The 57,671-nt window shown below is 55.8% G+C and carries 48 protein-coding genes and 1 tRNA gene (1 of these 49 running past the window's edge); 20 read left to right on the top strand and 29 right to left on the bottom strand.

Annotation, left to right across the window (positions count from 1 at the left end; translation table 11 throughout):
• On the top strand, positions 1–2,540 hold a 2,540-nt coding region (locus tag B9A24_RS22095), incomplete at its 5' end, for a hypothetical protein (protein WP_084446543.1).
• 6 nt (positions 2,541–2,546) lie between these two features.
• Here the strand turns inward: B9A24_RS22095 and B9A24_RS13455 are convergent.
• The 3 genes from B9A24_RS13455 to B9A24_RS13465 form a co-directional block, all read right to left on the bottom strand.
• A complete protein-coding gene (locus B9A24_RS13455) occupies positions 2,547–4,646 on the bottom strand; it encodes a beta-N-acetylhexosaminidase (protein WP_159452046.1) in 2,100 nt (699 codons plus the stop codon).
• Positions 4,647–4,795: 149 nt separating this feature from the next.
• Complete coding sequence (locus B9A24_RS13460) at positions 4,796–5,566, bottom strand: energy transducer TonB (RefSeq protein WP_143434936.1); 771 nt, start codon at positions 5,564–5,566, stop codon at positions 4,796–4,798.
• A 99-nt stretch (positions 5,567–5,665) separates the two neighbouring features.
• Complete coding sequence (locus B9A24_RS13465) at positions 5,666–7,204, bottom strand: bifunctional GNAT family N-acetyltransferase/carbon-nitrogen hydrolase family protein (RefSeq protein ID WP_234997279.1); 1,539 nt, start codon at positions 7,202–7,204, stop codon at positions 5,666–5,668.
• Positions 7,205–7,706: 502 nt separating this feature from the next.
• Between B9A24_RS13465 and B9A24_RS21700 the strand changes: the two genes are divergently transcribed.
• Entirely contained in the window at positions 7,707–7,958 is a 252-nt protein-coding gene (locus B9A24_RS21700) for a hypothetical protein (protein ID WP_143434937.1), read from the top strand.
• 74 nt (positions 7,959–8,032) lie between these two features.
• Here B9A24_RS21700 and B9A24_RS13470 read toward each other — a convergent pair whose 3' ends face one another.
• The 8 genes from B9A24_RS13470 to B9A24_RS13505 all read right to left on the bottom strand — a co-directional run bounded on the left by B9A24_RS13470 (position 8,033) and on the right by B9A24_RS13505 (position 18,113).
• Entirely contained in the window at positions 8,033–8,689 is a 657-nt protein-coding gene (locus tag B9A24_RS13470) for a 3-oxoacid CoA-transferase subunit B (RefSeq protein WP_084446547.1), read from the bottom strand.
• Positions 8,690–8,798: 109 nt separating this feature from the next.
• Positions 8,799–9,494 (bottom strand): CoA transferase subunit A, encoded by a 696-nt coding sequence (locus B9A24_RS13475; RefSeq protein ID WP_084446548.1) that lies wholly within the window; start codon positions 9,492–9,494, stop codon positions 8,799–8,801.
• 65 nt (positions 9,495–9,559) lie between these two features.
• Positions 9,560–10,513, bottom strand: a complete 954-nt coding sequence (locus tag B9A24_RS13480; RefSeq protein WP_084446549.1) for a bifunctional riboflavin kinase/FAD synthetase — start codon at positions 10,511–10,513, stop codon at positions 9,560–9,562.
• Between the two features lie 28 nt (positions 10,514–10,541).
• Entirely contained in the window at positions 10,542–11,354 is an 813-nt protein-coding gene (truB, locus tag B9A24_RS13485) for a tRNA pseudouridine(55) synthase TruB (protein ID WP_084446550.1), read from the bottom strand.
• Positions 11,351–12,139: an undecaprenyl-diphosphate phosphatase gene (locus tag B9A24_RS13490; RefSeq protein ID WP_084446551.1), complete on the bottom strand. Its 789-nt coding sequence runs from the start codon at positions 12,137–12,139 to the stop codon at positions 11,351–11,353. Before B9A24_RS13490 ends, truB begins: the two co-directional genes overlap by 4 nt.
• Complete coding sequence (locus tag B9A24_RS13495; RefSeq protein WP_084446625.1) at positions 12,140–12,466, bottom strand: DUF3098 domain-containing protein; 327 nt, start codon at positions 12,464–12,466, stop codon at positions 12,140–12,142.
• A 60-nt stretch (positions 12,467–12,526) separates the two neighbouring features.
• Positions 12,527–13,426: a cell division protein FtsX gene (locus tag B9A24_RS13500; protein ID WP_084446552.1), complete on the bottom strand. Its 900-nt coding sequence runs from the start codon at positions 13,424–13,426 to the stop codon at positions 12,527–12,529.
• 121 nt (positions 13,427–13,547) lie between these two features.
• Positions 13,548–18,113 carry a translocation/assembly module TamB domain-containing protein gene (locus B9A24_RS13505; RefSeq protein WP_084446553.1) on the bottom strand — a complete coding sequence of 1,522 codons (4,566 nt, stop codon included), beginning with the start codon at positions 18,111–18,113 and terminating at the stop codon, positions 13,548–13,550.
• 302 nt (positions 18,114–18,415) lie between these two features.
• Here B9A24_RS13505 and tsaD point away from each other — a divergent pair, with 302 nt between their 5' ends.
• From tsaD to B9A24_RS13535, 6 genes are all read left to right on the top strand, one after another.
• Positions 18,416–19,426: a tRNA (adenosine(37)-N6)-threonylcarbamoyltransferase complex transferase subunit TsaD gene (tsaD, locus tag B9A24_RS13510; protein ID WP_084446554.1), complete on the top strand. Its 1,011-nt coding sequence runs from the start codon at positions 18,416–18,418 to the stop codon at positions 19,424–19,426.
• A 138-nt stretch (positions 19,427–19,564) separates the two neighbouring features.
• Positions 19,565–19,978 (top strand): thioesterase family protein, encoded by a 414-nt coding sequence (locus B9A24_RS13515; protein ID WP_084446555.1) that lies wholly within the window; start codon positions 19,565–19,567, stop codon positions 19,976–19,978.
• 28 nt (positions 19,979–20,006) lie between these two features.
• Positions 20,007–20,477 carry an SsrA-binding protein SmpB gene (gene smpB / locus B9A24_RS13520; RefSeq protein WP_084446556.1) on the top strand — a complete coding sequence of 157 codons (471 nt, stop codon included), beginning with the start codon at positions 20,007–20,009 and terminating at the stop codon, positions 20,475–20,477.
• A 162-nt stretch (positions 20,478–20,639) separates the two neighbouring features.
• Positions 20,640–21,431 (top strand): C40 family peptidase, encoded by a 792-nt coding sequence (locus tag B9A24_RS13525; RefSeq protein ID WP_234997266.1) that lies wholly within the window; start codon positions 20,640–20,642, stop codon positions 21,429–21,431.
• Positions 21,432–21,657: 226 nt separating this feature from the next.
• The gene (locus B9A24_RS13530; RefSeq protein WP_084446557.1) at positions 21,658–22,149 is read left to right on the top strand and encodes an HNH endonuclease; all 492 of its coding nucleotides are present in this window, start codon (positions 21,658–21,660) and stop codon (positions 22,147–22,149) included.
• 142 nt (positions 22,150–22,291) lie between these two features.
• Positions 22,292–23,356 carry a fatty acid desaturase family protein gene (locus B9A24_RS13535; RefSeq protein ID WP_084446558.1) on the top strand — a complete coding sequence of 355 codons (1,065 nt, stop codon included), beginning with the start codon at positions 22,292–22,294 and terminating at the stop codon, positions 23,354–23,356.
• A 159-nt stretch (positions 23,357–23,515) separates the two neighbouring features.
• Here B9A24_RS13535 and B9A24_RS13540 read toward each other — a convergent pair whose 3' ends face one another.
• Positions 23,516–24,208: a hypothetical protein gene (locus B9A24_RS13540; protein ID WP_084446559.1), complete on the bottom strand. Its 693-nt coding sequence runs from the start codon at positions 24,206–24,208 to the stop codon at positions 23,516–23,518.
• Between the two features lie 177 nt (positions 24,209–24,385).
• Between B9A24_RS13540 and rpsA the strand changes: the two genes are divergently transcribed.
• From rpsA to cphA, 3 genes are all read left to right on the top strand, one after another.
• Positions 24,386–26,524: a 30S ribosomal protein S1 gene (gene rpsA, locus B9A24_RS13545; RefSeq protein WP_234997268.1), complete on the top strand. Its 2,139-nt coding sequence runs from the start codon at positions 24,386–24,388 to the stop codon at positions 26,522–26,524.
• A gap of 198 nt (positions 26,525–26,722) precedes the next feature.
• Positions 26,723–26,793, top strand: a tRNA-Cys gene (locus tag B9A24_RS13550).
• 288 nt (positions 26,794–27,081) lie between these two features.
• Positions 27,082–29,733 carry a cyanophycin synthetase gene (cphA, locus tag B9A24_RS13555; protein ID WP_084446560.1) on the top strand — a complete coding sequence of 884 codons (2,652 nt, stop codon included), beginning with the start codon at positions 27,082–27,084 and terminating at the stop codon, positions 29,731–29,733.
• Between the two features lie 76 nt (positions 29,734–29,809).
• Here the strand turns inward: cphA and B9A24_RS13560 are convergent, their stop codons facing one another.
• Positions 29,810–30,757, bottom strand: a complete 948-nt coding sequence (locus B9A24_RS13560) for a hypothetical protein (RefSeq protein ID WP_084446561.1) — start codon at positions 30,755–30,757, stop codon at positions 29,810–29,812.
• Between the two features lie 131 nt (positions 30,758–30,888).
• Between B9A24_RS13560 and B9A24_RS13565 the strand changes: the two genes are divergently transcribed.
• Positions 30,889–31,488 carry a methyltransferase domain-containing protein gene (locus B9A24_RS13565; RefSeq protein WP_084446562.1) on the top strand — a complete coding sequence of 200 codons (600 nt, stop codon included), beginning with the start codon at positions 30,889–30,891 and terminating at the stop codon, positions 31,486–31,488.
• A gap of 50 nt (positions 31,489–31,538) precedes the next feature.
• Complete coding sequence (kdsA, locus tag B9A24_RS13570) at positions 31,539–32,363, top strand: 3-deoxy-8-phosphooctulonate synthase (protein WP_084446563.1); 825 nt, start codon at positions 31,539–31,541, stop codon at positions 32,361–32,363.
• 2 nt (positions 32,364–32,365) lie between these two features.
• Here kdsA and B9A24_RS13575 read toward each other — a convergent pair whose 3' ends face one another.
• Positions 32,366–33,097, bottom strand: a complete 732-nt coding sequence (locus B9A24_RS13575; protein ID WP_317044248.1) for an O-methyltransferase — start codon at positions 33,095–33,097, stop codon at positions 32,366–32,368.
• Between the two features lie 157 nt (positions 33,098–33,254).
• Entirely contained in the window at positions 33,255–33,641 is a 387-nt protein-coding gene (apaG, locus tag B9A24_RS13580; RefSeq protein WP_084446565.1) for a Co2+/Mg2+ efflux protein ApaG, read from the bottom strand.
• A gap of 107 nt (positions 33,642–33,748) precedes the next feature.
• Between apaG and B9A24_RS13585 the strand changes: the two genes are divergently transcribed.
• On the top strand, positions 33,749–34,414 hold the full coding sequence (locus B9A24_RS13585; protein WP_084446566.1) for a uracil-DNA glycosylase: 666 nt from the start codon (positions 33,749–33,751) through the stop codon (positions 34,412–34,414).
• 149 nt (positions 34,415–34,563) lie between these two features.
• Here the strand turns inward: B9A24_RS13585 and lepB are convergent, their stop codons facing one another.
• The 6 genes from lepB to B9A24_RS13615 all read right to left on the bottom strand — a co-directional run bounded on the left by lepB (position 34,564) and on the right by B9A24_RS13615 (position 39,961).
• Positions 34,564–35,724, bottom strand: a complete 1,161-nt coding sequence (lepB, locus tag B9A24_RS13590) for a signal peptidase I (protein WP_084446567.1) — start codon at positions 35,722–35,724, stop codon at positions 34,564–34,566.
• A gap of 149 nt (positions 35,725–35,873) precedes the next feature.
• Positions 35,874–36,593 (bottom strand): 4-hydroxy-tetrahydrodipicolinate reductase, encoded by a 720-nt coding sequence (dapB, locus tag B9A24_RS13595; protein ID WP_084446568.1) that lies wholly within the window; start codon positions 36,591–36,593, stop codon positions 35,874–35,876.
• A complete protein-coding gene (locus tag B9A24_RS13600; RefSeq protein WP_143434938.1) occupies positions 36,590–37,198 on the bottom strand; it encodes a DUF5683 domain-containing protein in 609 nt (202 codons plus the stop codon). Before B9A24_RS13600 ends, dapB begins: the two co-directional genes overlap by 4 nt.
• A 58-nt stretch (positions 37,199–37,256) precedes the next feature.
• On the bottom strand, positions 37,257–38,198 hold the full coding sequence (locus tag B9A24_RS13605; protein WP_084446570.1) for a ParB/RepB/Spo0J family partition protein: 942 nt from the start codon (positions 38,196–38,198) through the stop codon (positions 37,257–37,259).
• 170 nt (positions 38,199–38,368) lie between these two features.
• The gene (locus B9A24_RS13610; RefSeq protein WP_084446571.1) at positions 38,369–39,175 is read right to left on the bottom strand and encodes a ParA family protein; all 807 of its coding nucleotides are present in this window, start codon (positions 39,173–39,175) and stop codon (positions 38,369–38,371) included.
• Between the two features lie 105 nt (positions 39,176–39,280).
• Entirely contained in the window at positions 39,281–39,961 is a 681-nt protein-coding gene (locus B9A24_RS13615; protein WP_084446572.1) for a metal-dependent hydrolase, read from the bottom strand.
• 93 nt (positions 39,962–40,054) lie between these two features.
• Here B9A24_RS13615 and B9A24_RS13620 point away from each other — a divergent pair, with 93 nt between their 5' ends.
• Positions 40,055–41,722, top strand: a complete 1,668-nt coding sequence (locus B9A24_RS13620) for an ABC transporter substrate-binding protein (protein ID WP_084446573.1) — start codon at positions 40,055–40,057, stop codon at positions 41,720–41,722.
• A gap of 80 nt (positions 41,723–41,802) precedes the next feature.
• On the opposite strand, the gene yidC is transcribed toward B9A24_RS13620, so the two are convergent.
• Positions 41,803–43,662, bottom strand: a complete 1,860-nt coding sequence (gene yidC / locus B9A24_RS13625; RefSeq protein WP_084446574.1) for a membrane protein insertase YidC — start codon at positions 43,660–43,662, stop codon at positions 41,803–41,805.
• 251 nt (positions 43,663–43,913) lie between these two features.
• Entirely contained in the window at positions 43,914–45,560 is a 1,647-nt protein-coding gene (locus B9A24_RS13630) for a CTP synthase (RefSeq protein WP_084446575.1), read from the bottom strand.
• A 420-nt stretch (positions 45,561–45,980) separates the two neighbouring features.
• Between B9A24_RS13630 and B9A24_RS13635 the strand changes: the two genes are divergently transcribed.
• Positions 45,981–47,360 (top strand): D-alanyl-D-alanine carboxypeptidase/D-alanyl-D-alanine-endopeptidase, encoded by a 1,380-nt coding sequence (locus tag B9A24_RS13635; RefSeq protein ID WP_084446576.1) that lies wholly within the window; start codon positions 45,981–45,983, stop codon positions 47,358–47,360.
• A gap of 500 nt (positions 47,361–47,860) precedes the next feature.
• Here the strand turns inward: B9A24_RS13635 and B9A24_RS13640 are convergent, their stop codons facing one another.
• Entirely contained in the window at positions 47,861–48,346 is a 486-nt protein-coding gene (locus B9A24_RS13640; RefSeq protein WP_084446577.1) for a YdeI/OmpD-associated family protein, read from the bottom strand.
• Positions 48,347–48,387: 41 nt separating this feature from the next.
• Positions 48,388–49,332 carry a glycosyltransferase gene (locus tag B9A24_RS13645; protein ID WP_084446578.1) on the bottom strand — a complete coding sequence of 315 codons (945 nt, stop codon included), beginning with the start codon at positions 49,330–49,332 and terminating at the stop codon, positions 48,388–48,390.
• Between the two features lie 196 nt (positions 49,333–49,528).
• On the opposite strand from B9A24_RS13645, the gene B9A24_RS13650 reads away from it, so the two are divergent.
• Positions 49,529–51,958 carry a glycoside hydrolase family 31 protein gene (locus B9A24_RS13650; protein ID WP_234997271.1) on the top strand — a complete coding sequence of 810 codons (2,430 nt, stop codon included), beginning with the start codon at positions 49,529–49,531 and terminating at the stop codon, positions 51,956–51,958.
• 64 nt (positions 51,959–52,022) lie between these two features.
• Here the strand turns inward: B9A24_RS13650 and B9A24_RS13655 are convergent, their stop codons facing one another.
• The 4 genes from B9A24_RS13655 to B9A24_RS13670 form a co-directional block, all read right to left on the bottom strand.
• On the bottom strand, positions 52,023–53,129 hold the full coding sequence (locus B9A24_RS13655; protein WP_143434939.1) for an esterase/lipase family protein: 1,107 nt from the start codon (positions 53,127–53,129) through the stop codon (positions 52,023–52,025).
• Positions 53,126–54,076, bottom strand: a complete 951-nt coding sequence (locus tag B9A24_RS13660) for a T9SS type A sorting domain-containing protein (protein WP_159452047.1) — start codon at positions 54,074–54,076, stop codon at positions 53,126–53,128. Before B9A24_RS13660 ends, B9A24_RS13655 begins: the two co-directional genes overlap by 4 nt.
• 168 nt (positions 54,077–54,244) lie before the next feature.
• A complete protein-coding gene (locus B9A24_RS13665) occupies positions 54,245–55,087 on the bottom strand; it encodes a rhomboid family intramembrane serine protease (protein WP_084446581.1) in 843 nt (280 codons plus the stop codon).
• 19 nt (positions 55,088–55,106) lie between these two features.
• Positions 55,107–55,928 carry a hypothetical protein gene (locus B9A24_RS13670; protein ID WP_084446582.1) on the bottom strand — a complete coding sequence of 274 codons (822 nt, stop codon included), beginning with the start codon at positions 55,926–55,928 and terminating at the stop codon, positions 55,107–55,109.
• A gap of 139 nt (positions 55,929–56,067) precedes the next feature.
• On the opposite strand from B9A24_RS13670, the gene B9A24_RS13675 reads away from it, so the two are divergent.
• From B9A24_RS13675 to B9A24_RS13685, 3 genes are all read left to right on the top strand, one after another.
• Positions 56,068–56,391 carry a hypothetical protein gene (locus B9A24_RS13675; protein ID WP_084446583.1) on the top strand — a complete coding sequence of 108 codons (324 nt, stop codon included), beginning with the start codon at positions 56,068–56,070 and terminating at the stop codon, positions 56,389–56,391.
• 49 nt (positions 56,392–56,440) lie between these two features.
• The gene (locus B9A24_RS13680) at positions 56,441–56,764 is read left to right on the top strand and encodes a hypothetical protein (RefSeq protein WP_084446584.1); all 324 of its coding nucleotides are present in this window, start codon (positions 56,441–56,443) and stop codon (positions 56,762–56,764) included.
• Positions 56,765–56,874: 110 nt separating this feature from the next.
• On the top strand, positions 56,875–57,671 hold the 5' portion of the coding sequence (locus B9A24_RS13685; RefSeq protein WP_084446585.1) for a serine hydrolase. The gene runs 505 nt beyond the window's last position; only the first 797 of its 1,302 coding nucleotides appear in the window; its start codon is at positions 56,875–56,877; its stop codon lies beyond the right edge, outside the window.

The following is a 57,671-nucleotide window of genomic DNA, read 5'->3' on the forward strand; positions in this document are numbered from 1 at the left end:
TTGATTACAACCAGGCGGAAGTCACGTTCTCGCCCCAGCACCTCATTACCCGCAACTCCCGCATCCGGGTCGATTTTGAGTATTCTGACTTCAACTATGCTCGCTCGCTGTTCGATCTGAGCCATTACCAGGAGTTGGGACGGTTGAGTGTGCATCTGAACTACTACCGCGAATCCGACAACCCGGACAACTCACCCAACCTGATTCTGAACGAAACCGACCGGGAGCTGCTGCGCAATATTGGCGACAATGTGACCCTGGCGACCACTCCCGGCGCTGACTCAGCCGCCTATGACCGCCGCCAGGTACAGTACCGCCGCGAGGTGCAGACGTTGCCCAGCGGGGAGCGCGTGCCCATATTCGTTTATACCACTGACTCTACGCGTGGCGTGTACAATGTGCGTTTTACGAGCGTGAGCCAAAGCGAAGGCGACTATATTTTGAGCACCAGTGCCGAGAATATCAATGCGAATGGGCGCGTATTTCAGTACGTAGGAGTGGGGCGGGGGAATTACCGGGCTGAGCGCCGCTTGCCCACGCCTCTGCAAAAGCAGCTCGTGACGGCCGGCGCCAGCTACCGCCTCGATTCGACGGCTACCGTGTTCGTGGATCTGGCCTCGTCGGAGCTGGATTTGAACCGGTTTTCGCCCCAAGCAGACCAAGGACGCGCGTTTCGGGTGGGCTATGCGGTACTTGATAAACCCGTGAATCTGTCCTTGCTCAAGCAATACAAGCTGCGCTCCACGCTGGACTATGAGTACAGCAGTCGGCAGTTTTCCCCTATTGACCGCTACCGCGATATTGAGTTTGACCGCAACTGGAGCACCGCCAGCACGGTGCAGGGCAATGCTGCTTTTCGGCCCGCCCGCGAGGATAATATCTTCAACTTCTCGGCTGGCTTGGTCAAAAACGAGAAGAATGCTTTTTCCTACCGCCTCAGTCGGCGCTACCGGGCCGGCGAGGTGAGCGGTCTGCAACATTGGGTGGATGCGGCCCAACAGGTTGGAGACGTGGAGCTGCGTGGGGGGCTTTTTTTACTGAATTCGGAGGCAGGAGCGCGCCAGTCTAACTGGGCGCGGGGCGAGGCAACAGCCCGTTTTGTGCGGGGGGCAATTGTGCCGGGCTACGCGTATCGTTTCGACAAAAACCGGGTATCGTTGCCCGATGGGACTTCGCTTACTTCGGCCAACTATTTCGACGAGCATTCCGTGTTTGTGCAAAGCCGCGACAGCGCTGCCACCCGCTTCCGCCTCGACTACACCTACCGCCGCGACCAGGCCCCACAGAATGACGAGCTGCGCACGCGCGGCCGGGCCCAAACCTGGCAAGGAATGTTTGCGAGTCGCTTAGGCAAAAACCAGGATTTGTCGGTATTGCTTACCTACCGCAACCTGGCTGCCCGCGACAGTGCCCGCCAATACACGGTATTGAGCAAACTCGACTGGAACGCTTCTTTCTTCGATAAATTGCTGCGCTCGGAGCTAAGCTATAGCGTAGCCACTGGCCGTGAGCTGCGACGAGATTACTCTTTCCTGCCCGTGCCCAACGGTCAGGGAACCCACTTTTATGCAGGCGATGCCAACGTCAACAATCGTCAGGATAAGGAGGAGTTTTTCGAGGCCCAAACGCCGGACGCGCAGTATCGCACGCACATCAAAGTGTTTTTGCCTACCGATGACTACATCATCGCCTTCACCAATCGCTTCAGCTACCGCCTCACCAGTAGCTTGCCCCGGCAGTGGCGCGACCAGCCCGGCATTCGCGGCTTTGCCGCCCGATTCACTACTATCAGTACCGTATCGCTGGACCGGCGCACGACCGAGCGCGACCTTAGCTCGCGCCTCAACCCCTTCGCCTTCCAGACCGAAGACGAGTTTTTGCTTTCGCTGAATAAGCTGCTACGCAATACGCTGTATTTCAATCGGTCCAATCCCATTTTCGGGGCTGAATTTACGGTGCAGCAAACCCAGCAAAAGGCGCTTCTCACCCAAGGCACTGACATTCGCAATCTGGCCAGCCAGTCGATATTGCTGCGACGGACGCTGGCGCAGTCGTTTACAGGCCGCCTCATCACCACCCGCAGTATTCGGGAAAACACTTCGAACTACCTCGCAACCCGCAACTTTCGGGTGCTGCTCTACGAAGTAGCCCCCGAGCTGAGCTACCAACCAAGTCCGGCCCTGCGTTTTACCGGTACCTATCTGCATTCCTCCAAGCGCAACACCTTCGCCGGGCCCGATGAGAATACCCGCGGTATTTTCGACGAATTAGGAGTAGAAACGCGCCTAAGTCAAGTGAGCAAGCGCACGCTCACGGCGGCCACGCGGTACGTGCGCATCGATTTTGAAGGTAATCAAGCGTCGGTAGTAGCCCTGGAAATCCTGAACGCCTTGCGGCCCGGCAACAACCTGACGTGGAACCTAAACGTGGAGCAGCGCCTCAGCAACGGTCTGAACGTAACCGTAGCCTACGACGGCCGCAAGCCCAATGGCCTGAGCGCCGTGCACACGGGCCGGATGCAGGTGTCAGTGCTGTTTTAGAACAGCTTATTTGCTCTCAATCAACTTCCGAACGCTGGCTACTACAGCCAACTCCGCCTGTCCGGCTGGCGCTTTCGCAACGTCGAGTTGCTTGAGCGCTGCGGTTTGCCAAGCGACGGGGGGCTTTTCGCCCTTCTCCATTTGCCGCAGCCGCTCCAGCGCCAGTGCTGAAATGCTGCTGAGCTGCGCAGACAAAGGCGCATATTCCTCTAGGCTGGGCTGAGCCAGTAGCAGCGGGCGCACGAGCGCGTCGTTCAGCTGCCATTGCCGTAGCGGCGTCGCGACGGCTACTGCGGCCACCTTGGCTTCGGCAGCAAGGGCAATAGCTGTTTGGGGGGCGTTTTGGCGCAGCCGTAGCAGATTTTCGACCGCTATGCCAAACTCGCGGGCCGCGTCCGATTCTGCGGGCGCGGCATCTACCAGCCGATTTAAGGGCGTCTGAGTCGTGTACTGCATGCCCTGAAAGTGGCGCTTGTATTCTTTCACGGGCTCCAATACGCTGGCCAGCGTGCGCAGCGGAGCCATCTCGCGACCAGCGGCTAGCTGCGTCAAGAGCTTCTCCGGCGCACGCCGGTGCTGCACGCCCAGCGTTTCAAGCAGGGCAGAAATGCCCCCCAGCCGCCGATACATATCCGGCACGTCCGTCACGGTAGCCGGCGACCAAAACCGCTCAGCAATAGCCGCCGTGCGCGGCCAGATGCGACTATCGACAATGACCGAATCGGCAAACTCGGCCCACATAGTAGCCTCACCACCCAGGATGCGCTGCTTCTCAATGGCAGTGAGCGGCGCGTCGGCGGGCAGCGGGTCGTTTAGGTAATGAGTGGCGGCACTGTAATTCAGGTCGATGTAGTAGCCGTTGGATAGAATAGTGGCGTGGCCGGCCTTGGCGGCCTCGTACAGACCCTTACGGCCGCGCCAGCTTTGAATAACAGCGCTGGGGGGCAAACCGGCACCAAGAATCTCGTCCCAACCCACCATCTTCTTGCCCCGCGCTGTCACCAGCTCCAGAATACGGCGGTTGAAATAAGTTTGCAAAGCGTGCTTGTCGGGCTGGCCCTTCTCCGTTACGAAGCCTTTTGTCTTCATAAACTCCACGATGCGCGGATTGCGCCGCCATTGCCGTCCGTCGTTCTCATCGCCGCCAATGTGAAAGTAAGGGTCGGGAAACAGTGCCGTCATTTCCCCGATCAACGTGTCAAGGAGCTGGTAAGTCGTTTCTCTGGTTGGGTCCATAGCGATGTTGAGCACTCCCCAGCGTTGCGCCACGCCATACGTTGAGTCGTTGCTGGCCAACACCGGATAAGCGGCCAGCCAGCTTGTCGCGTGGCCGGGCATATCAAACTCCGGGATAACCCGAATGCCGCGGGCCGCGGCGTAGCGTAATACATCGCGCACCTGTGCCTGGGTGTAATATTGCCCTTCGCTTCCTACTTCGTGGAGGCGGGGCAATGTTTTGCTTTCCACCCGAAAACCTTGATCATCCGATAGATGCCAGTGCAATACGTTAAGCTTCACGGCCGCCATGCCATCCAGATTGCGCTTGATAACGGCTACCGGCATAAAGTGCCGGGCGGCATCAATAAGTAGTCCCCGCCACCCGAATCGGGGCTGATCGGTGATGTCTGCCTCGGGAAAATAGAAGTTCTTTTTATCCTTAGTCAGTAGCTGCCGCAACGTTTCCAGTCCCCGCAAAGCACCTAAGCTGGTTGGCGCATCCAAGGCAATGCCCGCCGGAGTTACGCGCAGACTATACCGCTCTTCGTCGCCAGCCTCCATGCGGCCCGGACGGCCGTATCGGATGGTAAGGTCGGCAGCACCGGAGGAAGTGAACTCGGGAGTTAAGCGCTTTTCATTAATTTGCTGAACCAGCCAGGTGTTCAGGCGCTGGGCAGCGGCTCGCACGGCCGAGTCCGGCGTGACGGGTGCATTAAGTTGGGTACGCCACGTATTTTTCAGCACAAAACGACTGACGCCCCATTTAACCTGGGCAGGCACTGGCAACAGGTTGCGCGTTTCCGTCGAAGTTTGGGAGCAGCCAATATGGCCAAAAAACAGCAACAAGCAGGTAAGCAGGAGGGGAGTACAAGCGAAAGGATGAAGCATATGCATAGGAGCGGATAGGGCCAAAATTACCAGCTTATTTTATCTCAGCCCTTTCATTACGCATTCTAAGTGATAGTCGCGAATAAAGAAACCACATTGTATACACCGACTGTGGATGTGAACCGCTACATAGGTTTGTGTAAATACGGCTATCTGCGCTCAACGCCCAAAGCCGTGACGACTAACTTGTGGGCATAAGGGGTAAGAGCAGTAACCGATTGTTTCTCAGGGGACGTGTCGGGGTTATCGCTATGCAACTTAAGCTCAGCTAGGCGTCGTCGGGCTTCCTCACCTTCTATCATTTCAAACCGTACGGACAAATAGAAACGAGAGGTAGTGGGGCGACCTCGATAAATAGCTGGTATCCAATTATCAGGCAAAGCTTGAAGCCGCTGAAATACCTCTCGGTCGCATTCAGGACTCATGCTGCTTTCTATGGTGAAATCTGCTGTCTGACCCGTAGGCGTAACTGTGTATGACACCACCACCGTGCCCTGAAGCTTGCGAGCTAGGGCACTGACAGGATAGCGAAGGGTGCTGATGAGATCTAGCATTCGCTTGTCCATACTACCTATCGGTCGAGGAGCACGAGCCAAGCGCTTCAACTGCCATTGCTCATCAGCGCGAACCCAATAGCGGGTGGTATCTTCTCGGGTAAAACTGATACGGCTGGAATCGTAATCGAAGGTTAATTCTAACTGCTCTTGGCTGTTATAAAAATTCCATTTGCCAATGCGCTTACCGTCAGTTGAAGTTGCACCCTGTTCAAGCTTAGCATAAGGCGGAGGAACCTTCGACTTGATTCTTTTTTGTGCTTGAGTTCTAGTTGAACATAAAAGGAAGGTAGACAACACAAGGATGATAGCTTTCATACGTATAGCGCCTTTTAATTGATTAATGAGTAGGATGGGAAGAGCCAAATATATAGGATATCTGCACCGCAATTCACTGTAATTAAACAAAAAAAGCCCCCCACACCGCTGGGTGTAAGGGGCTCTTAGCGCAGGCGCAAAAATTAACTACCCGGCAGCAATAGCTTTCCGCTTGCTGGTGCGGGGGGCACGTTCTTCGCCCTGGCTCAGCAGCTCGTCATCACGCTCGGCTTTCTTCACTACCCAGCTTACCGAGTACAAATCCTTGCGCCGGTCGCGGAGGTTGCGCACGGCGCCGCTGCTGTTCAGATCCTTGAGCAAGTCCAGGTCGAGGTCAGCAATAAGAGTCATTTCGGTGTTAGGCGTGGCCTCGGCCACGATGGCGTCGTGGGGGAAGGCGAAGTCGGAAGGGCTGAATACCGCCGACTGCGAGTACTGAATGTCCATGTTCTCGACGCGCGGTAAGTTGCCCACGGAGCCCGTAATAGCCACGTAGCACTCATTTTCGATGGCGCGGGCCTGGGAGCATAGCCGCACGCGCTGGTAGGCGTTCTTAGTATCAGTCCAGAAGGGCACGAACAGGATTTTCATGCCTTCGTCGGACAGCATGCGGGCCAGCTCGGGAAACTCTACATCGTAGCAGACGAGAATGCCGATCTTACCGAAGTCAGTGTCAAAGCACTTCAGCTTGTCGCCGCCGCGCATGCCCCAGTAGCTAGCCTCGTCGGGCGTTACGTGGAGCTTGTACTGCTCATCCATGGTGCCGTCGCGGCGGCAGAGAAAGGCCACGTTGTGCAGCTTGCCATCTTCGTACACCGGCATGGAGCCAGCCACGATGTTGATGTTGTAGCTAACCGCCAGTTCCATCATTTTGGCTTTAATGGGCTCGGTGTAAGCGGCCATGGCGCGGATAGCTACCGAGGGCGAGTCCTCGTTGGTCAGCGCCATCAGGGGAGCGTTGAAGAACTCCGGAAACATCACGCAGTCCGACTTATAGCCGCTGACGGTATCCACGAAGAACTCAATTTGCTGCAATAGGTCTTCCAGGCTGCGGGTGGCGCGCATTTGCCACTGTACAATGCCGATGCGCACGTTGCTTTTCTGGTTGCCAATGAGCTTTTCCTCCTCCTCATAGTACACATTCAGCCATTCGAGCAGGGTAGCAAAGGCTTTCGACTCGGAATCATAGGGCAGGTAGCCACGTATGATTTTGCGAACGTGAAACTCATTGGAGAGCTGGAAAGTCAGGATAGGGTCCGTGATTTCCTTGTTGCGTACCATTTCCACGTACTTGGCCGGGGTCATCTGGTCGGCATAAGCCGCGTAGCCCGGAATTCGCCCCCCAGCTACCATTGCGCGCAGGTTCAGGTTTTCGCACAGCTCCTTGCGGGCATCGTAAAGGCGCCGCCCCAGGCGCAGAGAGCGGTACTCAGGGTCCACGAATACGTCGACACCATACAGTGTGTCCCCATCAGGATTATGGGTGTCAAACTTGCCGTCGCCGGTTATTTTAGCGTAAGTATGACGGTCGCCGAAGTCACTGTACTGCACGATGATAGCCAAAGCTGCGGCTACTAAAGTGCCATTATCTTCAATACCAATCTGCCCTTCCGGAAACTTACGGATCAAAGCTGCATACTCGTCCGACGACCAGGAGCCCTCCATGTTGGAATATACTTTGTCCATGATGCCTTTCACCGCCTTGAAGTCGGAGCGGCGCAGTGTACGCAGCACCAGCTTGTGCGCTGGAACAGCTGTCGGCGTGAGCAACTCAGCGGTTATTGGAGAAGATTTATTAGTTACTTTTTTGGCGTGACTGCCACCAGTGCCGGTCTTGCCGTTTGAACTCGTTGCCATAGGTATTATGTGATTTTGTAAACGCAATCGAAAGAAAAGACTAATATCCAATCAGCAGTACACTGCTTACGGACGTCTTTATGGGTAGGGTACTCCGCTTCGGGGCCTAAGGTTTGTAGAAGGCTACTCAACGCCCGAATGGCTGACGCTTTGCCTTGGGCTCAGTCTGGAAGAAAAAGCACTTCTTTGGTTATGCTGCCCCAGGTAAAAAAGCCCAGGTTCGGCTGACGAAGGTGCCCTACACAAGATAAGGACTTGACTGTGGGAGATAACTACTATGGCCTAAGATTCGTTTCTGATGGTACGAATTCACCCTTAGCCTTTTAATCTTATGAACGCTGCGCGCTTTCTTCTGCTCCTCGTAGTTGCCTCCGTTGGGGCCTGTACCTCCGACCCGGCCGCTTCTGATGCCCCTACCACTACTGCTGATATGACTCCCCCATACCCTTCGGCTGCTACTGATACGTCAGCCGTTGCTGAGCGGGTTGACTCAGCTGGCCCCGTGCGCCCAATCCCTGAGAATGTACCATCGACGGAGTATTCAGCGCCAGCTACCAAAACCACAACGACGGGTAATCAGTAACAGTTGACATTGTGCCTACATGAGAGAAGCGGGCCAAGAACCCGCTTCTAACAACATATCCAAAAGTAACTCGGCTACAACTGCATTTCTGGTACGTCGCCCTCGGGGACTACCAACTTGCCGGCTGTTGCGGCCTTAATCTGCTCTACACTCACGCCAGGTGCCCGCTCACGCAGCACGAAGCCATCAGGTGTGATATCGATGACGGCTAGTTCCGTCACAATCTTTTTCACGCAGCGCAGACCGGTAATGGGCAGCGTGCAATCGGGGAGGAGCTTGCTGCTGCCGTCGCGGGCTACGTGCTGCATGGCCACAATGATGTTTTTGGCCGAGGCCACTAAGTCCATAGCACCGCCCATCCCTTTCACCATCTTGCCCGGAATCTTCCAGTTGGCAATGTCGCCCCGCTCCGATACTTCCATCGCTCCGAGGATGGTCAAATCTACGTGCTCGCCCCGAATCATGCCGAAGCTGTCGGCCGAGTTGAAAAGGCTGGAACCGGGCAGCGTGGTTACGGTTTGCTTGCCGGCATTAATAAGGTCAGAATCAACTTCGGACTCTGTCGGAAAGGGCCCCATCCCTAACAGGCCGTTTTCGGACTGCAATTCAACGTTGATTCCGGCCGGAATATAATTCGCTACCAGCGTTGGAATGCCGATGCCAAGGTTGACGTAGGAGCCATCGCGCACTTCCTGGGCGATGCGTTTGGCGATGCCGTGTTTATCAAGCATTATCTGAGGGTAGGGGCGCGCTGCATGCGCCCTAGTTAAACGATTCTTGGGGAAGATGATAAAGCGGCTGCACGAGGGCCAGCCAACGACGGGCGCGTACAACGCGCCCCTACGTGCGTACGGTCCGTTGCTCGATGCGCTTCTCGTAATTCTTGCCCTCAAATATGCGCTGCACGAAGATGCCGGGCGTATGAATCTGGTTGGGGTCAAGCTCGCCGGCAGGCACCAGTTCTTCCACTTCGGCTACGGTGATTTTGCCAGCCGTCGCCATCATGGGGTTGAAGTTGCGGGCGGTGCCTTTGTAGATAAGGTTACCGGCCGTGTCGCCGCGCCAGGCTTTCACGAAGGCATAATCGGCGGTAAGGCCTGTTTCGAGCAGGTACATCTTGCTTTTAAACTCTCGGCTTTCCTTGCCTTCGCCTACTTCGGTACCGTAGCCAGCGGGCGTGTAAAAGGCCGGAATACCGGCTCCGCCCGCCCGAATGCGCTCGGCCAGCGTGCCTTGGGGAATCAACTCTACTTCCAACTCCCCCGATAGTAGCTGCCGCTCAAACTCCGCGTTCTCCCCTACATAGCTCGAAATCATCTTGCGCACCTGCTTGGTTTGCAGCAGAAGCCCGATGCCAAAATCATCGACGCCCGCGTTGTTACTAATACAGGTCAGCTCCTTGACGCCGAGGTGCAACAACTCCTGAATGGCGTTTTCGGGAATGCCACAGAGGCCGAAGCCGCCGAGCATTAGCGTCATGCCGTCGGTGATGCCGTGCAGAGCCGCCTGAGCGTCGGCTACAACTTTGTTTATCATATGTGGTGGGTGGTTGGGGGCGGAAAGTTAAAAGGATAATAGATTCCGCGAAAGGAAGTCGCAAATTAGCCCCCTACCAAGTGCCGGCGGGCCGCATCGGAGTCTTTGGCCAGTTGCACCTTCAACTCATCCAGGTCCGCGAACTTCTGCTCATCGCGCAGGCGGGCTATCAACTGTATGGTCAGCGGCTGGTCGTATATGTCGCCCGAAAAATCCAGCAGATGCACTTCAATGGTCTGCGCTAAATTGCCCCCCACGGTAGGTCTCACGCCGATATTGAGCATGCCCGGCTGCACGTCGCCGGCGGCAGTGGTAGCCAGTACGGCGTACACGCCGTGGGCGGGCACCAGCTTGGATGCCTCCGCCAGTTCCAGATTGGCGGTAGGAAAACCGATGGTACGGCCGAGCTGCTGACCGCGCACAACGTTGCCAGTCAGGGAGTAGGAATAGCCGAGGTGGCGGTTGGCGGTGGCAATGTCGCCGCTAAGCAGGGCGCGGCGGATGCGGGTGCTGCTTACGCCCACCGCGTCCACGTCTTCGCGCGGAATCTCTTCTACTTCCAACCCATAGCGGTCGGCGTGTTTGCTGAAGTATTCAAAGCCTCCTTCGCGGTTTTTGCCAAACCGGTGGTCATAACCAATCACCAGCTTTTTGGCGCCTACTGTGCGCAGCAGCAGCTGTTGAATATATTCCTCGGAGGTCAGCTGCGCGAACTCGCGGGTGAAGGGCACAATCAACAGGTAATCGACGCCAAACTGTTCGAGGCGCTCAATTCGCTCATCGAGCGTGGAGAGAAGCTGCAAATCGAGTGGCTCCGGGTGGGTGGGCGGCGGGTCGAGCACCATGCGCGGATGCGGCCAGTAGGTAATGACCACGGCGGGGCCGCCACTTTGCCGGGCCACTTCCAGCAAGCGTTGCAGAATTCTCTGGTGCCCGACGTGTACGCCATCGAAGGTTCCGCTTGTTACAACGGCTTGACCTAGAAACGGGAATTGCGCCGGGTCACGGAAAACTTGCATCTGCTGGGGTGGCTAAATGACTGGAAAACTATTCCTGGGGGGCTTTTTCGGCGGCGGCGGAGGCTGCCGCGGCGGTAGAAGCGTCGTAGTAAGCCAGACCCTGACGCACTGGCCGATGCCGTTCCCCGACTGGGCGCGGTGGCTTGGCTGGATCAGCTTCGGGGCGGGGCGGCCGCAGGGCTTCCACATCGGTTATGGTGAGGGCATTTGATAATGAGTACTCGCCAATACGAGTGCGGGCGAGCTGGGTAAGATGAGCGCCACAGCCCAGGGCCGCCCCAAAATCGCGGGCAAGGCTACGGATATAGGTGCCCTTGGAACACACCACCCGAAACTGAACATTGGGCAGGGCAATACTCATCAGCTCGAAAGCGGTAATGGTAATCTGCTTGCTCTTGATTTCGGCGGTATCGCCACGGCGGGCTACTTCGTAGGCTCGCTCGCCATTGATTTTTACCGCTGAAAATAGCGGCGGCGTCTGCTTTATCAAGCCGATAAAAGGCGCGGTAGCCGCTTGCAAGTCGGCTTCGGTGAGGTGGGCGTAAGGTAGCTCGGCATCGACGGGCGTTTCCAGATCGAAGCTGGGCGTCGTCTGGCCAAGGCGGAAGGTGCCGGTGTACTCTTTTTCCTGCGCCTGAATAGCGTCGATTTCCTTGGTTTTCTTGCCGGTGCACAAAATGAGTAGGCCTGTCGCCAATGGGTCAAGCGTGCCGGCGTGGCCTACTTTCTTGATGCGCAGCATGTTTTTCACCTTGCGCACCACGTCAAATGATGTCCAGGTAAGAGGCTTATCCAGCAACAAAACCTCGCCGGCTTCAAAGTCAAATTCCTTCTGCTTCATATCAATTGCAGATCAATACCCAACCCTATCATCAGCAGAATAATAACTCCGATAACGATGCGATACATGCCGAAGGACCGGAAACCGAAGCGCGATACGAAATTTACAAACGAATTAACTGCCAACAACGCCACCACGAATGCCACCACATTACCAAACGCCAGCACTTGCAAATCGCCGGGCTGCAGCGGCGTGATTTTGTAGGCTTTATACAGCTGATACGCAGTAATAACAAACATGGTGGGCACGGCCAGCAGAAACGAAAAGTCGGCGGCGGAACGGCGGTCGAAGCCCTGGCTAAGACCACCTACGATGGTGGCCGCCGAGCGCGACACGCCTGGAATCAAAGCGATGCACTGAAACAAGCCGATTTTGAACGCCTGCTTAATGTTGGGCGTGGTCACTTGCTTGCGCTCCCCATCAAACCACTTATCAACGAACAGCAGAATAATGCCCCCCAGGACCAAGGAAACGGCTACCACCGTCACGCTTTTCAGCAATTCCGTGATTACGTCTTTCAGCACAAAGCCCAGAATACCAAATGGAATGAAGGCCACGGCCAGCTTCAGGTAAAAATCAAAGCTCTGCAGAAAGCGCCGCCAGTACAGCGCCACCACCGACAGAATAGCCCCAAACTGAATGGAAGTAATGTAGACTTCCGTAAACGGTGCCTGCCCGATACCGAGCAGATTGGCCACGATAATCATGTGGCCGGTGCTGGATACCGGTAAAAACTCCGTCAGACCCTCCACAATAGCGAGGATCAGCGCATGCCAATAATTCATCTAAGAACGCTTGTAAGTAGGGCGCGCCGCCGGGGTCGGGGCCGCTGGTGCTGAAGAGACGCTGGCAACCGAAGCTGCCTCCACGGATGTAGCCTCAGCGGGAGTTGAAATTTGCCCCCCAGGCTTGGCCATAATGGCAAAAAACTCAATTATGAACCCAATAACCAATAAAATGGGGCCGAGTGTGATGCCCAGAAACCCAAGGCCGTAGTCCGCTGTATCGAGGGTCATGGTGATAAACCCTGCTACCAACACGGCTAGGCCTATAAACATGAGTCGGTAATTGCGTGGCCCGAAAGCGAAGTGGGGAGAGGGGCGTTGTTCCATGGAATACATAGGAGGTTTCAAGCTATGTATTCGGCACAGCTTGATAGAAGTGAATTAATGTTAATACAAATCGTCGAGCGACATGCCCAGGTACTTACGCACGGCGCGGTAGGAGCTGAAAAAGCCGATGACGCAGCCCAATACGACCATTAGCACGAGTAAAGCACCGATCAAGCGCTCATCGAGCAAAAGCCGAAGCTCATCTACTTGCAAGTACGCGTATTGCTGCAGCGCCAGCAAAATAAGAGCCGCCAACGTGCCACTAACAAAGCCTTGCCACGTAGCCCGCCGCAAAAATGGGCGTTGAATAAAGAAGGAAGTGGCCCCTACTAGCTGCATGCTCCGAATCAGGAAGCGCTGGGAGAAAAGGGCCAACTTAATGGTATTGTTAATAAGGATCGTCACGACAAGCGTGAGGACCACGGCAAAGCCGAGAAGCACCAGGCTGAGCTTGCGTACATTCTGGTTGATGCTGGTAATCAGGCTCTGCACGTATTGTACCTCGTGTACGCCACTTTCGGTCCGTAGCTCCTGCTCTATTTGGCGTAGGTTGAGCGAATCGGTGTATTCGGAATTGATGCGCAGGATATACGCATCACGCAATGGATTATCGCCCAGAAACTGCTGGAAATCCTCGCCGGTTTGCTCGATGAACTGCCGGGCGCCTTCTTCTTTGGACAGGAAGCGCACTTGAGGCTGCCGGTCGCGGAAAGCAATAAAGGGCTTGCTGGAAAAGGCTTGCTGCAAGCGCAGGAGTTGCGCTTCGGGCAGGTCGCGGTCCAGATAAACCTGCATTTCCAGATTCTCTTTCACTAGGTTGGAAAGCTTGTGGGCGTGAACCAGGAGCAGTCCAAAAAGCCCGATAACCAGCAAGGCCAGCGTGATACTAAACACGACCATCGTGTGCGGGTAATTACCCAGCTTTTTCTTACGAGTGGACGAACGGGGAGGGGAAGCCATGCCGCAAAGGTAGGAGTAGCAATTAGCAATGAACGCAATTGCCAGATTTGAATTAGAAAAATGCCCCCCAACGACGGTTTAGGCGGTCATGCTTGGCGACCTGAGCATGACAGAACCCCAATCACATAATGGTGCGCGGATCGTCATCTACGACGAGGGCTTCGCGGGCTTTGCGGGCGGCTTCGTCGCGGCGGCGCACGCGCTTACGCGCAAAAAGCTCCTGTATCGAATCAAATTGCTCGGTGTGGAGCAAGCTGACGGCGGCGCGGGGCTGATTGATGGTTTCCAGGTCGCGGGGCGTAGTTTGGTAGCGCAAGCGAGCCCGAAAACGGCCATCAGCTTGGAGATAATACTCTAGGCTCAGGTCGCCCAGCAGGGAGGTTTGGGCCGTAGCATCAATATCGGAGCCGGGAACGGTGCCCAGGTTCGTCGTATTACTAAAGCCGCCTTCGCGGGTTACGCGCAGCCGGCCATTCAGAAAGCTGTAGCTCAGGCGCACCTGCAACGCCCGGAGCTGGTCTTCTGAAAGCCCGTTGAGGTTAAAGTCAATCTCCAGGTTCTGATCGATCTGGGAAGTGAGCAGACCTAGCTGTGTCGACAGGACCTGCCCCAAACTATTTCCAATAGTGTTATTGCTGCCACTCAGCGAAAGCTGCGCGAAAGAACCGGGAGGCGACAGTTGCTTGAACACGAGTAAGCTGAATACTTGACGATTCAACTCCTGCTCATCGTTGCGTAGCGAGTTCGTAAACGAAGCCAAATCGCCCTCCAAGGCGGAAGGTGCGTCATTAAACTCCAGCCCCAGCTGAATGGCCGGCAACAACAGCGGACCCGTCAGATTCATCACGGCCGTAACGGGCACCACCGCGCCCGCGCTAGGAGTAGTCGTGCCCAGCACCGGCGCCAAAGAGGTGCGCTGGGTGTAGGCGGCTGTTACGTTCATCTGGCCATCCAGCGGATTGCCGTTCCAGGAAATGGTGCCGCCGGGCCGCACCACAAATTCCTTGTTGATCAGGCCCTGCAAGGTGAAATTATAAGCCCCCCGCACGATTTCAATCTGCCCGTACATATTGAATTCGCCGCGAGTATCTACGTTTAGGCGCAATTGCCCCACGGCCGTACCACGAATTACGTCGCCGGTGCTTTCGTCGAGGATAATCTCCACGTAAGCATCCTCGGTCACCGTCAGGTTGAAGTTGAGCTGCAAACCCGATAGATCCACGCGGCCAGCAGCGGCTGCTACGATGGGCACGGTAGACGTGGTATCGGTGGGCAGATTGCGGTTTACAAACTTAATGTAGCTGGCTTGCTGGGCTTTGGCCGCATTATCAAGGGGAAGAGAAACCCGGGTGCCGGCCTCGCTGCGTGCCGTGACGTTCACGGTCAGATTATCGACCGGGCCAAACACGCGCGCCTCGCCCGTTCCGTAGGCCCGACCGAAGTATAGCTCGTTTTCCTTGCGGGTGGTATTGAGCAGCTGGAGCTTGCGGAAGTCGGCCCTCAGATTAAGCACCATATTCTGAAAGCCCTGATGTCGAATATCCCCGTCGAGCGTACCGGTATTGCCGAACACGTCCCGCAGGGTTACCTCCCGGAAAAGAATACGGTCCTCGCGGAAGGAAATGCGGTCGGTGAAGCGGTAGGTGGTGCCCAGATAAATAAACTTGAAACGGCCGTTACTCACGTCGACATCGCCCACGAGGTTGGGGGCACCTAGCGGGCCAGTCAGCCGCAGTCGACCCACGGCCGTGCCGCGCATATTGTCGAAGAGCGTATTTAGCAGGGGCTCGGCTATTTTCACCGGCGCACTGTCGAGCACGGCCGTCAGGTCGAGCTGGCGTATGGGCTCGCGCGGCGCCACGGTGCCCGTCACCGTAAGCACGCGCTGCTGGCTGTTCATTACATCTAGGTTGACGCCTAGCTTGCTGGTGGTATTATCCCAGTCGCTGCTGCCGGTGACGTTACCGATCAGGATATCATCAAACCGCAGCGAGTCAACGGCCAGCGAGCTGTTCACAACCAGGGCTCCAAACACGCCGCTCACGGTTCCCTGCGCGTTGGCTACGCCCGTAATATTTTGCTTGGTGAGGGAGCTGAGCGTAGCCAGCTCCAGGTTCTGGACGGCCAGCTGCAAGGTTTTGGCCGGATCAGTGGAAATAAAGCCCTGCGCGCTCACTTGTTGGGTGCCATTGGATAAGGTCAGGCTGCGAATGTCAATCTCTTTGCCAGCATTGGAGATAAGAATTACGTTTTCCGGTGCCAGTGTCCAGTCCTTCCCCAATAGGTTGACGCCCGACTGCCGAAATACCACTTGCACGGCCTGCGGCAGAAAAGCTATTGAGCCATTAATAGCCCCCCGATTCGTGGTGCCGGTTTGGGTCAGAGAAGTCGAAAAATTAATCTTATCCTGATCCCAGACGCCTTCCACGTAGAAGTTCTCCGTCTGATTCAGCAGAGGAAGTTTTTGTTTTTCAGAGGTGATATTAGCCTGCGCAAGGATTTCAGGCTGATAGGGCAGCTTGGAGGTGAGTAGGTCCAGCGACGTATTCACGGCCCGAATGCTATCGTAGCGCAGGCTGTCAAATTGCCCGGCGAGCGTGAAAATAGAAGTAGGACCATTGCGAAAGGAGCCGTCCACCCGTGAGTAGTCGGATATCTCCAGCTTTGGTACGAATAGCTGAATAACGGGATTAGCACGCTTCAGATAGAGATCTAAGTCGATAGCGTACTCGGAAATTGCCCCCTGGCGCTTGCGACGGTAATAGTTGGCGGTTTCAATGTCGTTGCTTTCGAAGTTGAGTTGATATTCCTGGATGAGCGTTTGTACGTCGCGGGCTACGGTGGTGAAGTCGAAATCGCCGTTGGCCGTCAGGTTCAATACTTCAGAGCGCACGGCCACGCTGCGCTGCCCGCCCTGGCGCTGGCTTACTATATCGAGAGTGTCGATGGCCACGTTGCGGCCGGCGTAGCCCACTTTGGTTTCGCGCAGAATAATGCGGCCGATCAGATCATCGAGCTTTAATCCCTGAAAACGTAGATCAGCGTTGGTGGCAATGGTAACGGCCTGGTCGGTAAGGCCGAGGGCGCGCAGATCGGCGCGGCGTATCTGGGCGCGGAGGTCGAAGGCTTGGCGGCTTTTGTTCAGGTCCACACGGCCGTCGGCGGCTATTTGCAGAGCGGGGTCGTTGATGGCTAGCTTGCCCTCGAAGGTTTCGCGGCTGAACTGGCCGTTGGTAGTGATGTTGCGGAAGCGGTAGCCGTTCAACCAGATGCTTTGCACCGTTGCATTGGCCCGCAAACGGGCACCGGCTGGCGTGAAGCCTACGCCTTCTACACGGCCGCTGAAGGCAATGTCGCGCACGGTGTTTTGGTCGCCCAGAAACTTGCCCAGCTGGAAGCCCGTGGTTTTCACCTGGCCCTCATAAGTGGAATAGCGAGGGTCAGTTTTGAACTTGATATTTACGTCCGACACCACGTTGCCGAGGGCCGTGTTGAAGGAGCCGTTGGCCACGAAGTCGTTGTAGAATCCCAGAAATTGCCCCTTGAGGCGCACAGTGCCGAGGCGCTGCACGTAGGCCCAGCCCTTGGCAGGCACGTACTTACGAATGTCGCGCCCATCTATTACGGAGGGTTGCAGGCGCATTTCCACGAAGCTTTCCTTCAGATTGGGCAGCCCTTCCACATTAATATTGCCCACAATGTGCGTGTTCTGGCCATAACGCACATCGAGGTTGCGGGTCGTGAAATTGGTAACGTACCCTTTAGCCTCGCCCGAAAGCAGCACCGTTTCATTCAGGTTGCGGAGTTGGGGGGCAAAATGCGCGATATCGTCGGAAATAAGCCGCGTGGGGCCCAGCCGCGCCGTTACGCGCACCGAGTCGTTGAAGTGCGTGAAGTTGAGAAAACGCTTGTAGTCGAAGCGGACGTAATCCTTGAGGTAGCTGCGGCCCACGCGCAGGTCGGTGTTGGCAAACTCCCAGAAGGTGGGCGCGAAGGTCATGTCAGTGTCCCAGTGCTGCACGCGGGTCTTGGAGGGCGTTTCGATGGCGCGCATATCGCGGATGCGGGCGGCAATGGTGTCGCCATTCATCTGAATACCCGAAAAATCGGCGTAGATGCTGTCAACCCGCACGTGGGCGTAATCGATGCCGTATTCCGTGCGCGGCTGGTTCTGGCGTTCCAGCACGAAGCGGCCATTACGCAGGCCGAGGCTTTTGATCTGAAAATCGAAGAGCTTGGTAACTTTGGTGGTGTCGGTGGGGCCAATGAGGCGGCGCACGGCGGTCAGAAACTGGCTCAGGTTGGTAGAGTCAGGCGCGTCGGCGTACGTAACCAGGGCAAAGCGCGGCTCATTCAGCACCAGCTGGCCTATATGCAGGCGGCGCAGATTCAGTACAGAGAACAGCTCAATATTGGCCTCGGCCTGCCCAATGTGAAACAGCTCGCCCCCGCGTCGGTCCAGTACCTGTACATTCTGGAGCAGCACCCGCGAGAACGGCCGAACATCTACCCGCCCGATACTCACGCGCTGCCCCAGCTTATCCGACAGAAAAGTGGCCGCCCGCTGCGCTACCCTTGTTTGTACGCTTGGCACCCGTAAAGCCACCAATACCACGCCCACGGCCAGCACCACGAGCAGGAGCAGGCCCAGCAGGATTCGGAGCAGTACGGAGATGAAACGGGGCACGGAGCGCGAATAGAGAGGAATGGAACAACGAAGATGCTGCTTTTCGCTCAACCGTTGGCTGGCACCGCTGGCAGCCGCAGTCAGGGACAAAACTCTCTTTTGTCTTGCTAAAAGCCAGACGGTTGAGAAAAGCTAGACTTGAATACGGGTCAGACCATTTAACGAGCCGGAGGTTTAGTCATTTAAACGACCTTTGTCATGAAATATGCGGCCAGGAACAAAAGTAACGCTCCCAGCCACTTCTATTTTCAACGCTTGTACTTTTTGCTCATCGCTTTCATGGTGCTGGCTTTCCACATCTTATGGCATATCCTATTATCCTGGCCATCGAATCATCCTGCGACGACACCTCGGCCGCCGTGCTGGCCGGGGGGCAAATTCGCTCCAACGTCGTGGCTACCCAGCGTGTGCACGAACAATACGGCGGCGTGGTGCCGGAGTTGGCCTCGCGGGCGCATCAGCAGCACCTGATTCCGGTGGTGCAGGAGGCCTTGCGCCAAGCCGGCGTCACCAAAGCTGAACTTGATGCAGTAGCTTTCACCCAAGGGCCGGGCCTACTAGGCTCGTTGCTGGTGGGCAGCATGTTCGCCAAAACCTTTGCGCTGGCGTTGGGCAAGCCGTTGCTGGCTGTGAATCACATGCGGGCGCACATTCTGGCGCACTTTATTAATGAGCCGCGCCCTACGTTCCCCTTTCTCTGTCTGACGGTTAGCGGCGGCCACACCCAGCTGGTGGTCGTAAAAAGCCCCCCAGACATGCAGGTCGTCGGCCAGACCATCGACGACGCGGCCGGCGAGGCCTTTGACAAAACGGCCAAGCTGCTCGGCCTGCCGTACCCCGGCGGCCCGCACCTGGATAAATTGGCCAGCACCGGCAACCCCACGCGCTTCCCGTTTCCAGTAGGCGCTATGCCCGGCTATGATTTCTCCTTCAGCGGCCTCAAAACGGCCGTGCTGTACTTCCTGCGCCAGCAAACGGCTAAAAACCCGAACTTTATTCAGGAAAATCTGCCCGACCTCTGCGCCAGCATTCAGCACACGATTATTCAAACCTTGCTGCGCCAGCTTCAGCGCGCCGCCGCCGATCTTGGTCTTACACAGATTGCTCTGGCTGGTGGCGTGGCCGCTAATTCCGGCCTCCGCGCCGCCTTACAGAATTTGGCCGCCGAAAAAGGCTGGGCCGTGTTTATTCCCGAATTCCAGTATTGCACCGATAACGCCGCTATGGTCGCCATGACGGCGCATTTTCAGTTCGAGGCTGGCGATTTTGCCCCCCAGCTCGTCAGCCCGGACCCACGGTTGAAGTTGACGTGAGTATGAAATCAGCTGTCATGCAGAGCGAAGCGAAGCATCTCGCGTGCTGACACTGGATTAGTAACCCAACGACTGCACGCGAGATGCTTCGCTTCGCTCTGCATGACGGCCTAATTTACAGTTTTCTCTTACCCATTGATGAAAAACCCTTTCCAGTTAGGCGACGTCAAAATATATTCCTTTGTAGTCACGGAGGCCGACTTTGCTACGATGGAAGGCCATATGGTGCATGAAGTGTTGAGCACGTTTGCGCTGGGGCGCAGTATGGAATGGGCGGGGCGGCTGTTTGTGCTGGAAATGCTGGAGGCGGGGGAGGAGGGCATCGGGACCATGCTGCACGTGGAGCACCACACGCCGGCCTTCGCGGGCGAAACCGTCGAATTTCGCGCTACTTTTGCCGCCCTGGAAAATCGGGAACTGACTTGCGCCGTAGAAGTCTGGGTGGACGAGCGGCTGGTCGCTACTGGCCGCACCGGTCAGCGCATCGTACGTAGCGAAAAGCTGTCGGCTCGTTTTGCCGCCTTGCGCGCCGGCTCCCCAACATCTGCTTAATCAGCGTCTCAACGCGCTTTCTGTTATTATGGCCAAAGAAAAAGACGCTCCGCGCAAAGTCAATATTGTTAATCGCCGGGCCAGCCACGAGTATTCTTTCCTGACGAAGTACGACGCAGGCATGATGCTGCAAGGCACTGAAATAAAAAGCATCCGCGACGGCAACGTGAACATGCAGGACGGCTTTTGCATCTTCCACCCCGACGGCAGCCTATGGGTACACAACCTCTCGATTTCCAAGTACACCGAGGGCACCTACAATAACCATGAACCCACCCGCGAGCGCAAGCTGCTGCTCACCAAGCGCGAGCTGCGCCAGCTTTCCGACAAAAGCCAGGAGCAGGGCCTGACCATCGTTCCCATTCGCCTGTTCGTGAGCGACCGGGGCTTTGCCAAGCTCGAAATTGCCTTAGCCAAAGGCAAAAAGCTCTATGACAAGCGCGAAGACATCAAAGCAAAAGACCAGAAGCGCGAAATGGATAGAGCGCGTGACTACTAACTTGCCTCTTAAGCTGATTTGGAAAAAGCGAAAGTTGGTTCCCTCTACTAAGAAGTTATCTGACGAGTTTTTGCTAAACGGATTTTAAGCCGCAGCTTCGTGGCGTCATCTGAATCAGCGAAATCAATTTAATCAGCAAAATCAGCGACTTAATCTGCGATTGTGGAATATGGAATTTGCCCCCTGAGCGTGGTGCCGGTGCGGGCCGAGCCGAATGACCGGGCCGAAATCGTTACCCAACTCATTTTTGGGGAGTGCTACACGCTGTTGCTCATTCAGGGTAACTGGTGCCAGATACGCATCGCGGCCGATCAGTATGTGGGCTGGATGGATGTAAAGCAGCACGAGCCTGTGACCAGCACCTACTTCGCCGAGTGGAGCGCGCATGCCCATCCGCGCAGCCTCGATGTGGTGCAGATGGTGAGCGATGCTGACTCGCGCCAACCTATTTCTCTGGGTGCTCGCCTGCCCTTTTTCGACGGCATGACCTTGCGCCTGGGCGAGCGGCAGCTTTTTTATAACGGTGCCGCGACGAATCCTGCCGCCAACGGCGACCCAGGGCGGAAGGCCGCGCTGCTCCAGAAGATGGGCCAAGCGTTTCTGAAAGCACCGTACCTGTGGGGGGGCAAAACCCTGTTTGGCGTCGATTGCTCTGGCCTCATGCAGCAGCTCTACGGCCTGGTTGATATGCAGCTTCCCCGCGACGCCCGCCAGCAAATCGACCACGGCCGCACCGTGCATTTTGTGTCTCAGACCCAGCCTGGCGACTTAGCTTTTTTTGATAACGCCGAAGGCAACATCGTGCACGTCGGGATGCTGCTGGAAGACCAACAAATCCTGCACGCCAGCGGCGAAGTCCGCATAGATCCGCTCGACCACAACGGCATCTATAACCGTCAGCGCCAGAAATATTCCCATAAGCTACGCCTGATCAAGCGGTTATTGCCTGATTAGAGTGTAGCGCGGCAATCCGCTCCGCGTCGTGCGCAGCGCGAAAATACGCGGTTGTAGCCAACTGCTACCGCCTGATTCGTGCTGCGCACGACGCGGAACGAATTTCCGCGCTACGCTTCCCAAAAAAGCCCCCCACGGCTCTTAGCTAAAGGAAACTTAACTCATCGGCTGTTGTTAATGCGCTTAGAATCACCTAGCTTTCGCTAACCCGATTCTCCCTGAGCGTATGGATCAAAAAGTGCTTGTCTTGAATGGTGACTACACCGCGATTACGCTGTGCAGCGTGCAAAAGGCTTTCGTATTGCTTTTTTTGGATAAAGCGGAGATGATTGCGAAGTCCGATGGAACCTTGCGCTCCATCAGCCAGGCTTTTCCCAAGCCCAGCATTATCCGCTTGCAGCGCTACGTGCGCGTACCCTACAAGGGTATCGCCCTAAGCCGGCACAACATCATGAAGCGTGACCATTTTGAGTGCCAGTACTGCGGTTCGACCAAAAATCTGACCCTCGACCACGTAGTGCCCCGCTCGCGTGGCGGCGACTCATCGTGGACCAACCTGCTCACAGCCTGCGCCCGCTGCAACCACGCCAAAGGCCACCGCACGCCCAACGAAGCCGGCCTCACGGTGCGGCAGCAGCCGAAGAAGCCGACGTTGGCCGGCTTTTTAAAACTCTCCGCCGGCACCATCGATCAGAACTGGCACGACTACCTGAATTAACCTGGAAATGGGGCGACAGACAGCAGTTTGTCGCCCCATTCTTCTTTGGTGCCTGCCGGAATAAGCGCTCAGCTTTAAACTAACCATCGCTACTTGGAGTTAGAGGCATACATTTGCCCCCCGTTCCACCCAATCAGCGTTCATGTCAGTTCCCAAATTTGCGGCTTCCCGCTCTTTTCACACCGAGTTAAAATCTCGGATCAATGCCTACTTCGAGGAAGCGGGCAAATCACAAACTGGCAATTCCGGGCTTTTCGTCAAGGCACTTATCCTGACGACGGCTTTCGTGCTGGTATATCTGCACCTGGTATTCTTCACGCCAAACGCCTTTTTGGGTATTCTGGAATGTATATTACTTGGCGGCATCGGCGCAGCCATTGGTTTCAACGTCATGCACGACGGCGCCCACGGCAGCTTCAGCAAGTCAAAGTGGCTCAACCAGTTCGCGGCATTTACCCTGAACGTGCTGGGCGGGAATAGCTTCATGTGGAATATGAAGCACAACCTCATCCACCACATGTACACTAACGTGGACGGCGTGGACGACGACCTCGACGTACAGCCCTGGATGCGCATGAGCAGCACCCAGCCCCGCCGCAAGCTTCACCGCTTCCAGCACCTCTATTTCTGGTTTCTCTACGCCCTGCTCTACATCGCCTGGATTTTCTTCATGGATTACCAGAAGTATTTCAAGGGTAAAATCGGCGCGATGCCCATCAAGAAAATGACGGCCACCGACCAGTCGGTTTTCTGGGGCTTCAAGGTGATTCACCTGCTGCTCTTTATGGCCCTGCCCATTTACACGGTAGGTTTCGTGTCGTGGTTGGTAGGTTTTGTGATTTTCGCCGCTGTAGCTGGCTTCACCCTGAGCCTGGTGTTCCAATTGGCCCACACAGTGGAGCACGCCGCCTTCCCCATGCCCGACGAAATTACTAACAAGCTGGAAGATGAATGGGCTATTCACCAGATTAAAACCACTGCTAACTTTGCCACCCACAACAAAGTCATCAGCTGGCTAGTAGGCGGCTTGAACTTTCAGGTAGAGCACCACCTGTTTCCGAAGATTTCGCACGTACATTATCCTGCCATCAGCAAGATTATCAAGCAGATGTGCGAGGAGTTTGACATCACCTACAACGAGTATCCTAAAATGCGTTACGCCGTAGCCTCGCACGTTTCCCACCTACGGGAGCTGGGCCGCAAATAGGCTTTTTAACGCACAAAAAAGCCCTCCAGAAATGTTTCTGGGGGGCTTTTTTTCTGATTTTAAAGAGTATAAGCTGTGAGCTAGGCTATTGACTCATTGAACTCGAAAGGAAGCCGATTAAACTATTCTGACTAGTCAAAGATTTTTTACACGCGTCCTCTAATATTTCCAGCTCGCCACTACCTCACTCGCAATAATTCTCCATTTGCCATTATACTTCTCAATGCAGTATAACAGAACTCTGCCAACACCTGGATCAGAATAATGAACTTGGAATGCACCTTTGGTAAAACCTTGATTAAAAGCACCTCTCGAAAATTCATAGTAGGCACTGGATTCATTTTCACCAAAAAATGAATAATAACTGGGCAGCAGATATGAGGGATAGTCTAGTCTGCCTTCCATTGCGTGATAGGGAATGAGTCGGCTAGTTTTGTTTATAAGATTCTTAGGATCCCACATACTTAAGAACAATAAAGCAAAGGCAGAATCTAGCTTCGGACTTCGTGTGAGACGGTAAGCTTCTTTCCTTGCGTACTTTCTCTGGTCTTCAGTTCTGAATTCAAGATCTTTATACAGAATTCCAAAGCTGGCAGGAAAGGTTATGTCATGCTTAATATCAACTGTATTAGTGTTAGCTAAAGAACGATAAGGCCAGAATTGATCAAGAACAATAGGTTGGGTTGTATCAGAAAACCAATAGGTTTCATTGTTTATAACTTGGCCGCATAGAGCAATAAGAACTGAATCCTCCTGCTGTTGATAAAAAACAGATTTTGGATGATTTACATCAACATCCTTAGTACAACCCAAGATTAAACTTAGTAAGATTAACAGAAGCCAATTCTTCATAATCTGAAAGTAATAATATTCCGTGTACTAATATCTTTCCTTTCTTACGGTCAAATCCGTACCTTTGCCGCCCCGCCAGGGTGGAGGGTTTGGAGCCTCAGCTTCAGGGAGTTATTCATAACGCGTTCCGGTAGGTGGCCCTGAGCTGGACGTGTAGATAAGGGCCAAGCAAGTATTATGGCAGAAGTAGCAGATAACTTCGACTGGGACAACGTTGGAGCAACCGGCTTTGGTGGCAATTATAGCCCCGAGCAGCGCGCCGAGATGGAGAAAATGTACGGCGACACGCTGACCACCGTCCAGGAGGAAGAAGTAGTGAAAGGCACTGTAGTCGGCATCACCGACCGCGACGTGATCCTAAACATTGGCTTCAAATCCGACGGCCTCGTGCCCCTGTCCGAATTCCGCGACCTGGTTGACCTGAAAATTGGTGACCAAGTAGAGGTATTCATCGAAGACCAGGAAGATTTGAATGGCCAGCTGATCCTTTCGCGCAAGAAGGCGAAGATCAAGCAGGCATGGAAGTCGATTTACGACGCGCTGGAGTTCGATAACATTCTGGAAGGCGTGGTAAAGCGTCGGACCAAAGGCGGTCTGATCATGGAACTGGACGGCGTAGAAGCCTTCCTGCCCGGCTCGCAGATTGACGTGAAGCCCATCCGTGACTTCGATATTTATGTTGGTCGCCGCATGGAAGTGAAAGTGGTAAAAATCAATGCCGCTTTCGATAACGTAGTTGTTTCGCACAAAGTCCTGATTGAGAAGGACCTGGAGAAGCAGCGTGAAGCCATCCTGAACAACCTCGAAAAAGGTCAGATTTTGGAAGGTGTTATTAAGAACATGACCAACTTCGGTGTGTTCATCGACCTCGGCGGTGTCGATGGTCTGTTGCACATTACCGATATCTCGTGGGGCCGCATCGCTCATCCGAGCGAAGTATTGCAGCTTGATCAGAAACTCAACGTGGTTGTTCTGGACTTCGACGAAGCCAAGAAGCGTATCTCGTTGGGCCTAAAGCAGCTGACTCCTCACCCATGGGATTCGTTGCCCGCCGACATGGGCGTAGGCTCGAAAGTAAAAGGCCGTATCGTGAACGTAGCCGACTATGGCGCATTCATGGAAATCGTGCCCGGTGTAGAAGGCCTGATCCACGTTTCGGAGATGAGCTGGAGCCAGCACCTGCGCAACCCGCAGGACTTCATCAAGCAGGGCGACGTGGTAGAAGCGCAAATTTTGACGCTGGACCGCGAAGACCGCAAGATGAGCTTGGGTATCAAGCAATTGAGTGAAGACCCATGGACGCGTGGCGACTTCGGCACCAAGTACGCCGTAGGTACCAAGCACAACGGCCTCGTGCGCAACCTGACCAACTTCGGCCTGTTCGTAGAGCTGGAAGAAGGTGTTGACGGCTTAGTACACGTATCTGACTTGTCATGGACCAAGAAGATCAAGCACCCATCCGAAATGGTGAAGGTGGGCGACCGTCTGGACGTGCTCGTGCTGGAGCTGGACGTGTCTAACCGTCGTTTGGCCCTGGGTCACAAGCAGCTGGAGGAAAACCCCTGGGATACGTTCCAGACGGTATTCACCCCCGGCTCGGTGCACAAAGCCACGATTACGGAGAAAAATGACCGTGGCGCGGTACTCGAGCTGCCTTACGGCATCGAAGGTTTCGCTTACCCTAAGTCATTGGTGAAGGAAGACGGTTCAAACGCTGAAAACGGCGAAGCGCTCGACTTCCGCGTGGTTGAGTTCTCGAAGGATGATCGTCGTATCGTGCTGTCGCATACTGCCGTCTTCAATCAGGCGCAGCAGGAAGAAGACACCCGCAACTCGAAGTTCGCTAAGAAGAAGCCAGCTGCTGGCCAGACTGCTGGTGCCGCTCAAGGCGAAGGCAAGCTAAGCGACCTCAAGAAGCCCGCCACTGCCGACAAATCGACTCTTGGTGACCTGGATGCTCTGTCCGCTCTGCGCGACAAGATGATGGGCAACGAGCGCGATGCTGGTGTGCAAAAGCTGGAGGCTAAAGCTCCTAAGGCTGCCAAAGCCGAAGAAGCTCCGGCTGCTGAGGCTCCCGAAGCTGACACTACGGAGGAGGCTCCGGCCGCTGAAGGTGGTATCCTGGCTGCCGTAACTGGTGCTGCCTCGGCTGCTTTCGAGAAAGCCAAAGAAGTAGCTGGCGACGTAGTTGACACCGTAGCTGATTCAGCTGCTTTCGAGAAAGCCAAAGAAGTAGCTGGCGATGTAGTAGAGAAAGCAAAAGACCTGCTGCCCGGCAACGAAGAGGCCGACAAGAAGGACGAAGAGAAAGTCTAGGCTTCCTTAGCTTTTACGTAATAAAAAGGCCCTGACAATCGTCAGGGCCTTTTTTGTGGGTTACAGGGTGAGTTTTAAGCAGTAGTACTTTTAAGTTACGCTGCACAAAACCAGCTGCTTAGCATGTCGCAAGCCGAAAAAAGCCCCCCAGGTTTGGCGAAGGTCAGATAATGGCGTAAGTTTGCACCCTCACTACCCGGTGACGTGACCGAGTGGCTAGGTAGAGGTCTGCAAAACCTCCTACGGCGGTTCGAATCCGCCCGTCACCTCTTTACCTGTTCCTGTTTTCTATTGCCTAGTGCCCCGGTTGCTTAGCCCCAACCGGGGTTTTTTTGCTTTTTGCCCCCTGGCAGTTATAGCGCATTATTAGCTGGTTATAAACTTTTCTTCTTACTTTATAGAGGTAAGCTGAGCGGTAGCTTGTGTTAACCAGTATGGTAGCAGAATCTGCTCCGGGGGGCATTCTTGCCGCTGCTACGTGGTTTTAGTGACGCATTATCCCTATATTTCGTTTGTGCGTACAACCGCTAACTTTTGCCTTTTCGCCTCAGCTCTCTATGAAAATTACCGACCTCCGCACTATGCGCGGCCCAAGCTACTGGTCCGTTAAGCACCTGAAGCTTATTGTGATGAAAGTAGACCTGGAGGAGTTGGCCAACCAGTGGTCTAATGCCATACCAGGTCTAGCGGGGCGGCTCACGAAATTGCTACCAGGCGTAGGCCAGCCCTGCGCTACGCCTGACTCATCCATACAGGCATACAAGCATCCTCCTTTAACCCAAGAGCAGCTTGCTGATGGCGAGCCACTGGGCCATGTGATTCAGCACGTAGCCCTGGAACTACAACGCCTGGCCGGTATGCCCGTGTACTGGGGCAAATCGTATCCGGCAACGCAGGAAGAAGGTGTCGAGTACGTCGTATTCACCTACCAGGAAGAGCGAGCGGGCCGCGTGGCCGCTAATGCCGCGGTGGAAATTGTGGATGCCTTATGCCACAAGCAGAAAGTAGATATAAAGCCGATTATTGCGGAATTGCATAGTATTCGGGAAGAAGAGTTTTTTGGTCCGAGCACCTATAGTATCGTGTCGGAGGCTGTATCGCGTAAGATTCCTTATATCCGGCTCAAGAATACTTCTGTCATTCAGCTGGGCTACGGCGTGAATCAAAAGCGCATTCAGGCCACCACGTCGTCCAATACGAGCTACTTTGCTGTGGATATTGCCGGTAATAAGAATCGTACGAAGGCCATGCTGGCCGATGCGGGTATTCCAGTGCCCCAGGGTACCACGGTGTACTCACTTGACGGTCTGCGCGATGCCATTGAGGAGTTGGGCTTTCCCATCGTGACCAAGCCCCTGGATGGTAATCATGGCAAAGGAGCCAGCATCAATATTCTGGATTGGAAGGCGGCCCAGACTGGCTTTAAAGAGGCTCAGGAATACTCGCGCGCCGTCATTGTAGAGCAGTTTATCGAAGGGTTTGACCACCGGCTGCTGGTGGTGAATGGCAAGTTGGTGGCCGCGGCCAAACGTACGCCAGCCGCCGTCATTGGCGATGGTCATAGCACCATTCAGGAGCTGATAGACCAGGTAAACCTGGACCCGCGTCGGGGAGAAGGGCACGAGAAAGTGCTCACCAAAATCAAAGCCGACAAGCATACCAGTGCCATTCTCAAAGCGCGCGACCTAACACTGAAATCGGTGCTGCCGGAAGGGGAGGAGCTATTTCTAAAGAGTACGGCCAATATCAGTACGGGCGGCACGGCTACTGATGTCACTGATTTGGTGCATCCGTATAATGTGCTGTTGGCGGAGCGAGCTGCCGGAATCATTGGCCTCGATATCTGCGGCATCGACATGCTGACTTCTGACATTGCCATTCCGCTGAATGAAACGCGCGGAGCGGTAATTGAGGTGAATGCTGCGCCTGGCTTCCGTATGCATATCTCGCCTACCAAAGGCTTGCCGCGCAACGTAGCGGCGCCCGTAGTCGATATGCTATTTCCGCGTAATTCTACTTCGCGCATTCCCATTATCGCGGTTACTGGCACCAATGGCAAAACCACCACCACACGTCTGATTGCCCACATGGTGGCGGCCCAGGGCTATAAAGTTGGCTTCACTACCACTGATGGCATTTACATTCAAGGCAACCAACTACAGAAAGGCGACTGCACGGGTAGCCAGAGCACGGAGTTCGTGTTGCGTGACCCGACCGTAAACTATGCGGTGCTGGAAGTAGCGCGTGGTGGCATGCTGCGCTCCGGCCTGGGGTTTGACACCTGTGACATTGCCGTCGTTACCAACGTAGCCGCCGACCACTTGGGCATGCGCGATATTTATACGGTGGAGGAGATGGCTGCTGTTAAGGGCGTGCTGCCTCGTACGGTTAACAAAAGCGGCTGGGCCATCCTGAACGCCGATGACAATTTAGTATACGCCATGGGCGAACGGCTGCAATGCAAGGTCGCGTTGTTCAGCATGAACGAAAACAATCCCCGAATCCTCGACCATGTGGAGGCAGGCGGCGTAGCGGCTGTGTACGAGGAGGGCTACGTAACTATCTATCAAAACAGCTATAAGCTGCGCATCGATCGGGCGGCTGAGTTTCCGGTTACGCTGGGCGGACGAGCCGGCTTCAACATTGAAAACTGCCTGGCCGTGGCACTCACGGGCTACGTAGCCGGCTTTGAGCGCGACGATATAAAGACGGCCTTGCGCACCTTCGTGCCGTCGGCGGCCAAGACGCCGGGCCGGATGAACGTGTTTAAGTTTCCCGATTTCGAGGTTATTGTCGATTATGCTCACAACACGGCGGGTATCGGCAAGTATGCTGAGTTCCTGAATAACACGCCGGCTACGCACAAAGTCGGGATAGTATCGGGGCTGGGCGACCGGCGCGACGAAGACACGCTAGGCTTCGCGCGCATCGCGGGGGGCATTTTTGACGAAGTTGTGTTGCGTCAGGACCGCGACCTACGCGGAAAAACGGCTGAGCAATTAAAGGAGATTATGATGCGCGGTCTGCGGCTTGATAAGTCTGAGTTGCCGATTACCTATATCGAGAATGAAGTGGACGCTATTCGCCACGTTCTAAGCACGGCCCACGAGGGATCTGTCATCACTATTTTCACGGAAAACATCACCGCCACTATCAAACAGATAGAGGATTTCGAAGCACAGATTACGCAGGGTAGGCATAAGAGCTAATGCCTCGTTAACTAATGTAAAAAAGCCCCCCAGATATTTCTGGGGGGCTTTTTCGTAATAAAGAATGACCTCTGACCTACTTCAGGGTGAAAGTCGATTTGCCGATCATCACGCCGCCTTCATACAGCTCAACGGTGTGAAGACCAGTTTTATAGGCTGCACCTTTCGCGTACACGAACTGCACGGGCTGGCGGGTGTTGTCGTACACGATATCCTGCTTGGCCGTGTAGAAGGCTTCTGAGCCATCGATCATGAACGTGCCGCCGCCAGTGCTCAAGTTATACAGGGCAGAGCCATCGGGCTCCACGAGGCGCATCATAATCTGCTTGGTTTCTTTCGGCGATACGTCGTTGCGGGCAAGGTTGAAGGTGACCTTGATTTTCTCCACGCGCTTAGCCTTAAACTCGTTGTCGTCGTCATCTTTCTCCTTATTACGACCGTTAATCACGTTTATCCGAATATTATCGGCTTGCAGGAGCGAGGCCACAGCTACCTTTTCTGACAGCTCCTGGTTGGTACGAGCGATGGTCGAAATGGTGTCGGTGAGCTTGTTCTGACGCTCTTTCAGCGTGGTAGTCTCAGTGTAGAGTACCTCATTGTCAGCTTTGAGCTGCGCAATCTCCTCGTCCTTCTTACGAAGCTGCTGTTCCAGGTTGGTCGCCCGGTTGCGGAAGCGAGCTTGCTCAGCCAGCGAGAAGCTGCCCTTGCGGAAGCCGCGAAGCTTGAGCAAATCAGAGTTGATAGTAGCAATGCGGGCTTCTAACGAGTCATTGGCGAGGCCCATTGCCTGTACTTCCTGACTTTGGCGCTCAAAATCAGCTTTGAGGGTTTCGTACTGTTTAATTTGCTCTTCGAGCCGTACATCCTTCGCTTTCACCTCAGCTGTGAGCTGCTCATTTTGCTTGCCTTTCTGGTTGTTCATGTAGAAAAGCAGGGCATTAATACCGGCCAGAACCAGAAATAGAGCCACTATTAGCAAAAGACGGCTCTTGTTTTTAGGCTCCGTGTTTTCGTTTTGTTCCATTGAGGAAGGGGATTGGTTAATTAATGTGGAAGTACGCGGCTAGTTAGGACGGTACGCTACCTTTACGCACAAAAATAAAGGACTTACCCATGTGGGCAAGTTTCGGCACTAAATACTCCACTTAAGCCAATATGGATTTGCTGCTTGATGAGACCTATTGGCGAACCCGCTACACCACTGGCCAGACCGGCTGGGATGTGGGAGCCATAACGCCACCGCTACAGGATTATTTTAAGCAGCTCGGCCAACCTGATGATCGGCGCATTCTCATTCCAGGCGCGGGGCGGGCTTATGAGGCCGAATACCTGCACAACCGGGGCTTCACTAATGTCATTGTGGCCGATGTCGCGCCCGAGGCATTAGAAGCTCTGCACCAGCGCGTACCTGGCTTTCCTGGGGGACATTTAGTGCAACAGGATTTCTTTACGCTGCCCGCTGTGCCACCTTACAATTTAATTATAGAGCAGACGTTTTTTTGCGCGCTGCCCCGCCCGCTTCGTTCTGACTATGCTCAGCAGTGCGCGCGTTTATTGCGGCCGGGGGGCAAATTAGTGGGCTTGCTCTTCGAGACGGATTTCGGTCTCTCACCCGAACCACCGTTCGGCGGCACCCACGCCGAGTACCGAGCGTACTTTGAGCCGTATTTTGAGTTCATCCATTTTGATACTGCCTACAACTCTGTCCGGCCTCGCCAAGGTAGGGAGTTGTTTATTTGTCTGGAAAAGAAGTAACATCAAATTAGAGCTTCGCTGTCCTTCGGTTGGTATTAACCCTGCGTTTTATGTTTGACTCTCTCGCCAACGCGCTGCCCCATTTTCGCAACACCAACTCCGGTCAGTTTTTTCTGATGGCTGGACCCTGCGTAATTGAGGGTGAAGACATGGCCTTGCGCATCGCCGAGCGCGTGCGCCAACTCACGGATAAGCTGCAAATTCCCTACATCTTCAAGGGTTCTTACCGCAAGGCCAACCGTTCCCGCCTTGATTCCTATACCGGTATCGGCGACGAAACGGCCCTGCGCATTCTGCAAAAAGTAGGACGCGAAATCGGGGTGCCCACCGTTACGGATATCCATGAGTCTGGCGAAGCTGCCTTGGTGGCCGAGTACGTCGATGTGCTTCAGATACCCGCCTTCCTGTGCCGCCAGACTGATCTGCTACTAGCGGCAGCCAAAACCGGTAAGGTGGTTAATATCAAAAAGGGCCAGTTCCTCTCGGGCGAGGCCATGCAGTTCGCGGTCGATAAAGTGCGCCAGTCGGGCAATGAGCATGTGATTCTCACCGATCGGGGCAACTCTTTTGGCTACGCCGATTTGGTAGTAGACTTCCGTAATCTGCCCGTGATGCAGCGCTTCGACGTGCCCGTGGTGATGGACGTAACGCACTCCCTGCAACAGCCCAACCAAGCCAGCGGTGTCACGGGTGGTCAGCCGGCCCTCATTGAGACTATTGCCAAAGCCGCTATTGCCGTCGGTGCTGATGGGTTGTTTATCGAAACGCATCCTACGCCCGCCACTGCCAAGTCGGATGGCGCTAACATGCTGCCGCTAGATCAGTTGGAGGCATTGCTGGTGAAGCTTACGCGGGTTCGGGAAGCAATACGGTAATTCTACGCAGACAATCGTTGGACCCGGTCTAGCAGCTGATCGAACACATTATCGAAGCGAAGCGAGAAATGCTGCTTCGGCTGATTCTTCCTGAAAAACACCAAGCCCATAAAAAACGCATCCACGGTCAGCATTACGTCCGGGTGTGCTTTAATTGTTTGCCAGGCGCGGTCCATTTCCGCTGACCAATGAATGTCGTCAAAAATGAATACGCTTTGATCAGTGCGGCAAGTGAGGCACTGCTCGAAATAGCGAACAGTAGGTTCGTAGCGGTGGTTGCCGTCGAAAAAAGCAAAATCTACGGGCACAGTTAGCGCCGCTAAAGTAGGAGCAAGCGTATCATCAAGGTTGCCTTCGATAAGCGCTATGTTGCGCAAACCCAAGCTGCTAAACGTCTCGCGGGCCACGGCAGCGGTGGCCGGACAACCCTCAAACGTAATAACCTGGCTGTGGCTATTTGGAGTAGCAAGGTAGGCAGTAGTCAGACCCAACGATGTGCCTAGTTCCAGCACCGTGCGCGGCTGAAAATGATTGACTAACCGAAACAGAAGCTGCCCGAGCTGCCGCGGCTTGGTGGCGGTGCGGGCAATGTGGCGCACGCGGCGCTGCCGGCCGGCGCCCGTATGGGAGCCGGCCCCAAAGTCAGTTACCGTTATGGTTTGCTCGCTAGCCAGCAATTCGGTGCGGCGGTGCTCTATGGCTTCGTAGGGAGCAAAGAAGCCGGTGTGGCGCACTACATCATTGTAGAGCGCAAAAACGAACGGGGAATGCAGCCCATGTGCATTCCCCGAGCGGAGCAAAAATCGGATGTAACTGAATGCTTGGTGAAGCAAGTACTTAGCGTTGCGGATTGAAAGAGGTGAGTTAGAAGGTCAAACTCACAACTCGCCGCTAATTTAGGCGATATGGTACAACCAGCGTGAATTCCGGAATTTCAACCGTGAATTCCCGGCCGTCGGCGAGGCGCTCCATCTGATAAGTGCCACGCATCTTGCCCAGGCCCGTCTTCAGATTACATCCCGATACGTACTGGTGGGCCTCATTGGGCTCCAATACAGGCTGCTGGCCTACCACACCCTCGCCTTCCACTTCGCGGACAACGCCGTTAGCATCGTAAATGTACCAATGACGGCGAAGCAGCTTCACGGTATACTCGCTGTTGTTGCGAATATCGATTTTATAAGCAAACACGTAATGTTCCTGGCCGGGGCTGGAATAATCGGGCAAATAGTTGGTCGTAACACTAACGGTCACTCCCTGCGTAGTGGTAGTATTCATGGCGCCTGTGCGGTTCGGTGGATAACTAACAGCCGTTCTCGGAATTTGGTTTATCTACGCAAGCTACCTGCAGAAAGGCTTGCCGAACCCGTAAAAAACTTTTCCCTATGTCCATAAAGATAGAAGAAAGCTGGCGCAAAGTACTAAAAGACGAATTTGAAAAGCCCTATTTCCAGCATCTTACCGCTTTCGTGCGCGGCGAGTACGCCACGGCCACGGTGTATCCGCCTGGGGGGCAAATTTTTCATGCCTTCGAGGCCTGTCCCTTCGATAAAACCAAGATCGTCATTCTGGGTCAGGACCCTTATCACGGTCGCGGGCAGGCGCATGGTTTAGCGTTTTCGGTGGCCGAAGGAGTCCGCACACCGCCCTCCCTGCAAAACGTTTTTAAGGAGCTACAGGCCGATCTGCCGGAAACTCCGCCCGCTCCGAATGGCAATTTAGACCGCTGGGCGGAGCAAGGCGTGCTTTTACTTAACGCCACGCTTACCGTTCGCGCCGCGGAGCCAGCCTCGCATCAAAAAAAGGGCTGGGAGCAGTTCACCGATACCGTTATTCAGCGCGTCTCGGAGCAGAAAGAGTACGTTGTGTTTATTCTTTGGGGGGCTTCTGCTCAAAAGAAGGTGGAGCTGATTGACGAAAAGAAACACCTAGTGCTGAAAGCGGCGCATCCTTCGCCCTACGCCGCCGACCGTGGCTTCTTTGGCTCCCGGCCCTTCAGTAAAACCAATGAATACCTGCGCCAGCACGGCTTAGAGCCGATTAAGTGGTGAATCGCAGATTTTGCAGATTAAAGTGATTCCGCTGATTTGAACGGCTCCCTTTCTAGAAAAAAGCCCCCCAAATTATTTGGGGGCTTTTTCTAGTGAACGTGTGTACCATCTAAAGCAGCGGAATCACTTTAATCTGCAAAATCTGCGATTTAGTGAATCACATTAAATAAGCGGCTCCAGCGGATTTTGCTAAAGAAGTCAGCATATGGATCTACCGATAGCCAAATCAGAACGGCCTTGCCCACGATATGATCTTCGGGTACAAAGCCCCAATAGCGCGAGTCGAGCGAGTTGTGGCGGTTGTCGCCCATCATGAAGTAGTAGTTTTGCTTGAAGGTGTAGCTAGTAATGGGCTTGCCATTTTGCTGCAACACACCATTAGCATACGTTACGCCTTCGTTGCGCTCGTAGCGCATGATGATCTTCTGATAAATAGCCGTGTTTTGGGGTGTTAGCGCTACTGTCTGGCCCTTCTTCGGAATTTGCAGCGGACCATAATTATCCCGGTTCCAGGGGAAAGCGGCTGTGGGCGAACTGTGCGGGTAGTCAGGATTGTTCGGGAAAACTTCCGCTTCGGCCTGGCCTGGCTGTGCTACTTCTTCCACCACGCCCTTAATAAAGGGCTGTTGCTTGAAATAAGCGGCAATAGTGGAGGTAGTATTCACCACGTAAGCAGGTCCCATGGCCGTAGTCTGTGCTTGGGGCACGCCGTTGGGCGTGTTGGAGTCCGTTACGCCTAAATCCTGAAACACTTTATCACGCACAGGGTCAGCTACTTGTAAATAGTAGCTGGACTGCATTTGCGGTGGGTTCGCCACTGGCTGCCCGTTGATATACACCTGCGTCTTCTTAATTTCCAATACATCGCCGGCCACGGCTACGCAACGCTTGATATAATTGGTGCGCAGATCGGCGGGGTGCTCGCTTTCAAAGGGAATATTAAAGACCACGACATCGCCGCGCGTTATTTCTGAAAAACCAGGTAAGCGGTAGGAGGGAAGCTGAATCGCATCGGAGTAGCTCTTGATATTTGTGCCCCAGATGGTCTGGTGGGTGAGCGGTACCTGCAAAGGCGTTTGGGGCGTGCGCGGTCCGTAGTGCAGCTTGCTCACAAACAGATAATCGCCGACCAGCAGGGAGCTTTCCATGGAAGGCGTTGGGATGGTGTACGCCTCAAACGTAGCCCAGCGAATAAGCGAGGCCACCACCACGGCAAAGAGAATGGCGTCGCCCCACTCCCGCAAAAAGCTCTTGGGCTTCTTTGGTGCTACTTCGGTAGTGGAGGTTTTCTCCCAGAATTTTACGGCCATATAGCAATATGAAAACGGGCAGCGGGCTGCCCAGGCAAAGCAAGGATACAATTGAAGGGTTAAATATCCGAATTAATGCAGCAATGTGCTCTGTAGAGGTCGGACGCCGGACAATTTGCTAGTAACTCCTAATGCAACCCGGTGCGTTCCTACAATCCGAGTAGCTCCTTCATGCCAAATACGCCTTTGCGCCCCGGCAGCCATTCGGCGGCTAGCAAAGCGCCCTGTACAAAACCGTCGCGGGTATGGGCTTCGTGCTTCAGCTCAATGGTATCGGCTGAGGAAGAGTAGGTAACTATGTGCGTACCAACAACTTCTCCGGTTCGCTCCGAAAGTACAGCTAACTCCTGCGGGGCAGTCGTCGGCTCATTGCGCCAAATAGTCTTGGTAGGAAAGTGACGGATAATAGATTCGGCGGCGGTAAGCGCCGTACCGCTGGGCTGATCAACTTTCTGAGTATGGTGAATTTCGCGCACCTGCACATCATAGCCCCCGAAATGGTGCATTTTGGCGGCGATGTACTCGTTGAAATGAAAGAACAAGTTTACGCCTACACTATAGTTGGAAGCGTAAAAAAGCCCCCCACCCATTTCCTTACACAGGTCGCGGGCTTCCTGGAAATGGTGCAGCCAGCCCGTAGAGCCACAAACGACTGGCAGGCCCTGGCGCAGGGCGGCGCTCACATTGGCGAAAGCAGCATCTGGGTGCGTAAATTCAATGGCCGCGTCGACGGTAGTAGCGTCAAAGTCGGTGATGCGTACACCAGGCCGCGAAGGGTCCACGATGCCAGCAATCTGGTGGCCTTGGGCAATAGCCTGGGCCTCAATGGCCTGGCCCATCTTGCCGTAGCCAATCAGCAGCAATTTCATTTTGTTGAACGGGAAGTAGACTTCAGATTTAAACTAAAATTGATGCCGGCCGTGGGCTGCGCCGTGGGCATATAAAGCATCGTCGGCTCCCAGTGCAGACTTAAATCATCGCTGACATCGAAGTCGCGCAAGTGGGCATCAACGAGGGCATCGACTACACCTATGGCGTAAGCCACAGCAGAAAAGGCAATCCACTTGTCGCGGTTGCGGCGGTAGATAATTAACCCTCGATCTATCGTAGCATTGTCCTCAATAGTACTGGAAAGAGGGCCGGTATCAATGGTCAATGGATCGTTATCATTGCGGGCCGCTTTTGCTTCCCGAAACTCTTTAAAGCGACTTTGGTAGAAAAACTCCACCGTAAGAGCCGTGCCTAATACACCGTACACAAGGGGCAGCTTCCAGTACTTGCGGTTATAAATCTGGCCGGCGCCTGGCACCAGCGCCGACAACATAGCCGCCTTGGCTGGTCGCGTTACGTGAAGCCCGAATAGCCTTTCGGTACGCCGCGTGGTGTCAGCTACCGCTGGCGTACTGACACGGGCCGAATCGGGACCGGTAGTAACTACCTGGGCTTGCGCCGACTGAGCTAGCGGTGCGCCCACCAGGCAAAACAAAATCGCCGCTTTCCAATGCCCAGTCATCTGCCGTTGATACGTCTTACTAAGACGGTTGAAGAATATGAAGAATGCGCTGCATATCTTCTACCGAGTCAAACGCAATTCTGATCTCGCCATTGCCCTGGGGGCTGGGCTTTACCTGTACCCGGCTGCCAAAGCGGTCGGAGAGGTGGCGCTCGGTGCGGCGCAGCTCGGCCACGGGAACCGGCTGGGGGGCATTTTCGGAGGTTTTCTGACCGGGTGCAACGGCCGGAGCCCCCGTGCCACCACGCACGATTTGTTCTACGCGCCGCACCGATAGATCTTCGGCCACGATGCGGCGGTACAGCAGAAGCTGCTGCTCGGCATCCTCAATATTAATGAGGGCGCGGGCATGGCCCATCGAAATTTCGGCGTCGCGCAGACCGATTTGGATATCGGGGGGCAATTTGAGCAGGCGCAGGTAGTTGGTTACCGTCGAGCGGTTCTTACCCACCCGGTCGCCGAGCTCTTCCTGTTTCAGGCTGCACTCGCTCACTAGGCGCTGGTAGCTCAGGGCAATCTCGATGGCGTTGAGATTCTCGCGCTGAATGTTCTCAATCAAGGCCATTTCCAGCATCTGCTGGTCGTCGGCCTTGCGGATATACGCCGGAATGGTATCCAGGCCCGCCAGCTTGGAAGCCTGCAAGCGTCGCTCGCCGCTGATTAGCTGATAAGCGTTGGTGCCCAGTTGGCGCACTGTTACGGGCTGAATGATACCCTGAATCCGGATAGACTCAGCTAATTCCTGTAAGGCCTGCTGGTCGAAGTGGGTACGGGGCTGATACGGATTTGCCTCGATATGATTCACCGAAATGAAGCCCACCGAATTGACCGGATGCGGCACCAGCCTTTCCCCTTTTTTCTCGTAGCTGCCTTCAATAAGGGCATTGAGCCCGCGACCTAAGCCACCAATTTTGCGCTTCGGAACTGACGCGGGCATTTTTTCTTCGTTCTTCTCTGACATACCTACTAACAGCCTGAGCCCAGTACCGGGCCAAAGCGGGATTCAAAAATACACAAACGCCGGGGAAGGACCGGAAATTTTACTTCCTGCTGCTGACATTGGCCCAAAACGAAAGCTGGCAGATGGAATACCATCTGCCAGCTTTCGTTTCTTAACCGATGAATCAGGCCTTAAGCTGCTTCATCCTCAGCTGCTTCGGGGTCGGCAGCTACCGAGTTCTTCTCCACAATCTCGCGGGCCAGATTCAGGTAGCTGATAGCTCCTTTGCTGTCCGCGTCGTGCAGAATGACTGGAATACCGAAGCTCGGCGACTCGCTCAGCTTCACATTACGCGGAATAATCGTGTCGAACACCAGCTGCTGGAAATGCAGCTTTACTTCCTCTACTACCTGGTTGGAAAGGCGCAGGCGCACATCATACATCGTGAGTAGAATACCTTCAATTTCGAGTTCCGGGTTGAGCCGGCTCTGGATGATTTTGATGGTATTCAGCAATTTGCCTAAGCCTTCCAAAGCGAAGTACTCGCACTGCACCGGAATAATTACGGAGTGAGCGGCCGTGAGGGCATTCACCGTAATCAAACCTAAGCTCGGCGAGCAGTCGATAATGATGAAGTCGTACTGGTCGGCGAGCGGCCGCAGTGCCTCCTTCATCTTCTCCTCCCGATTCGGAAGGTTGATCATTTCTACTTCGGCTCCCACCAAGTCGATGTGGGAAGGCATGAGGTCGAGGTGAGGCAGGATGTTGGTTTGCAGAATGATATCCTGCGCGTTGATGCCATCCACCATGCACTCATAGATGCTGTTCTGAATGTCCTTGGGGTCGAAGCCAACACCAGATGTAGCGTTGGCCTGTGGGTCGGCGTCAACGAGCAGAGTACGGTATTCCAAAGCCGCCAAGCTAGCCGCAAGGTTGATGGATGATGTGGTCTTGCCCACGCCACCCTTCTGATTGGCTACCGCGATAATTTTTCCCATGTGGGTTACTTCTTACTTGGTTATAATGAGTGAATGGACGAATAAGTGAATCCTTAATTATCTACGATCACTCATTCACTCATTTGCCCATTCACTCATTGTGTTCTACAACTCCATTGTCGACCCAATGGCCATCAGCACTAACTCTTTTCCGGCTTGCGTAGCCTGTTCACGGGCCGCGTCGTGGTCGATTTTGATAGGCGGGAACGTGTCGTAATGCATACCGATGAATTGGCGAACACCTACCCAGTTAGCTGCTTCAATGGAGTCATCTACGCCCATGGTGAAGTTATCACCGATGGGCAGAATAGCAAAATCCAGCTCATGCCGTTCGCCGATGAGCTTCATGTCGTAGGTGAGGGCGGTGTCGCCGGCGAAGTAGAAGTTTTTCTCGGCGGTTTCAATCACGAAGCCAGCCGCCAGGCCCGCGTAGGAGCCATCGGGCAGGGAGCTGGAGTGAGCCGCGGGAACCAGCTTCACTGTGCCGAAGGGCAGCTTAACTTTACCCCCCAGGTTCATTTTGTAGGTGGCCTTCAAGCCCTTTGCTTCAAACCAGCTCAGTACCTCAAACATCCCGACCAGCTCGGCACCCGTGCGCTTACCTATTTCCTCGGCATCGGCTACGTGGTCGCCGTGGCCGTGGCTGAGCAGGATGAAATCAGCTTCAATTTTCTCGACGTCAATGTCCTTAGCTAACTCATTGGGGCGGATAAATGGATCAAAGAGCAGCTTGGTGCCCCCAATCTCAGCCAGGAAGCAGGAGTGGCCGTAATAGGTCAGTTTCATAAATAAAGCGAAGCGGAAAGGAGCGGTCAGACGCTGATTTAGCGTTACACTTGCACCAAACTTAGCACAAATATACACTGTTTCACCTTTCTCATGTTTCCGTTTTCGCGTCGTTTTGCTGGTTTTGCCCTCCCGCTGCTCACGGCATTAGCCAGCTGCGGCGGCCCTGCCAGCCCCACCGACGAGAGCCGCGTCTTTCGCTACAATCAGCCCGAGGCCCTCACGTCTCTCGACCCAGCCTTTGCCCGCAACCAGGCTAACACCTGGGCCGTGACGCAGCTATATAATGGGCTGGTGGAGCTGGACGACCAGCTCAAGCCCGGTCCGGCCCTGGCCCGTCGCTACGACATCTCGCCCGACGGCCGCCGCTACACCTTCACCCTGCGCCCCAACGTATTCTTCCACGACAGCGAAGTATTCTCAGGGGGCAAAGGCCGGCGCGTCACGGCCCAGGACTTCGTGTACAGCTTCCGCCGCCTGCTCGATCCCGTTACGGCCAGCACCGGCGGCTGGATTTTCCGGGGAAAAGTGCTGGAAAACACGGCCGGCGAGCCTTCGGATACAGCCTTTGTCGCCGTGAATGATAGCACCGTACGCATTTATTTACAGGAGCCGTTTATTCCCTTCCTGAGCATTCTGACCATGCCTTACGCCTACGTAGTGCCCCGCGAGGCCGTGCAGCGCTACGGTAAGGACTTCCGGGAGCATCCGGTGGGCACGGGGCCGTTTCAGTTTCACGATTGGGACGAGGGTAATGCCATTGTGTACCACCGCAATCCGCGGTATTGGCGCAAGGACGCGCAGGGTCGGCCGCTGCCATACCTGGATGCCGTGCAGATCTCCTTTATTCAGGACCGCAAAACGGAGTTTCTGACCTTCCAGCAGGGCAAGCTTGACTTTGTGAGCGGCATTCGGGCCGGCTCGCGCGACCTGATTCTGCACCCGGATGGCACGGTGCGCGAAGATTTTCTGGGCAAGTTTCGCTTCGAGAAAGTGCCGTACCTGAACACGGAATACCTCGGCATTCAGCAGGACCCGGCCAACCTGCGCGGTGATGCGGCCAACCCGGCTCTGCGCGACAAGCGGGTGCGGCAGGCTTTAAATTATGCGCTCAACAAGCCGGAGCTGATTGCTTATTTCCTCAATAACGTAGGCCGGCCCGGCAACTCGGGCTTCGTGCCGGCTTCCCTGCCTTCCTTCAGCGAGAAACTGGTTCCTGGCTACACCTATCAGCCCGAAAAAGCTCGGAAGCTGCTGAGGGCCGCAGGCTTCGGCGCTGGCAAACCACTGCGCCTGCGCCTCGGCACGGTAGCCGAAACCAAGGAAATAACCGAGTATTTACAAAAGAAATGGGCCGAAATAGGCGTACAGGTAACCATTGACGTAAGCCAGGGCGCGGCTCACCAGGAAAATGTGGACAACGGCCGCGCTGCCTTCTTTACCAAATCCTGGCTGGGTGATTATCCAGATGCAGAAAATTACCTGGCGCTGTTTTACAGCAAAAATTTCTCTCCCGCCGGCCCTAACAAAACGCACTTCAAAAGCGCCGCATACGACCGTCTGTATGAGCTAGCTCAACTAGAGCAGGACACAGAGAAACGCTATGACCTGTACCGACAGATGGACCGCATTATCGTGGAGGAATGCCCGGTTATTCCTATGTATTATGATGAGGTAGTGCGGCTTACTCAAAATAACGTGCAGGGCCTCAAGCCTAACCCAATGAATCAGCTGGTACTGGAGCGGGTGCGGAAGCTGTAATGCCAAGCTGGAGCTTGGCATTACAGCAAAAAAGCCCCCCAGATATGTTCTGGGGGGCTTTTTTGATGACTAAAGTAACCTTATTTATTCTTGGACTTAGCCGGGCCTTGCTTGCGGGCTTCGCCTTCGCGCTCTTGGGCGGTTTTCATGGCTTCGGCGAGGCGGGCCTGGAAGCCGCCGGGCTTTTTGTCCTTGTTCTTTACCTTGTTGGCTTCGAGCTGGGCGCGCAGCTTGGTTTCATCCACGAAGCGGCGGGTGAGGGCCTGCTGGCCGAAGGTAATGACGTTGGACACGAAGTAATACCAGGTCAGGCCGGCAGCGAAGCTGTTCAGTACGAACAGAAAAATCAGCGGCATCAGGTAGCTGTAGAACTTCATCGGGCCCTGCATGGCGGTATTGACCTGGTTGCTCTGCCAGGTCATGAGCAGGGTGGAGGCCGTCATGAGCAAGGTAAACATGCTGATATGGTCACCATAATAGGGAATGGCGAATGGCAGCTTGGCGAATACGTCGTAGCTACTCAGGTCTTTTGCCCACAGAAACGCTTCCTGCCGCAGCTCAATGGAATTGGGGAAGAAGTTGAACATGGCAAACAGGATGGGCAGCGTCAGCAGCGTCGGCACGCAGCCGCTCAGCGGACTCACGCCCATCGACGTGTAGAGCTTCATGGTCTCGCTCTGCACTTTGGTCTGGTCGTCGCCGTACTTTTCCTTAATCTCGTCCAGCTCCGGCTTCAGCACCTTCATGCGCGCCTGCGACACGTAGGTTTTGTAGGTCAATGGCCAGGTAACGAGCTTGATAAGCAGCACCAGCAGGGCGATGATAATGCCGTAGCTGCTGATAAACTGCTCCAGGAAGTGAAACACCGGAATAATCACGAAGCGGTTCATCCAGCGGAAAATACCCCAGCCCAGATACACGTTGCGGTCGAAACCAGGCGCTACTTCCTTCAGCATTTGGAAGGAGTTCGGGCCGAAATAGTAACGGAACTGGCCTTTGCCCCCCAGCACATCGGCGGCCGGAATGGTGAGCGTGGAGCTGAGCGTTTTGATGAACTTGTTGGTCGAATCGGTGGCCGCGGGCACCGTGGAGGTGAACTTGCCGGTGCTGAACTGATTCTGGGCAATCAGGCCGGCCACGAAGAAGTCGTGCTTGTGGGCGGCCCACTTCACGGGCTCGCTGATGACGATTTCCTCGGGGTTCTCGCTGGCTTCGGCCAACGAGCCGTTGTCTTCGGTGGCCAGGTAGTGGTTAATGGTCGTGTGGTTGCGGTTCTGAGCGCGGTCCTGCTCGGTCTGGCGCACGCGGTCGAGGAAGGTGAGCGTGATGGGCTCCTGGGCAATGACGTTGCCGAGGCCGGTCATGCGCAGGTCGTAGCCAAGCTCGTAGGAATCGCTATAGAGCGTGTACACCTGCTCAATTTGCCCGCCAGCCACGGCGGCCGTGAGGGTCAGGCGCTGGCCCTGGCGGTTACCTTCGGTAATGGGCTGCGCGGCACCAGGCTGAAAATACAGATCGGAGAAGCGGATGGTGCGGCCGTCGGTGGTGCGAAAGCGCGTATCCAGCTTAGCGCTCTCTTTGTCGAGCAGATCGAGCGGCTGGCCGAAGAAGGTCTTGTACTTGCTCAGGCGCACGGCCTGCACCTGGCCGCCTTTGGTGGAGAAGGTGACGGTGAGGTTGTCGTTGCGCAACTGCACATCCTGGGCCGTGCCCTGGGCGGCGGTGGCGAAAGCGCCGAGGGCCTGGGCCGCGGCGGCCGAGTCGGGAGGAGCCGCCGTGGCCGCTGCCGCCGCGGAGTCAGCAGCCGGCGCCGGCGTCGTGGCGGCCGCTACCGGCTTGGCGGGGGCCTTCTCGGGCTCCGACTTCGGCGAAAAGAAAAATAAATAGATGAGGAGCAAGGCCGAAATCAAAAACAGGCCGGTTGCTTGGTTCTTGTCCATTGAAGGGGAAATAAATTCGTAGGTGTTGGGTGTTGGGGAACCCGAAAAAAGCTCCCCAGTACGCGGTGGTTTTCAGCGAAAAATCGGCAGCTCCGCTACAAAGGTCGCTTATGAGCGATTAACAATTAGCAATGAGCACTTAGTAATGAGCAATGAACCGGGACCAAGCATTTCCGGTCACTCCTGTTCTTCCTGACCCAGGTGGTTGAGAGATACTCTTTTATGCCTTTCTAATTGCTCACTACTCAATGCTAACTGCTTTTGTGGTGCTGAATGGCGGCCCGCACGAAGCGGACAAACAAGGGGTGCGGGTTTTCCACAGTGCTTTTCAGCTCGGGGTGAAACTGCCCGGCCACGAACCACGGGTGGCCGGTTAGCTCCACCACTTCCACCAGGCCCGTACCCGGATTGATGCCGGAGGCTACCAATCCGGCTTCCTCAAACTGCTTCAGGTACTCATTGTTAAACTCGTAGCGGTGGCGGTGCCGCTCGCTGATGTGGTTGCGGCCGTAGGCTTTGGCGGCTTTGGAGCCCCGGCGCAGGTCGCAGTCGTAGGCCCCCAGGCGCATGGTGCCGCCTTTTTGGGTGATGTTTTTCTGCTCCTCCATCATGGCAATGACGGGCGTGGGCGTCAAGGGGTCCATTTCCGTGGAGTTAGCGTTGGGTAGGTGCAGTACGTGGCGGGCAAACTCGACCACGGCCACCTGCATGCCCAGGCAAATGCCGAAGAAGGGAATATTGTTTTCGCGCACGTAGCGCACGGCGCACACTTTGCCCTCGAAGCCCCGCTCGCCGAAGCCCGGCGCCACCAATACCCCATCGACGCCGTGCAGCAGCTGGGCCACATTATCGGGAGTAATATGCTCGCTCTGGATGCTGCGCACGGTGACTTTGCACTCGTTCTGGGCCCCGGCGTGTACGAACGACTCGTTGATGGACTTGTAGGCATCGGGCAGTTCCACGTATTTGCCCACCAGCGCAATGGTCACTTCCTCGGTTGGGTTTTTCAGGCGACCCAGAAAGTCTTTCCAGCCCTCCAGATCGGGCTGCAGGCTGCCCCCGGTGAGGCGCAGCTTCTTGATTACCCGCTCATCCAGGTTTTCCTTGCGCATGAGCAGAGGCACGGAGTAGATGCTGTCGGCATCTAATGCCTCGATGACGGAGTTGATCTGGACGTTGCAGAAGAGGGCGATTTTCTTGCGCATCTCCGTCGGAATGGGCCGCTCGGAGCGGCACACCAGAATATCGGGCTGCAGGCCGGCCTCGCGCAAGTCGCGCACCGAGTGCTGCGTAGGCTTGGTTTTCAGCTCCCCGGCCGCGCTCAGGTAAGGCAGCAAAGTGAGGTGAATGACCAAGGAGTCGCTGGGGGGCAATTCCCAGCGCAGCTGGCGCACGGCCTCCACAAAGGGCAGGCTTTCGATGTCGCCGATGCAGCCGCCGATTTCAGTAATCACGACGTCAAACTCGTCGCCCTCGCCCAGCAGCAGCATGCGCCGCTTGATCTCGTCGGTGATGTGGGGCACTACCTGCACGGTTTTGCCCAGGTAAGCGCCCTCGCGCTCCTTGCTGATGACGTGATTGTAGATGCGGCCCGTGGTGACGTTGTTGGCCTGGGAGGTAGGCGCGTTCAGAAAGCGCTCGTAGTGGCCTAGGTCGAGGTCGGTTTCGGCCCCGTCATCGGTCACAAAGCACTCACCATGCTCGTAGGGGTTGAGCGTGCCAGGGTCTATGTTGATGTAGGGGTCAAACTTCTGGATGGTAACCCGGAAGCCGCGGGCCTGCAGGAGCTTGGCTAAGGAGGCGGAGATGATTCCCTTGCCAAGGGAGGAGGTCACCCCGCCCGTCACAAAGATGTACTTGGCCGTCGCAGTCGGAGAGGAGGTATTTCGGTCTGGCATAACGGGGGGCAAAGGTAGCTGAATATCCGGGGACACGAAGGTTTTCGTGTAACCCTAAGCTCTGGCTTGGGAAATCATTGATATGTAGCGCATGTAGCGCGACCCGCAGGAAGGCAGAGCCAACTTTTAGTTCGCGTTTCGTTGCAGTCAGTGTGTAGGTGCTGTAACGCCCAGCTCCAACTTGGCGAATCGTTGCTGAGGCTGAACAAATCTGTGGAGAATGTTCCTAGCCGTCGTCGTTAGCTTCGTTGTCCTTACGGGTCAACAATACGCGAACTAAAAGTTGGCTCTGCCTTCCTGCGGGTCGCGCTATATCCAACGATTCACCAAGCGGGAGCTTGGTATTACACCAAAAAAGCCCCCCAGCGCTTCCTTTTCGACTTTATTCTGTGCATATTGCGGTAATAACTACTCCGCGCGATGTCGCCTTACTTCCGTTTGCTCGCTTTCTTGATTTTGCTGTTGCTGCCCCTTAGTGCCGCTGCGCCGCGCTACGGCTCCCTCAGCAACGACGATGAGGAGGCCGAAATGAGCGTCAACCGGGGGAAAGGGCCGCGCTGGCTGAATAAAATGGTGACGGAATCGGCCGTGCTACGCCAGCATCAGGTTGGCATCAGTATTACGGAGGTAGAAACCGGGGAAAAGCTGTACGAGCTGAATGCCGACCGCTATTTCACGCCCGCCAGCAACATGAAGCTGTTCAGCTTCTATGCCGGTCTGCACCTGCTCGGCGACTCGCTGCCCAGCCTACGCTACGTCGTGCGCCACGACTCGCTGCTATTCTGGGGCACCGGCGACCCTACCCTGCTCCACGGCGACGTGCCCTCGCGCCGGGCCTTCGATTTCCTGCAAAAACGGCCCGAAAAGCTTTTTTATCGCGAAATGCCAATGACCGAAGCTTCGTTTGGGCCGGGCTGGGGCTGGGACGACTACAATTATTACTACCAGCCCGAGCGCTCGGCTTTCCCGGTGTACGGCAATGTTATCCGCTTTTACGCGGGGCCCAATAAGCGCCCCGCCGTGCGCCCGCGCTTTTTCAATCCCGTGGTAAAGGAGGCCCCCGCTGGCTTTCCTCACCCCGCCGACGACCACGTACGCCGCGAACTGACCGACAACCACTTTGTTTACTTCGTGTCGCCCAAAAAATGGATTGACGAGACGCCTTTCCGGCCCAGCTCACAGCTGGTACTTCAGCTGCTCCAGGATACGCTGCGGCGGCCCGTGCTGAATGCCCCCTGGCATTCGGTGCGCCCCCAAGAGGCGGTGCGTACCCTGGCTGGCCTGCCCGTCGATTCGCTGTACCGGCGGATGCTGCAAGTGAGCGACAACCTGCTGGCCGAGCAGCTATTGCTCATGTGCTCCGCTCGTCTCCGCTCCGACTCGCTGAGCACTCAAACCGTTATTCGGGCCGTACAGGCGCAGTTTCTGCAAAACCTACCCGACGCCCCGCGCTGGGTAGATGGCTCCGGCCTCTCGCGTAAGAATCTGGTTACGCCCCGCACGCTCTCGGCGCTGCTGCTCAAGCTGCACCAGGAAGTGCCAGAGCCACGTCTGCTGAGCTTGTTGGCGGCCGGCGGCGGCCACGGCACCCTGCGCCGCGTGTACCGCGACGCGTCCGGCCCGTGGTTTTGGGGCAAAACCGGTACGCTCAGCAACAACCATAACGTATGTGGCTACCTGCGCACCCGCAGGGGGCATTTATTAGCCGTGAGCTTCATGAATAACAACCATGTGGTAGAGACTATCGTGGTGCGGCAGGAAATGGAACGGGTACTAAAAGAGGTGCGCGAACGGATGTAGGGGCGCGTTACACGCGCCCACCAGCCAGGGCGGGGTGGTGCCACAACTTTTTCTGTCGTGGTACCACTATCGTTGACCCGAAGGACAGCGAAGCTAACGAGGTAGCTGGGGGGCTTTTTTACTAAAACCGCAGCCGCTACCTCAACCACCGCCACGCAAGCAACGTCAGCAACGATAATGGTGCCACGACGAAAAAAATCGTGGCACCACGCCGTTCTATAGAGCTTATACCGACTACTGGTTTAAGCGTTTTGAGGCCTGAGCAGTTAGTGAGTTCAAGTCATTTTCAAGGCCGGTTTCGGGCAGTTTCAAGCCCCTAAGCAAACGACAGACAACAGTTCAAATCTTATAATCCCGCAGTCGGTATAAGCTCTAATACGTATGAATAATCTAAAAGCTGGCGAATCCACTTATACAAAGTGAAACCAGAAAGCGCCGGTCATCTGACCGGCGCTTTCTGGTTATTGTGAAGTCAAGCACCAACTATTTATTAGCAGCACCTACCGAAACCGCCGCCCGATTTTAATCCGCTCCACGGCCTCGCTTACGCGCTCGGCGCGGGTTTCGTATTTTTTGGCGCGCGTTATCCACTGGGCGTATTCTTTGCGCTGGGCGTAGGCCAGCTGCTCAAACTTGGCGAGCAAGCCATTTTGCACTAAGGACCGCGTTAGCTCCTCCGGGATGTCCAAGGGGCTTTCTTCGGTATCGGGGGCGAGCACGATGTGCACAGTTTGGCCCCAGGTTTTATCAATAGCATTGCGGATTTGCTTATGCACGGTCAGCGTGTGCTCTCCGTCGGGGCTGGGCTGCAAGGGCAGGCGAAACGGAAAGCCGTCGATAGTGCCGCGCACATGCAGGGTCCCGCGCTGCCCATATATTTCCTCCACATTGAAAGGAACGGTCAGAAACACGCCGCCATCTGAGCGGTGAAGCTCAAGCTGGGCGTCGAAAGTTTGTTCGGGGGCAGTAGGAGAAGGAGTTGTCATCAGTCAATTTTTTGACAAAGAAACAACGCTGCCGGCTACTACTAGCTTTGGTGGATAGAGCGCAGCGCCGTGGTCAGAGCTTCCTCATCGTGGGCCGGAACCACTTGGATGCGATCTGCGGCTACAGAATAAGCACTTTGCAGGCGCTGAGCCAAGGTTTCATTAGCGGCAAGAACCAGCGTAGCCCGGCGAAGCGCCAGCCGCTCCAGCTCCAAAATCCAGCCGCGGTCGTCGAGCGAATCGCGGTCCAGTGCCAGCGAATGGACGTGTAGCACCAGCGGCCGCCCGGTAAGCTGCCGGATTTCGAGGCCCGCCAACCACACATGCCACTCGGGGGCGTAGATCACGCCGAACTCTTCGCGCAGCGCCAGACGCGTGGCAAAGCGCGTGTACTGAATAATCTGAAAATTAAGGTCGCCGGGAGCTTCGGGCAGCGCCGTCAGCAGATTGCGCAGGGTAGCACGCTCAGCCGTAAACTCGATGGAGGGCAAATATTCTGGTTGAATAGGCGCGCCCGGCTTATCCAGCGTCAGATTATTGCCGGGGTGGTCAAGGTCATGGGCCTCGTCGGCCCCAGGCTCTGAGGCTTCAACTGCTTGATCATCAGCTAGAAGGAGGTCTGGGGGGCTATTCTCGGGCAGATAACCCGTTTTGTTCAGATCCGTTTCGCTTAGGCCAGCTTGCCCGTTTTCCTGATCTGCGGTCTCTGTTGGCGTAGCTCCTATATAGGGCGCGGCCGGCGCCTGCCAGGCACCGACCGCACGCACTGGCTGTAGCTCGTCCAGGTCCGCTAGGGTTAAGGAATCGAGGCTCGTGATGCGTGCGTTGGAGAGCTGACCCTCGGGCAGGTGCGACAGAATAGCCGTCAGGGTAGTCTGGGAAGCTAAGGCTTGCAACAGCGACAACGAATCGGGCTGCCCCGAGTAGTTGACTTGCGTTGTCTCATCCCAGCCTAACAGCAATACCTTGAGATTGGGATTTTCCATGGGGAAGGGACGATGACGAGAAAAAAATGGTCAGCAAAAAAAGCCCTGTATTAGCGCTACGGTCGTGTTTTACGGAATCTGCTCCTAAGGTTAGCTAATTTTCGCGGTAATCAGTTTTACCTTGCATACTTCTGCGAAAAAAACATTCCGGCGCTGCCGGTATTTTTTTTGCTCATCTCAACTGCCGCTTTCGCTCATGGCTGATCTCATTCAGGAAAATAATTACATGGTGAACGACCTGGCTACCAGGGGGAAACAAGAGTTTTCTCCCGGCCAGATCGTTTCGTGTCAGCAATCAAATCACGACTTTCTCTTCACCTGCGACAACGGCGTGCAGCTGTGCCTACAGGTAATTACGGATAAAATACTTCGTTTTCGCTACGCCACAGAAGTTGGTTTCGCGCCCGATTTCAGCTACGCTGTGCCCGCTGATCTGCCGCGCGCCGCACTGGATTTTTTGGAGTTTCGGGAAAAGCCCGACCACTACCGCATCACCACCGACCGGCTGATCTGCACCATTGCCAAGGAAAACCTGGCTACCCGCGTGCTCGACCGCTCCGGCACGGTGCTGTCGGCCGACGAAAAGGGCTTTCACTGGGAGCACGACGATGACACTGGCAACGACACCGTGAAGATGAGCAAGCAGGTGCAGGGCGGTGTACACTACTACGGCCTCGGCGACAAGCCCGACAATATGAACCTGCGCGGCAAGCGCTACACCAACTGGGGTACCGATACCTACGGCTACGTAAAAGGCTCGGACCCGCTGTACAAGAACATCCCGTTTTACCTGGAGCTGCACCAGAAAATCGCCCACGGCATCTTCTTCGATAATACGTTCAAAGCCAGCTTCGACTTTGCTGCCGAGCGCGCCGACGTCACTAGCTTCTGGGCACTGGGGGGCGAAATGAACTACTATTTCCTCTATGGTCCCACGCTCACCGAAGTCACCCAGGAGTACACCCGCCTGACCTGCCCGCCCGAAATGCCCCCCATGTGGGCCCTGGGCTACCACCAGTGCAAGTGGAGCTACTACCCCGAAAGCAATTTCCGGGCTATTGCGGCCGGCTTCCGGGAGCGGCAGATTCCCTGCGATGCGCTCTACTTGGACATTGACTACATGGACGGCTACCGGTGCTTTACCTGGAGCCCCACCCATTTTCCCGACCCCAAAACCATGGTGCTGGAGTTGGCCGCCGATGGCTTCAAAACCGTCGTTATCATCGACCCCGGCATCAAGATTGATCCTGACTATTTGGTTTATACGGAAGGCCTGGCGAATGACTATTTCTGCCGCCGCGCCGACGGGCCGCTGATGCGCGGCTCTGTGTGGCCGGGCCTGTGCAACTTCCCCGACTTCACCCAACCCGACGTGCGCGAGTGGTGGGCCGGCCTGTTCAAAGGTCTGATTCAGGAAGATGGCGTGCGCGGCGTGTGGAATGACATGAACGAGCCGGCCGTGTTCGAGAAAGGTACTTTCCCCGATGATGTGCGCTTCAACTACGATGGCAACCCGGCCTCGCACAAAAAGGCCCACAACATCTACGGTATGCAAATGGCTCGGGCCACGGCCGCAGGCGTCAAGCAGTTCAGCTACCCGAACCGGCCCTTCAGCATCACGCGCAGCACCTACGCCGGCGGGCAGCGCTACTCTTCCGCCTGGACCGGCGACAACATCGCCTCCTGGGAGCACCTCTGGCTGGCTAATATTCAGTGTCAACGCCTGAGTATCAGTGGGTTTTCTTTTGTGGGCTCGGATATTGGTGGCTTCGTGGAAACGCCTGACGGCGAGCTGTACGCCCGCTGGATTGCGCTGGCGGCTTTTCACCCGTTCTTCCGTACCCACTCCAGTGGCGACCACGGCGACCAGGAGCCCTGGTCGTTTGGGGAAGAGGTAACCGATCTGGCGCGCAAGTTTATCAGCCTGCGCTACCAGCTGCTGCCCTACGTGTACACCACGTTCTGGCAGTACGTGCAGCAGGGCACACCCATGCTGCGCCCCATGGCTTTCCTCGACCAGACCGACACGGATACCTACCTGCGCATGGCCGAGTTCAGCCTCGGCGACCATCTGCTGGTGTGCCCTATCACCACCGCCGGCGCCGATGGCCGCTGGATGTACCTGCCCAAAGGCCAGTGGTACTACTGGTGGACCGATGAAGTGCGCACCGGCGGGGCCGAAGTATGGGCCAGCGCCGCCCTCGACCGGATTCCGCTCTTCGTAAAAGCCGGCGCCGTCATTCCCCTCTACCCCATCATGCAGTACGTGGGCGAGAAAGTAGTGGAAGAAATAACCCTGCACGTTTACTACAAAAACGGCACGGAGCACAGCGTTCTTTACGATGATGGCGGCGAAGGCTACGGCTATCAGGAAGGCCACGCCACTACGCGCCGCTTCACCCTCACCGGTACCGATACCACGCTCACGCTCCGCCAGGAAATCGAAGGCGACTACCAGCCTAGTTTCGCTACCTATCGCGTAGTGTTGCATAGCCTGCCCTTCGCTCCGCTGAAAGGCACCGTCGATGCAAAAGCCGCTCCTTTGACGGAAAATGAAGCGGATACAGGTGCTACGCTGCCGCAAACTATTGTGAAGGCCGGCTTTGCTGAAATTGTGATTAAGTAAGTGTTTTACTTTATAAAAAAGCCCCCCAGAATTACTCTGGGGGGCTTTTTGGCAGAGTGGCTCGCTACACCTGCTCCCGCAGATACTGATACACCTCCGGGTTGCTGAGCAGGCCTATATGGCTTTGCTGGGAGAATACGGTAGTTGTCACCATGGAGCCGGCCGGCAGCGCCGGGTCGCCGAAGGTGCGGCCGATGGCGCTGCCGCCACCCACTAGGCCGTCGCCGAAATAGTGGTCGAGGGCGGAGCCCAGGGTTTTGAGCAGAGAGCCGACCAGCACATGGTAGTGCACCCCCGGCAAGGGTGGCACTACGGTGCGGGGGGCAAAAATGTCGTTGGCGCGCGGGTTTTGCCAGTCCTCATCTATTAGCCAGGCATAGCGCAGGTCCTTGATGCCGTTGCTGCGCTGGTCCATAGCTTTGCTGAGGAAGCGCGTAGGAGCCACGTTTATCTTGCGTAGCAGCACAGAAGTCAGGTGGCTGTTTTGCTCCAGAAAAGAGCCATCATTGGGTACGCCCAGCAGGAATACCGACTTCAGAGACGTCACCCACGGAGCTTTCCCCTGACCTTTGCGGGCGCCATAGTAGCCCGCGCTACGAATTACCAGGCCCCCCATGGAGTGGCCCACCAGCACCAGTTCGCCAATAGCTTCGGCGTGAGTCTCAAACAGCTCGCTTAATAACGTGTTGAGCAGCTGGCCGTTCTTCGAAATATGCAGGCCGCTATTGTAGCGTACATAGAGAGACCGTACACCGGCTTCGCGCTGAAGCAATGGCCCGTAGCGCGGCGTATCCGGCATGCCCGACTGCCAGATCATCTCGTCGCCCATGAGACCATGCAGAAACACGACGGTTTTCTGCGACTCACCACTCAGTCGCAAGTCAGCAACGGCGACATCGACCCCGTGCTGACGAAAACTCAGCTGAATGGCCCGGCGGTCCTGGCGCTCGGCCAGCTGGTCGCCGATGGCCCCATTGAGCACGGGCAGCGTAAAATGACGGTACGCCTGACCCGTGCGGTACAGAAAATCCAGACCCGTACCGGGCAAAGCGGCTGCCCGGCGCATAGCCGTTCGGGCCCGCTGCCACCGCGACGATGGTTGCTGTTGGGGCGGCGTGCTATCAGCGGCAGAGTTGAGTGAAGGATTCTCGGGGGGCAATTCTATGGTCACTGAATCACTAATTTGCGGGTTAGCGTGCCTTCCGTCGTGCTCAGGCGTAGTAAATACACGCCCGCGGGTTGGCCCCGCAGACTAATAAGCCGCCCACTAGCGGCGCTGGTGGGTGCCGCACCCTGCCGCAATACTACTCGGCCCGTGGCATCCGAGATGGTAAAAGGAGCAGTAGCGACACCCGGCTTTTGTAAGGAAGCCAGCGAGAAATCGCCGTTGGAGCTGGGATTAGGATACACAACCAGGGCGGCTTCCAGTTGCGGATTACGATCGGCGGTGACGGTGAGGGGCACGGTCACGTCGTCAATAAATAAAGCAGCGGTAGTAGACGGCGTCTGGTTGGTACCGGCGGTGAAAACGATGCGCAATGTGTCGGGCATCACGGCTGAGCCGTAGGTAATAGGTAGGTTGATCAGGGTATACGTGTTTATCCCACCATTCAGGGTGATGCCCGCCTGCCCGATTGCCTGTCCCTCTTTCGAGAGCACCACAGCCGCCTGCCCGGCGTCGGCGGCGACGCCGGTATACTTGTACCAGAATTGCAGCGAGGTGGGGCGGGCCGTGAAGGGAATGCCACCCGGCCGCAGCCGAACGATGTCTTCTTGCGTGCGGGGTAGGTTCGTGGGACTGATTTCGGGGACTTTGGTACCAAGCAGCAGCAGCGCGGGCACAGGGAAAGTGCCCAGGATGGGAATGGTTACGTTGCGAAAGCTCAGTCGGGCCGCAAATGCTCCCGTGCGCGATTCCGTCGATTTCGTGACACCATTCACGGCTATAAACAGGTTGGCCGCTATCTGGTCGGAGGTAATCCACTGGACGGGGCCTTCGGGGCCGTTTTCCCGGTTCCAGGTTTCCAGGGTGCCATTCGCCAGGGTGGTTTGGGCCACAGCCGCGCCCGACCAGCAGATGCCACCAAGTAAAGCGAGCGAGAGTAAAGAAGCCTTCATATAGAAGAAATAAGTTGGAGGTGGGGCAAAGGTGGGAGCAGAGTACATGCCGGTGTAAATGCCGGGTAATAGGTACACTACGTTGCTGAGCGGCTGTTGGGTTGTTGGTCAGCAGCTAATTTGGGCCAGGCCGCCGTGGCTTTCCAAATTTTGGGAAAAATACAGAAATTATTGAACTTTAACAGTGCCCAGTAGCCAGCCGCGCCCTAGCCCCAGCCCAACCAGCGCACCCGTACCTAAGCCGCCTAAGTGCGCCGCGTGATCAATATTACCCCCCAGCCCGCCCACTAGTCCGTTGAGCATAAAGTAGAAGACAAACCACAGCATAGTGCGCCGCTGGGCGCGACTGAAGGGCACCGCGCGCGTTGCGAGTAAAGCCAGCAACAGCCCATACAACCCAAAAATCGCCCCCGATGCTCCCACCGAGTTTACGCCCGCGCTATTCCACCACAAGCTGGCCAGGCTACCCCCGATGCCGCACACCAAAAAGCCCCCCAGCAAGCGCCACCTGCCCAGCAGCGGCTCCAGCAACGACCCCAAAAACAACAGCCCCAGGCCGTTGAGCAGCAAATGCGCTACGCTGCCGTGCAGAAAGCAGCTGGTAAGCAGGCGCCAGGGCTGGCCGTGCAAGGTGAGCGGCGAAAAATTAGACCCCCACATTACCAGCTCCCCTCCACTCGGTGCAAGCGGATCGGCGGCGGTAAATGCCAGCAGCGCGTAAATCACTAGGTTCAGGTCGAGCAGCAGGGGCGTGACGAAGAACGACCCCGCCGGCCACAGCAGCGCCCGCAGGCTCCGCAGCAGGAGGCGGCCGGTGCTTTCGTCGAGGAGTGGGGAGGGTGGCGGAGTGGGCGGGGCGGGCGCCTCCGTGGGCACAAGGCCGCGCCGCTGCAATTCGCGCACGGCGGCCTGCACTACCGCGGGCGGAAAGCGTTGCGCCTGCTGCGCTAGAAAGAAAAGCTCAGCGTCGGTTTTCTGGGTGAATAAGTGGTGGGAGTCGTCGGGGGACATAAGGACAGTAGCCTGATTATCAGCGCGCTACCGTCAGATCGATGTGGCGGGTGGGCTGCTTGCCGCCGCGCAGCTCATACAGCATATCCGCCACCGGGGCCAACGTATTGCGTACTTCTTTATCGAGGGGCGGGCGGCCAAGGGCGTAGTTATCGCGCATTTGCTGCAATGACTGCATGCGCCGGTTGGCTATGTCGTGCATCATATTCACGCGCTCCTGCATGGCCGGACGCAGATTGTGATTGTACACCAATACGCGCGTTAGCTCCCGCCATTGGTCATATACCAGTGTGGTCTTGCCCAGAAACGTGGAATCTATTTTGGCAATTGCTACCTGATCGGCCAGGAATTCTGCTTGATTTTCGGCCTTCCAGAAACGACCCGCCAGAATCAGGTATTTGCCCAGCGGCTTTTTGTCGGTGCGCTCTTTGGTGGGCAAAAGGCTTGGCTCCTGTTTTACTTGCGCGGCGGTTTCGGCGTCAAAGGTCGGTAGCACATTCAGCTCCACCGATTTCAGCTCTATGGGAGCTTTAGGCGCAACGGCAAAAGCAGGCGACGGCCTATAAAACTGATTATACAAAAAGCCCCCCACGACGAGCAGCGCCCCGCCGATGACAGGAGCCAGCCAGCGCCGCTCGGCGGGCTCGTGGTCATAGTCTGTTACAAAGCTTTCAGTATCAGTCAGGTGGGAGCGGGTAGCTGCTCCGCGACGATGCAGCTCTTGCCGCGCCGCCGTCACCACGTCAGCGTGATATAGCTCTGGGTGCTGGAGGAAATAGAGGAGCTCGGTATCGGTTTTCCGGGTAAATAAATCGGTCGTGTTAGCTGGGCTCGATGACATGCGTAAGCTAGATAGCAGGTGAGAAATAGTGAGGATACTAAACTCCCCAAGTTGGCAAAAAAGCACGGCAATGCCACCCCTTTTGAGCCGAACCCGCGTATAGTTTAGCAAGCACTTTTTCGTTCTAACTACTTCCGCTATGGCAAACGACCAAACCCAACCCGACCAACAGCCCACCGATAGCCGCGCGATTCAGCAAGGCACTGTTTCCCAATCCGATCAGCGCCAGCCCGAAGGCCGCCAGGCATCCGGCGACGGCAACGATTCGCTGCGCGGCCTCAACGCCGATGACAACTCCGGCAGCGGCGGCACCGAAGGCGGTCAGGAGATAAAAAGCGAAAACGTGAGTACCAGCACTACCTATGACGCACCCGGCAACGCCGCCGAAGGCGATGTAGGCGGCAGCACAACCAGTAGCGGCACAGGCGTATCGGGTGGCGAGACCGGGCGGGTAAACCTTTAACCTTCAGTGCTGTATTTTCTTATTTCACCCTCAATCTAATTTTAGCATCATGGCAAATCATCCCCAAAATACCGACACCACTTCCGAAGATAGCGGCGCAGGCCGCGTAAGTACTACCAACAGTGGGCAAGACGGCACCTCTATTAACAAAGCCTTCTCCGCCGCCAAAAAAGCCGAGCAAAAAGACGAGAGCCAGCAAGGCGGCCAAAACCCCGACACCACCAGCACCCAGGGCAATATGGGTGACGGTGCCGGCATCCGCGGCGACTACGGCGACAGCGACCAAACCAACGGCATGGAAGGCGAAGACGGTGCTGACATGCGCCGCGCCGCCGAGGCTGGTGACGAAAGCGAAAACTCTGAGAAGCGGTAAAGCTTCTTTTGTTTAGAATAGTAGGGCAAATTTGCCCCCCAGAGGCCCCCATTACTTCCCTGAGCTTCATTTGGTAGGCTGAAAGCACGCTCCCGCGTATCTTCCCAGCTATGAAAACTACCAGATGGTGCCAAAGCAGGTGGTGGGGGCCTTTTTGTGGGGCACTCCTTGGATTGAGTGGGCTAACCAGTCACTCGGCGACAGCCCAAAACGGCAACCCGCTGCGCCGCCTGCTGCACGCCGATACGGCCCGTTTCGGGCGGGTGCTGTGCGCCCCGGAGCAGTACCGCATCCAGATTATTTACACCCAGATAAACCGCGACGCCCAGAATAAGCCGCATTTTCGCTCCTACACCTACGGGGGGGCAAATTTGCGGCGCTACTTCTATCCGGCCAGCACCGTGAAGCTGCCGGCCGCCGTGCTAGCCCTTGAAAAGCTGCGGCAACTGCGGGCTCAGTATCCTGAGCTAACGCCGGAATCGCCCGTGCGCATCGACTCCGCTTTTGCCGGCCAGGCCCGCGTCGTGCGGGATTCTACCAGTCCAACGGGGCGGGCAAGCATGGCGCACTACATTCGGAAAGTGTTGCTGGTGAGCGACAACGACGCTTACAACCGGCTATATGAGTTCTTAGGCCCCGGCCGGCTCAATGCGGAGCTGCGCCGGCGGGGCTACCGCCGGGCACGCCTGCTACATCGCCTTTCCGTCGGGGACCAAGAGCCTGGCTCCCGTCATACTAATCCGATGGTTTTCTTTACTGATTCGGCGCTGCAAACCCCTGTTTATCAGCAGGAAGCAGGTTTTTTTGCGGGCACCTGGCCCCGGCTTGGCCTCAAGGGCGAAAAGCTAGGCCGGGGCTACCTGCAGGGCGACAAGCTGGTAGAGCAGCCACTCGATTTTAGCACCAA

This window comes from Hymenobacter roseosalivarius DSM 11622, assembly GCF_900176135.1.
GTDB classification, from domain to species: domain Bacteria; phylum Bacteroidota; class Bacteroidia; order Cytophagales; family Hymenobacteraceae; genus Hymenobacter; species Hymenobacter roseosalivarius.

Coding starts and splice junctions, on each gene's coding strand:
- cphA (WP_084446560.1), top strand. CDS start 27,082: ATGAAAATTACCGACCTCCGCACTATGCGCGGCCCAAGCTACTGGTCC.
- B9A24_RS13490 (WP_084446551.1), bottom strand. CDS start 12,139: ATGAATTATTGGCATGCGCTGATCCTCGCTATTGTGGAGGGTCTGACG.
- B9A24_RS21700 (WP_143434937.1), top strand. CDS start 7,707: ATGAACGCTGCGCGCTTTCTTCTGCTCCTCGTAGTTGCCTCCGTTGGG.
- B9A24_RS13675 (WP_084446583.1), top strand. CDS start 56,068: ATGGCAAACGACCAAACCCAACCCGACCAACAGCCCACCGATAGCCGC.
- B9A24_RS13585 (WP_084446566.1), top strand. CDS start 33,749: ATGTCCATAAAGATAGAAGAAAGCTGGCGCAAAGTACTAAAAGACGAA.
- B9A24_RS13605 (WP_084446570.1), bottom strand. CDS start 38,198: ATGTCAGAGAAGAACGAAGAAAAAATGCCCGCGTCAGTTCCGAAGCGC.
- B9A24_RS13680 (WP_084446584.1), top strand. CDS start 56,441: ATGGCAAATCATCCCCAAAATACCGACACCACTTCCGAAGATAGCGGC.
- B9A24_RS13615 (WP_084446572.1), bottom strand. CDS start 39,961: ATGAAACTGACCTATTACGGCCACTCCTGCTTCCTGGCTGAGATTGGG.
- B9A24_RS13630 (WP_084446575.1), bottom strand. CDS start 45,560: ATGCCAGACCGAAATACCTCCTCTCCGACTGCGACGGCCAAGTACATC.
- smpB (WP_084446556.1), top strand. CDS start 20,007: ATGGCCAAAGAAAAAGACGCTCCGCGCAAAGTCAATATTGTTAATCGC.
- kdsA (WP_084446563.1), top strand. CDS start 31,539: ATGTTTGACTCTCTCGCCAACGCGCTGCCCCATTTTCGCAACACCAAC.
- B9A24_RS13475 (WP_084446548.1), bottom strand. CDS start 9,494: ATGATAAACAAAGTTGTAGCCGACGCTCAGGCGGCTCTGCACGGCATC.
- B9A24_RS13650 (WP_234997271.1), top strand. CDS start 49,529: ATGGCTGATCTCATTCAGGAAAATAATTACATGGTGAACGACCTGGCT.
- B9A24_RS13660 (WP_159452047.1), bottom strand. CDS start 54,076: ATGAAGGCTTCTTTACTCTCGCTCGCTTTACTTGGTGGCATCTGCTGG.
- B9A24_RS13515 (WP_084446555.1), top strand. CDS start 19,565: ATGAAAAACCCTTTCCAGTTAGGCGACGTCAAAATATATTCCTTTGTA.
- B9A24_RS13610 (WP_084446571.1), bottom strand. CDS start 39,175: ATGGGAAAAATTATCGCGGTAGCCAATCAGAAGGGTGGCGTGGGCAAG.
- B9A24_RS13645 (WP_084446578.1), bottom strand. CDS start 49,332: ATGGAAAATCCCAATCTCAAGGTATTGCTGTTAGGCTGGGATGAGACA.
- lepB (WP_084446567.1), bottom strand. CDS start 35,724: ATGGCCGTAAAATTCTGGGAGAAAACCTCCACTACCGAAGTAGCACCA.
- B9A24_RS13665 (WP_084446581.1), bottom strand. CDS start 55,087: ATGTCCCCCGACGACTCCCACCACTTATTCACCCAGAAAACCGACGCT.
- B9A24_RS13480 (WP_084446549.1), bottom strand. CDS start 10,513: ATGCAAGTTTTCCGTGACCCGGCGCAATTCCCGTTTCTAGGTCAAGCC.
- B9A24_RS13455 (WP_159452046.1), bottom strand. CDS start 4,646: ATGCTTCATCCTTTCGCTTGTACTCCCCTCCTGCTTACCTGCTTGTTG.
- truB (WP_084446550.1), bottom strand. CDS start 11,354: ATGAAGCAGAAGGAATTTGACTTTGAAGCCGGCGAGGTTTTGTTGCTG.
- B9A24_RS13635 (WP_084446576.1), top strand. CDS start 45,981: ATGTCGCCTTACTTCCGTTTGCTCGCTTTCTTGATTTTGCTGTTGCTG.
- B9A24_RS13540 (WP_084446559.1), bottom strand. CDS start 24,208: ATGAAGAATTGGCTTCTGTTAATCTTACTAAGTTTAATCTTGGGTTGT.
- B9A24_RS13560 (WP_084446561.1), bottom strand. CDS start 30,757: ATGGAACAAAACGAAAACACGGAGCCTAAAAACAAGAGCCGTCTTTTG.
- tsaD (WP_084446554.1), top strand. CDS start 18,416: ATGGCATATCCTATTATCCTGGCCATCGAATCATCCTGCGACGACACC.
- B9A24_RS13465 (WP_234997279.1), bottom strand. CDS start 7,204: ATGGACAAAGTATATTCCAACATGGAGGGCTCCTGGTCGTCGGACGAG.
- B9A24_RS13565 (WP_084446562.1), top strand. CDS start 30,889: ATGGATTTGCTGCTTGATGAGACCTATTGGCGAACCCGCTACACCACT.
- B9A24_RS13640 (WP_084446577.1), bottom strand. CDS start 48,346: ATGACAACTCCTTCTCCTACTGCCCCCGAACAAACTTTCGACGCCCAG.
- yidC (WP_084446574.1), bottom strand. CDS start 43,662: ATGGACAAGAACCAAGCAACCGGCCTGTTTTTGATTTCGGCCTTGCTC.
- B9A24_RS13470 (WP_084446547.1), bottom strand. CDS start 8,689: ATGCTTGATAAACACGGCATCGCCAAACGCATCGCCCAGGAAGTGCGC.
- B9A24_RS13500 (WP_084446552.1), bottom strand. CDS start 13,426: ATGGCTTCCCCTCCCCGTTCGTCCACTCGTAAGAAAAAGCTGGGTAAT.
- B9A24_RS13535 (WP_084446558.1), top strand. CDS start 22,292: ATGTCAGTTCCCAAATTTGCGGCTTCCCGCTCTTTTCACACCGAGTTA.
- apaG (WP_084446565.1), bottom strand. CDS start 33,641: ATGAATACTACCACTACGCAGGGAGTGACCGTTAGTGTTACGACCAAC.
- B9A24_RS13620 (WP_084446573.1), top strand. CDS start 40,055: ATGTTTCCGTTTTCGCGTCGTTTTGCTGGTTTTGCCCTCCCGCTGCTC.
- B9A24_RS13495 (WP_084446625.1), bottom strand. CDS start 12,466: ATGGAACAACGCCCCTCTCCCCACTTCGCTTTCGGGCCACGCAATTAC.
- rpsA (WP_234997268.1), top strand. CDS start 24,386: ATGGCAGAAGTAGCAGATAACTTCGACTGGGACAACGTTGGAGCAACC.
- B9A24_RS13670 (WP_084446582.1), bottom strand. CDS start 55,928: ATGTCATCGAGCCCAGCTAACACGACCGATTTATTTACCCGGAAAACC.
- dapB (WP_084446568.1), bottom strand. CDS start 36,593: ATGAAATTGCTGCTGATTGGCTACGGCAAGATGGGCCAGGCCATTGAG.
- B9A24_RS13530 (WP_084446557.1), top strand. CDS start 21,658: ATGGATCAAAAAGTGCTTGTCTTGAATGGTGACTACACCGCGATTACG.